This window comes from Streptomyces sp. NPDC018263 (assembly GCF_055562575.1).
On record NZ_JBVHFA010000001.1, the window covers coordinates 958,073 to 1,008,407 of the forward strand.

Genomic DNA, 50,335 nt, shown 5'->3' on the forward strand with positions numbered 1-50,335 from the left:
TCGCGGGCGATCTTCTCCTGGAGCTTGAGAATGCCCTGGAGCAGCGCCTCGGGGCGCGGCGGGCAGCCCGGCACGTACACGTCGACCGGGATGATCTGGTCGACGCCCTTGGTGACGGAGTAGGAGTCCCAGTACGGTCCGCCGCAGTTGGAGCAGGCGCCGAAGGAGATGACGTACTTCGGCTCGGGCATCTGCTCGTACAGCCGCTTCACGGCGGGCGCCATCTTGTCGGTGACCGTGCCGGAGACGACCATCAGGTCGGCCTGGCGGGGGCCCGGTGCGAAGGGGATGACACCGAGCCGGATGAAGTCGTGGCGGGCCATCGACGCGGCGATGAACTCGATCGCGCAGCAGGCGAGGCCGAAGTTGAAGACCCAGAGCGAGTAGCGGCGGCCCCAGTTCAGGACGACCTTCATCGGCTCGGGAGCAAGGCGGGCCAGCGCGCCCAGCCGCTTCGGCTCGGGCAGCAGCACCGGCTCGGGGGCGGCCGGGTTCACGTCCATGTCAGGACGCCCTTCTTGTAGGCGTACAGCAGGCCGACGGCGAGGAAGCCCAGGAAGATGAACATCTCCACCAGGGTGGCCGCGCCGTAGCCGGGGGCAGCGAAGACCGTCGCCCAGGGGAACAGGAAGATCGAGTCGACGGCGAAGATGACGTAGAGGAAGGCGTAGACGTAGTAGCGGACCTGGGTGTGGGCCCAGCCCTCCCCGACGGGGTCGACGCCGCACTCGTAGGTCATGAGCTTCTCGGGGGTCGGCACCACGGGCCGCAGCAGGCGGCCGGCGCCGAAGGCGGCCGCGACGAAGAGCACGCCGACGACGGCGAGCAGGCCCACGACCGAGTAGGACCCGAAGTAGTCCGACGTGGTGCCGCCCGCGGCGACCGCCGTCACCCCCAACGTCTCCCGCACCGTCCGTCCCTCGCTCCCTGACCGGATGTCCTCCGTGACCTCCGCGCATCGTGTGACGGATGCGCCCGGAGGTTTGCGTACGCACGGGAGTCTAGGCCCTGATAAAGCGCCCGTAAGCAGGCCGTGACGCCCAGCGAGGCCGGGGGTGGGGTTTTCCCCAGGGCCCGGAAGGCGGTCCGCCGCATGGCGTACGGGCCTTGGGGCACGGCAGGCTGGCCGCCATGACCGCTCCCGTTCCCGCCGCCGGACCGGCCGGCGACCCCGGCCGTCCGCCGTCCGCCCGGCTCGCCTTCGACGCGCCCACCTGGAAGGAGATCGCGCATCTCCTGCTGAACCTGCCGCTGGCGGTGGCCGGGTTCGTGTACGCGGTCACCGTGCTGTCCGTGAGCGGGGGCCTCACCGTCACGGTACTCGGGCTGCCGCTGCTGGCGGGCTCCCTGCTCGGCGCCCGGCTGCTGGGGAAACTGGAGCGGGCGCGGGTGTGGGTGCTGCTCGGGGTGCGAGTGCCGGAGCCGTCACCGCTGCCGTGGGCGCGGGGCGGCGGGGTGGTGCGGCGGCTGTGGCAGGCGCTGCGGGACCCGGTGGGGTGGCGGTCGCTGCTCTACTGCCTGATCCGGCTGCCCTGGGGCGTGCTGACCTTCACCACCGTGCTGGTCTCGTTCTTCGTGCTGTGGCCGGTGCTGGGCTATCTGGCGCGGGGTCTGGCGAACGTGGACCGGGCACTGGCCCGCGCGCTGCTGGCGCCCTCGGACGAGCTGGAGCGCCGGATAGCCGAGCTGGAGTCGGACCGGGGTGTCGTGGTCGACACCGCCGCTGCCGACCTGCGTCGCATCGAGCGGGACCTCCACGACGGAGCACAAGCACGACTGGTCAACCTCGCCATGGGACTCGGACTCGCCAAGGAAAAACTCCACCACGACCCCGAAACAGCCGCCCGCATGGTCGAAGAAGCCCACGGCGAAGTCAAAACCGCCCTCAAAGAACTCCGCGACCTCGCCCGAGGCATCCACCCCGCCATCCTCACCGACCGAGGACTCGACGCAGCCCTCTCCCACCTCGCCGCCCGCTGCACCGTCCCCGTCACCCTCACCGTCGACCTCCCCACCCGACCCACACCCGCCATCGAAGGCATCACCTACTACACCGCCAGCGAACTCCTCCAGAACATCAGCAAACACAGCCACGCCCACACCGCCACCCTCGACCTCTGGCACACCCCCCACCACCTCATGCTCCAAATCCGCGACGACGGCGTAGGCGGAGCCGACCCCGCCCACGGATCAGGACTCGCCGGACTCACCGAACGCCTCGGCGCGGTCGACGGGGTGTTCGTCGTGGATTCCCCGCCCGGCGGGCCCACCGTCATCACCGCCGAGCTGCCCTGGCGGGACCGGGACGACGAGCGCGGCACCGGACGGTAGGGAAAACCCCCTGTTCAAGACGGGGACGCACGCCATGGCCCGCACCCGGCCGCAAGCAGCAGTCTGAGCGGGCAAGCCCACACGAGGAGAACGGGGACCACGCCGATGGCCACGCACTACACGCCGTACCGGGAAGAGCCGGCCCGCCACCGCCTCCCCGCCGCGCTGCGGGCGCCGCTGGAGACGCGGACCTGGCGGGAGCTGGGATACGCGCTGACCGGACTTCCCGTGGCGATCGCCCTGTTCGTCTGGGCGGTCACGATGATCTCGCTCGGCGCCGGCCTGCTGGTGACCTTCGTCGGAGTGCCCGTCCTCGCGCTGGCCCTGGTCGGCTGCCGGGGCTTCGGGGCGCTGGAGCGGGCGCGGGCCGGGGCGCTGCTCAAGGTACGGGTGGCCCCGCCGGAGCCCCTGCGGCCCAGCGGACCGGGGCTGCTGCCCTGGCTCGGCGCGGTGCTCAGGAGCGGCTCGTCCTGGCGGCACCTGGTGTACGCGCTGGTCCACTTCCCGTGGGCGGTGTTCTCCTTCTCGGTGGCCGTCAGCTTCTGGACGTACGGCTGGGCGCTGCTGACGTACCCGCTGTGGTTCTGGGTGTTCCCGATGTGGGCCGGGCAGGGCGGCATCCAGCTCTACGGGGACGACCACCACAGCGTCTACCTGGACAACCCCTTCGAGATCACCGCGACCGCGCTGGTCGGGCTGGTGTTCTGGCTGCTCACGCCGTGGCTGCTGCGGGGCCTGACCACGGTGGACGGACTGCTGGTGCGCGGGCTGCTCGGCCCCTCACGGCTGACGGCCCGCGTGGAGGAGCTGGAGTCGGACCGGGGTGTCGTGGTCGACACCGCCGCCGCCGACCTGCGTCGCATCGAGCGGGACCTCCACGACGGAGCACAAGCACGACTGGTCAACCTCGCCATGGGACTCGGACTCGCCAAGGAAAAACTCCACCACGACCCCGAAACAGCCGCCCGCATGGTCGAAGAAGCCCACGGCGAAGTCAAAACCGCCCTCAAAGAACTCCGCGACCTCGCCCGAGGCATCCACCCCGCCATCCTCACCGACCGAGGACTCGACGCAGCCCTCTCCCACCTCGCCGCCCGCTGCACCGTCCCCGTCACCCTCACCGTCGACCTCCCCACCCGACCCACACCCGCCATCGAAGGCATCACCTACTACACCGCCAGCGAACTCCTCCAGAACATCAGCAAACACAGCCACGCCCACACCGCCACCCTCGACCTCTGGCACACCCCCCACCACCTCATGCTCCAAATCCGCGACGACGGCGTAGGCGGAGCCGACCCCGCCCACGGATCAGGACTCGCCGGACTCACAGAACGCCTCGGCGCGGTCGACGGGGTCCTGGTGGTGGACTCGCCGCCCGGCGGCCCGACCGTCGTGACCGCGGAACTGCCCTGGCGCGCCTGACGGAGCTGAAATGCTGGGCCTCCTTGTCGACAGGCGTGTGGGGGCTCGGGGAATCGTGGAGAACAAGGTGCGTGTGGTCATCGCCGAGGACTCGGTACTGCTCAGGGAGGGGCTGACCCGGCTGCTGACCGACCTCGGCCACGAGGTGGTGGCCGGGGTCGCGGACGCGGAGGCGCTGCTCGCCACCATCGCGGAGCTGGCCGGCCGAGGCGAACTGCCGGACGTGGTGGTGGCGGACGTACGGATGCCGCCGACGCACACCGACGAAGGGGTGCGGGCCGCCGTGGAGCTGCGCGGCCGCCACCCCGACCTCGGGGTGCTGGTGCTGTCGCAGTACGTGGAGGAGCGCTACGCCACCGAACTGCTGGCCGGTTCCAGCCGGGGCGTCGGCTATCTGCTCAAGGACCGGGTCGCGGACGTGCGGGAGTTCGTCGCCGCGGTGGAGCGGGTCGCGCAGGGCGGTACGGCGCTGGACCCGGAGGTGGTGGCGCAGTTGCTGGGCCGCAGCCGTAAGCAGGACGTGCTGGCGGCGCTGACCCCGCGCGAGCGGGAGGTGCTGGGGCTGATGGCGGAGGGGCGGACCAACTCGGCCGTGGCCCGGCAGCTCGTGGTGAGCGACGGCGCGGTGGAGAAGCACGTCAGCAACATCTTCATGAAGCTGGGCCTGACCCCGAGCGACGGAGACCACCGGCGTGTTCTGGCGGTGCTGACCTATCTGAACTCCTGACGGCACCCAGACTGGGCGGCGTGGCGAGTCCACATAACGGGAGATACCCAACCGATCCTCGGAAGCCGACCCTGAGCGACGTAGGGTTGACCCTGGGATTGGTCCGGGGGAAGACCGCCCCCGGACGGCCGCCTCGAAGGAGGTCCAGTTCAGTGACCAGTCAGGTCAGCAGCCCAGCGGAGCAGGCCGACGAGAACCCCGCGGGTGAGCAGCGCAGACCGGGCGGAGCGAAGGACGTACGGCGCCTGAACCGGGTGATCATCCGGTTCGCGGGGGACTCCGGTGACGGTATGCAGCTCACCGGGGACCGGTTCACCTCGGAGACCGCGTCCTTCGGCAACGACCTCTCCACCCTTCCCAACTTCCCCGCCGAGATCCGCGCGCCCGCCGGCACCCTGCCCGGCGTCTCCTCTTTCCAGCTCCACTTCGCCGACCACGACATCCTCACCCCGGGCGACGCGCCGAACGTGCTGGTCGCCATGAACCCCGCCGCGCTGAAGGCCAACGTCGGCGACCTGCCGCGCGGCGCCGAGATCATCGTCAACACGGACGAGTTCACCAAGCGGGCGCTGGCGAAGGTGGGGTACGCCGACTCCCCGCTGGACGACGGCTCGCTCGATGGTTATCACCTGCATCCGGTGCCGCTGACCACACTGACGGTGGAGGCGCTGAAGGAGTTCGACCTCTCCCGCAAGGAGGCCGAGCGCAGCAAGAACATGTTCGCGCTGGGGCTGCTGAGCTGGATGTACCACCGGCCGACCGAGGCCACCGAGAAGTTCCTGACCACCAAGTTCGCCAAGAAGCCGGACATCGCGAAGGCCAACGTGGCCGCGTTCCGGGCGGGCTGGAACTTCGGCGAGACGACCGAGGACTTCGCCGTCTCCTACGAGGTGGCGCCGGCCGCGCGGGCCTTCCCGCCCGGTCTCTACCGCAACATCTCCGGCAACCTGGCCCTGGCCTACGGGCTGATCGCCGCCTCCCGGCAGGCCGATCTCCCGCTGTTCCTGGGCTCGTACCCGATCACCCCGGCCTCCGACATCCTGCACGAGCTGTCGAAGCACAAGAACTTCGGTGTGCGGACCTTCCAGGCGGAAGACGAGATCGCGGGCATCGGCGCGGCGCTGGGCGCGGCGTTCGGCGGTTCGCTCGCGGTGACGACGACGTCGGGGCCCGGTGTGGCGCTCAAGAGCGAGACGATCGGGCTGGCGGTCTCGCTGGAGCTGCCGCTGCTGGTGATCGACATCCAGCGCGGCGGTCCGTCGACGGGTCTGCCGACCAAGACCGAGCAGGCCGACCTGCTCCAGGCGATGTACGGGCGCAACGGCGAGGCGCCGGTCCCGGTGGTGGCCCCGCGCACCCCGGCCGACTGCTTCGACGCGGCGCTGGAGGCGGCCCGGATCGCGGTCACCTACCGCACCCCGGTGTTCCTGCTCTCGGACGGCTACCTGGCCAACGGCTCCGAGCCGTGGCGCGTCCCGGACCTGGACGAACTCCCGGATCTCCAGGTGCAGTTCGCGCAGGGCCCGAACCACATGCTGGAGGACGGCACCGAGGTCTTCTGGCCGTACAAACGGGACCCGCGCACGCTGGCCCGCCCCTGGGCGGTGCCGGGCACGCCGGGTCTGGAGCACCGCATCGGCGGCATCGAGAAGCAGGACGGCACGGGCAACATCTCCTACGACCCGGCCAACCACGACCTGATGGTCCGCACCCGCCAGGCCAAGATCGACGGCATCGACGTCCCCGACATCGAGGTGGACGACCCGGACGGCGCGGCGACGCTGGTGCTCGGCTGGGGTTCGACGTACGGCCCGATCACGGCGGCGGTACGGCGGCTGCGCACGGCCGGCGAGTCCATCGCGCAGGCGCATCTGCGGCACCTCAACCCCTTCCCCGCCAACCTCGGCGAGGTGCTCGGGGGGTACGACAAGGTGGTGATCCCCGAGATGAACCTCGGTCAGCTCGCCACCCTGATCCGGGCGAAGTACCTGGTCGACGCCCGCTCGTTCAACCAGGTCAACGGCATGCCGTTCAAGGCGGAACAGCTCGCCACCGCGCTCAAGGAGGCCATCGATGACTGACTCCGCACGCGAGCTGCTCCAGCTTGTCCCCAAGGCCGAGGGCAAGCAGTCGATGAAGGACTTCAAGTCCGACCAGGAGGTCCGCTGGTGCCCCGGCTGCGGTGACTACGCGATCCTCGCGGCCGTGCAGGGGTTCATGCCGGAGCTGGGGCTGGCGCGGGAGAACATCGTCTTCGTCTCGGGCATCGGCTGCTCGTCCCGCTTCCCGTACTACATGAACACCTACGGGATGCACTCCATCCACGGCCGCGCCCCGGCCATCGCGACCGGGCTCGCCTCCTCGCGGCGGGACCTGTCGGTGTGGGTGGTCACCGGGGACGGGGACGCCCTCTCCATCGGCGGCAACCATCTGATCCACGCGCTGCGCCGCAATGTGAACCTGAAGATCCTGCTGTTCAACAACCGGATCTACGGGCTCACCAAGGGCCAGTACTCCCCGACCTCGGAACTCGGCAAGATCACCAAGTCGACGCCGATGGGGTCGCTGGACGCGCCGTTCAACCCGGTGTCGCTGGCGCTGGGCGCGGAGGCGTCGTTCGTCGCCCGGACCATCGACTCCGACCGCAAGCATCTGACCGAGGTGCTGCGGGCGGCGGCCGACCATCCGGGCACCGCGCTGATCGAGATCTACCAGAACTGCAACATCTTCAACGACGGCGCCTTCGACGCCCTCAAGGACAAGCAGCAGGCCGAGGAGGCGCTGATCCGGCTGGAGCACGGGCAGCCGGTGCGGTTCGGCGCGGACGGCTCGCGGGGTGTCGTACGGGACCGGACCGGTGAGCTGACGGTGGTCACCGTGACCCCGGACAACGAGGCGGACCTGCTGGTCCACGACGCGCACGCGGCCTCCCCCACCACTGCCTTCGCACTGTCCCGGCTGGCCGACCCGGACACCCTGCACCACACCCCGATCGGGGTGTTCCGCGCGGTGGACCGGCCGGTCTACGACAGCCTGATGTCCGAGCAGTTGGACACCGCGATCGAGCAGCAGGGCAAGGGCGATCTGGCGACGCTGCTGGCGGGCGGGGACACCTGGACGGTCGTCGGCTGAGGTCGGTTTTACGAAGTCCGGGATTCAGAGGGCCGGGATTTACGAGGTCCGGGAGCGTGTCTCCCGGACCTCGTCGTATGCGCGGCGGGCCTTCTCCACCTGCTCCAGGCGGTCCTCGGTCCACACGGCCAGCGCCCTGACCTGCTCGGCGGCCTCCCGGCCGAGGTCGGTGAGGGAGTAGTCGACGCGGGGCGGGATGACCGGCTTGGCGTCCCGGTGGACCAGGCCGTCGCGCTCCAGGGTCTGGAGGGTCTGGGTGAGCATCTTCTCGCTGACCTCGCGCCCGCCCCAGCGGCCGACCGCCCGCCGCAGCTCCCCGAACCGGTAGGAGCGGTCCAGCAGCTCGATGAGGACGAGCGTGCCCCAGCGGCTCGTCACATGCTCCAGCACCAGTCGCTGGGGGCACAGGGCGTCGCTGACCTCATTGCTTACCATCATGGCAGTACCTTACTTGAAAGTGGGTACTGTCGTTTGGTTAGCGCCTCTCCTAGGGTTAGCGACATAACCCCGACGCTCCCCCCAGGAGAAACCCCATGAGCATCGTCGTCACCGGAGCCACCGGACATCTCGGCCGTCATGTGATCGCCCAGTTGCTGGAGCGGGTCCCGGCCGGGGAGATCACCGCCGTCGTACGGGACAAGGCCAAGGGCGCCGAGTTCGCCGAGCGCGGTGTGCGGCTCGCCGTCGCCGACTACAACGCCCCCGAGACCTTCGACGGCCTCTTCTCGGCCGGCGACAAGGTGCTGCTGATATCGGGCAACGAGTTCGACAAGGGCCGGGTGGCGCAGCACCAGGTCGTCATCGACGCGGCGAAGGCGGCGGGGGTGGCGCTGCTCGCGTACACCAGCGCGCCGGGCACCCTGACCGCGACGCTGGCCGACGACCACCGGGCCACGGAGGAGGCGGTGCTCGCCTCCGGGCTGCCGTACTCGCTGCTGCGCAACGGCTGGTACCACGAGAACTACACCGAGAACCTGGCCCCCGTGCTGGCCCACGACGCGGTGGTCACGGCGGCGGGCGACGGCCGTGTCTCCTCGGCCGCGCGTGCCGACTACGCCGCCGCCGCGGTCGCCGTGCTGACCGGCGAGGGGCACGAGAACACCACGTACGAGCTGGGCGGCGACGTGGCCTGGGGCTTCGAGGAGTACGCGGCCGAGCTGAGCGCGCGGACCGGGCGGACGATCAGCTACCGGCCGGTGTCCGGGGAGACCCTCAAGGGCATCCTGGCCGACGCGGGTCTGCCGGACGCGCTCGCGGAGATGCTGGCCGGGGTGGACGCGTCGATCGAGCGGGGCGAGCTGGTGGTGACGGGCGGGGAGCTGGCGCGGCTGATCGGGCGTCCGACGACGCCGCTGGCGGTGGCGGTGGAGGAGGGGCTGAAGGCGGCGCAGGCGAACTGAGGCCGCGCCCGGGGGTACTCCACCCCACCTCTTTTCCGGTCATGACCGTATGGCGATACGGGCATGACAGGCGGGGTGGGGCGGCGTTACCTTCGTTCTCGCGTGGCGGATCGCGAGAAGGAGGAGCCCGTGGCCGGGACGTCCAAGGGTGAGCACCGAATAGGGCTGTTGAACGGCATCGCGGCGTACGGGATGTGGGGGCTGGTCCCCCTCTTCTGGCCGCTGCTGAAGCCGGCCGGGGCGATGGAGATCCTGGCCCACCGGATGGTGTGGTCCCTGGTGTTCGTCGCCGTGGCGCTGGTGTTCACACGGCGGTGGGCGTGGGCGGGCGAGCTGTTGCGTCAGCCGCGTCGGCTCGCGCTGATCGCGGTGGCGGCGGCTGTCATCACTGTGAACTGGGGCGTCTACATCTGGGCTGTGAACTCAGGTCACGTGGTCGAGGCGTCGCTCGGGTATTTCATCAACCCGCTGATGACGATCGCGCTCGGCGTCCTTCTGCTGAAGGAACGGCTCCGGCCCGTGCAGTGGGCGGCGGTCGCCGTCGGCTTCGCCGCGGTCGTCGTCCTGACCGTCGGCTACGGCCGGCCCCCGTGGATCTCCCTCTGCCTCGCCGTCTCCTTCGCCACGTACGGCCTGGTGAAGAAGAAGGTCGGCCTGGGCGGCGTGGAATCCCTGGCCGCCGAAACGGCCATCCAGTTCCTCCCCGCCCTGGCCTACCTGATCTGGCTGAGCACCCGGGGCGACCTGACCTTCGCCACGCAGGGCCCCGGCCACGCGGTCCTCCTGGCCTCCACCGGCATCGTCACGGCCCTCCCCCTGGTCTGCTTCGGCGCCGCCGCCATCCGGGTCCCCCTCTCCACCCTCGGCCTCCTCCAGTACCTGGCCCCCGTCTTCCAGTTCCTCCTGGGCATCCTCTACTTCCACGAGGCCATGCCCCCGGAACGCTGGGCCGGCTTCGCCCTGGTCTGGCTGGCACTGGTCCTGCTGACCTGGGACGCGATGCGCTCCGCGCACCGGGCCCGGGTGGTGGCGATGTCGCGTCGGACTGACCCGGCTGCGGCGGCGGTGGATGCGGTGGATGTCTGAGGGGTTGATCGGACGGGGGGAGTTCGATGCGGTGGTGTTCCGCACCGACTACACCGACGAGCGGGCACGGCGAGCCCTGATGGCGACACTCCCCCACCACGTCCACTTCGTCGACGCCCCCGACATCCCGGCCAACGTGACCCTCGGCAACCTCGGCTTCGAGGAGTACGCGGCGCGGTCAGGGGAGAACCCTGACGGGGTGTACCGGTCGGCTTGAGAAGGGGCACGGGTGAGGGCATGCGAGCTGGAGGCCATGCGGCGGGCGATCGTTGTTTCGGCTCAGGGGTTGGGGTCCGCCAGTCCTAATCCGCCCGTGGGGTGCGTGGTGCTGGATCGGGGTGGGCGGGTGGTCGGGGAGGGGTTCCACCTGCGCTCGGTGAATCGGGTGCGCGGGCCGTGCTGGTCGTGGGGGACGCCGTTGTGCCGGGGCTTGAGCAGCGCGCTGACCGGCTGATTCGGTATCTGCCGTTCACGGCGACCTCGCAGGCTCCGTTGCCTCCGGGGTTCCGGCTCAGTGAGGTGACGCGGGGTGTGGGGTACGTACGTGTGGTCGGGCAACGTATCTAGGCGCACGGAAGTGGCGTAACTCGCCATGTGGGGCGGCGCTGCGGCCTATAAAGGCTGCATGGTGACTTCTTCTTCGCGGGTTGAGCCGTTGCACTGGAAGGTTGTGGTGGATGCGGTTGATCCGCATGCGCAGGCGGACTTCTGGGGGGCCGCGCTGCATTACGAGCCCGAGGACAACAGTGCGTTGATCGAGCGGCTGTTGGGATTCGGGGCGTTGGGCGGGGAGGCGACCGTCGAGTATCACGGGCGGCCGGCGTTCCGGGATCTGGTGGCGGTGCGGCATCCCGATGATCCGTACGACCCCGAGACGGGGACCGGACTCGGGCGGCGGGTGCTTTTTCAGCGGGTGCCGGAGGCGAAGAGCGGGAAGAACCGGCTGCATCTCGACCTGCACGCCGGGCCGGAGCGGCGGGCCGAGGAGGTGGCTCGGCTCACCGCGCTGGGGGCCACCGTGCTGCGCGAGGTGAGTGAGCCCGCGGGGGCGTGGACCGTACTGGCGGACCCGGAGGGGAATGAGTTCTGCGTCCAGTAGTAGACAGGGGCATGACCAAAAGACAGTTCGTGGGTCCCCTCGTCGCCGTCGCTCTGCTGGCCCCGGTCAGCGCGTGTGCGGGAGCGGGGCGTCCTGCCCCCGCCGCTACGGCCACTGCTCCTACGTCCCCGAGCACGCGCCCCCAGCCCGTCTCCGCCGTCATGCCGGACATCGTCGGCGGCAACGCCGGCCGGGCGGCCGAGCAGATGGGCCCCGACACCGAAGTGACCTTCAACGACGTGAGCGGGAAGGGGCGTTCGGTGGACGATCCGGCCGAGTGGAAGATCTGCGAGACCCGGCCGGGGCCGAACCAGCAGATCACCGACTACCCCGTCGTGCTCGGGGTCGTACGGGTGGCGGAGAGCTGCGGCTGAGCCGGCCTCACGCCCCGGCCGCCGCCCGCGCCGTCAGGCGGGTCATGCGGGTGTGGGCCGACTCCAGGGGGCGGGGGTCGGACGCGGCGGGGCCCGGCTTCGCGGCCAACGTCGTCCATACGTCGATGAGTTCGCGGCCCATCCGGAGGGCCTGCTCCGCGTCGCCCACCGCGCGCCACGCGGTCGCCGCGCTGCGGACGTTGCTGTAGGCCGCCGCCGGGTCGCCCGACTCGGCGCGCTTGCGGGCCAGGTCCAGCGAGAGGTCGAAGGCGCGGGCCGGATCGCCGGTCAAGTACGCGATGTACGCGCAGAGTTCACGCAGGTGCAGTACCTCGGGGTGCCGGGGTCCCAGCGCACCGGACGCCTTGGCCACCGACCGGCTCGCCAGCTCCGCCGCCCGCTCGACCTCTCCGTCCCGTACGGCATCCCCGACGCGCCCCAGCGCCGCCGTCCACACCTCGGCCCCGTCCGCCGTCTCCCCCACCGGCACCTCCGCGAGCATCTCCTCCGCGATGGCGTCGAACCGGCTCGGCGGAATGGGCTCCGGGTCGGCTTCGGGGGTGGGCTTGGGGCCGAGGACCAGTTCGGGGCTCGGGGTGGTGACGGGCTCAGCGCCGAGGGCCAGTTCGGGAGCCGATCCAGGGACCGGCTTGGCACCGAGGACTGACTCGGGACCCGATCCAGGGACGGACTCAGCGCCGAAGGCCAGTTCGGGAGCCGAGCCAGGGCCAGCCTTAGCACCGAGGACGGGCTCGGCGCCGACGACCAATTCGGGAGTCGCTTCGGAGGCAGCCTTGGCACCGAAGGCGGACTCGGGAGCCGATCCAGGGGCGGGCTCAGCACCGAGGGCCAGTTCGGAAGCCGAGCCAGGGGCAGCCTTGACGCCAAGGGCCAGCTCAGGACCCGGCCCAGAAGCGGCCTTGGCGCCCAGAGCAAGTTCGGGACCCGCCCCAGAGCCCGCCCCGTACCCCGAAGCAAGCCTCGGCTTCCTGAAGTTGACCGTGCCGGAGCCACCCCGAGGCCTCCGCTCCGGTATCGGCTCCCCCACCGCACCCCCCATCACCGGCGGCGGCCCGAACACCCCCCGAGGCGGCTGCACGGTCCCCGGTGCCGGGGGCAGCCGCGTCGGCTCGCCCGTCATCCGGGACGTCCCGTCCGGGGAGACCTCCAGCGGAACCACGCACCCCGCCGCGTCGTCGTGGATGGTGGCCCGTATCGGGGTGCCGTGGGACGTGGCCAGGTCGTGGAGGTGGTTGAGGACCGCGTCGTGGATGTCCTCGTCGGGAGCCCGGTGGACCGGCGTGCCGGCGACCGACGCCGCGCCGCCGGCCGAGACGCGGACCTCGACCGGCCGGTCCCCGCGCCGCTTCTCGAAGCTGAGTCGAGACATCCCTGTTCCCTCATTCCCCCCGGCGCCGCGCCCGGTCGTACGCCTCCTGCGTCCAGTCTCGCCGCCCATGCCGCCCCCGCGCGTCACCGCGACGTCACAGCCTCGCACCAGCCGCCTTGCGGGAAACTGATTGCGTGTGCATAAGATGCATGCGAATTAAACTTCTCTCCTTCCAGGGGTCCCCATGAGCCGCAGATTCCTCTTCGTCCTGGGCAGCGCCCGCACCCACGGCAACACCGAGTTCCTCGCCCGTACCGCCGCCGAGCAGTTGCCGGAGGGGCCGGAGGGCTCAGAGCAGGAGTGGATCAGGCTGGCCGGGCTGCCGCTGCCCGAGGCGGAGGACCTGCGGCACGACAGCGACCACGTACGCCCCGCCCCCGACACCCCTGCCGGGATGCTGCTGGACGCCACCCTCGCCGCCACGGACATCGTGATCGCCTCGCCGCTGTACTGGTACTCGCTGTCCAGCCTCACCAAGCGGTACCTGGACCACTGGTCGGGCTGGCTGCGCATCCCCGAGGTCGGCTTCAGGGACGCGATGGCCGGCCGGACCCTGTGGGGCGTGACGGCGCTCGCGGACCGGGACCCCTCGGTCGCGGAGCCCCTGATCGGCAGCCTGAACAACTCCGCCGCGTACCTGGGGATGCGCTTCGGCGGGGTGCTGCTCGGCAACGGCAGCGGCCCCGGCGACGTACGGAACGACACCGAGGCGCTGGCCCGCGCCAAGACCTTCTTCGCGGGCGAGGCCCCGCCGGCCCGCTTCCCCGGCGCCTGAGCCGGCCCTAGGCCGTGATGTCCTTCGCCGTGAACCGCGCCCACGCCAGCGTGCCGAACACCGCCGCGTAGATCCCCTGGAGGACCAGGTTGCGGCGGAGGTCGTCCCAGAGGAGCGGATCGCGCAGGAGGTCGGCGAAGGACAGCCAGTAGTGGGAGAACAGGTACGGCTGGATCGCGTGGAGCTGCGGGATCTGGTCGAGGATCTGGACGGTGATCAGCAGCCCCACCGTGGTCGCCATCGCCGCGATCCCGCTGTTGGTCAGGGTCGACACGAACAGTCCGAGCGCCGCCACCCCGATCAGCGAGGCCGCCACCGCCAGGGCGATCAGCAGCGCCCGGAGCAGCCCCTCGCCGAAGCCGATCCGGGTACCGGAGATCGTGGTGACCTCTCCCAGCGGGAACAGCAGCGCGCCCACCGCCAGCGCGGACACCGCGACGACCAGCGTGGCCAGCAGGCAGAAGGCCAGGACGGTCGCGTACTTGGTCAGCAGCAGCCTGGTGCGGCCCGCCGGGGCGACCAGCAGATAGCGCAGCGTGCCCGCGCCCGCCTCCCCCGCCACCGCGTCCCCGGCGATCACCCCGACCGCCATCGGCAGGAAGAACGGCAGCGTCACCGCGAGCGCGGTGAAGACCAGGAACAGCCCGTTGTTGGTGACCTGCGCGATGAACGCGGGCCCCTCGCCGCCCCGGTCCGGGTCCCCGCCGCCTCCCGTCTCGACCCGTACCGCGATCCCGATCAGCACCGGCACCGCGGCCAGCACCCCGAGCAGCACCAGGGTGCGCCAGCGGCGCAGGGTGGTGACCAGCTCGCTGCGCAGCAGCCCGAACGTCCACAGGGGCCGGGGCGCGGTGGGGTACGTGGTCTCAGCCCGCGACATCGAAGCCCTCTCCGGTCAAAGCCACGAACGCGTCCTCCAGCGAGGCCCGTTCCAGGGTGAACCCCCGTACCCGCACGCCCGCCGCGACCAGGGCGGCGTTCACCTCGGCGAGGTCGCGGTCGGGCGGTTCCCCGGTGACCGCCTGGCCGGTCACGGTGAGGTCGGTGACGCCCTGTTCCTTGAGCACGCGGGCCGCGTCGGCCGGGTCCGGCGTGGTCACGGCGAGCCGGCCGCGCGCCCCGGCGGACAGGTCGGCCACCGCGCCCTGGATGACGAGCCGGCCGCGGGTCATCACCGCCGCGTGGGTGCAGACCTGCTCGATCTCGTCGAGGAGGTGGGAGGAGAGGAAGACGGTGGTGCCGTCGGCGGCCAGTTCCCGGATCAGGCCGCGGATCTCGCGCATGCCCTGCGGATCGAGCCCGTTGGTGGGCTCGTCCAGCACGAGCAGGCGGCGCGGCCGGAGCAGGGCGGCGGCCAGGCCGAGGCGCTGCTTCATGCCGAGCGAGTACGCCCTTGCCTTCTTGCCCCCGGCCGCGGCGAGCCCCACCCGCTCCAGCGCGGCGGCGGTGCGGGCGCGCCGGGTGCGGGGGTCGGCGGCCGGGTCGGCGGCGTCGTAGCGCAGCAGGTTGTCGCGGCCGGAGAGGAAGCCGTAGAGCGCGGGGCCCTCGATGAGGGCGCCGACCTCGGGCAGTACGGCGCGGGTGGCGCCCGGCATGGAGCGGCCCAGGACGTGCGCGGTGCCCGAGGTCGGGTCGATCAGGCCCATCAGCATGCGGATGGTGGTGGTCTTGCCGGAGCCGTTGGGGCCGAGGAAGCCGAAGACGCTGCCCGCCGGGACGGTCAGGTCCAGACCGTCCACGGCGAGCTGTCCGCCCCGGTACCGCTTGGTGAGGCCGCGCGTGGCGATGACCGGCGCGGGCTCTTCCCCCGTGGCGGACGGTGGCTCCATTCGGGTCCCTTCGCGTGTCGGGCGGGCTACTTGTCCGCGTCGGCCGCCTTGACCAGGGCGTCCTTGGTGACCGCGCCCGCGTAGACCTTGCCGTCGTCGGTGATCAGGGCGTTGACCAGGCGGGTGGAGAAGACGGTGCCCTTGCCGAAGTCGCCGGAGACCTGGTCGCCGAGCGAGCCGAGGAAGCCGTCCATCGCGCCGCCACCCTGCTGGGAGGTCTTGTCCCCCTTGGCGCCGGTGTCGAACGTGGCGATGGTGGTCCAGCCCTCGCCGATGGTGTCGGCGCCGCTCAGGTCGCCCGGCGCGAACTGCCCGCCGAAGTCGGGGGCGTGCTCCCGCCTGCCGTCCTTGCCCGGCTTCTCCTCGGTCACCTTCGCGCCCTTGGGCGGGCGGAAGTCGAAGGTGGAGGCGGGCGGGGCGGCGAAGGAGACCTTGGTGAAGCCCGCGTCGAGGACGGGGGCGCCGCCGCTCTTCGGGGTGAGGGTGAACTTCAGCGGCAGGCCGGTCTTGGCGTCGACGCCGATGGTGACGTCACGGACGGTGGAGCCGGACTGCTTGGGCTTGATCACGAGCTGGTAGGCGTCGCGGCCGGCGATACGGGCGGTGCCGTCGACGGTGACCGAGGTGGTGGAGTCGACCGACTTCAGCGCCTCCTCGGCGAAGTCGTCGGGCGTGGCGCTCGGCCGGTGCTCGCGCTTGTCGCCGGTGTGCTGGGCCGTGGTGTGGAAGACCTCGTTGCTCGCGCTGTCGTAGCCCCACACGTCCTTGTCGTTGTGGATGAGGCTGTACTCGGCGTCCCGCTCCAGCAGCGAGACCTTCTGCTTCTCGGGGCCGTCGGCGGCCACGCGCAGGGTGTGGGTGCCGGAGGCCAGCTCGGTGAGCTTGGTGCGCGGGTCGGCGGAGGAGTCGCCCTGGCCGGAGCCCATGGTGCCCTGGAGGCTGCCGAGGTCGGGCAGGCCGAGGTCGGTGCTGACCTTGACGGTGCCGGACATCCGCTGGACGTCCGACTTGGCGATCTTCTCGACGAGCTGCTGCGCGGTGATCTTCGGCAGGTCCGGGTCGCCGGAGGCGGCGAGCGCCGGGACCAGCCCGATGGTGGCGGCCGCGACACTCACCACCGCGACGGGCACGACGTACCGGGCGGCCTTGCGGCGTCCGGTACGCGGGTCCGCGTCGGGGCCGGTGCCGGTCGCGTGGTCGGATTCGTACGGTGCCATGTCTGCCTTACCTCCGTCGTCGGCGGCGGCTGCGCTCTATGGGGTCCACCTGAGCCGCCATTCTCACCCGGATCGGTGAGGAGTGGTGGTTTCCCTGGTTCCCATCACACCAATTCCGCAGTCCTCAGGCGTCAGCCCACGGAGCCAACTCGGCGTACACCTGCGGTATGACGTACGGACCGGGCGCCCGCACCGACCCGTAGGGGTCGTACGAGCGCCCGTGCGCGCTAGCCCGCCCGGTGCACCACGGCGTCGCACAGTTCGATCAGGGCGGACTTGGCGGTGCAGTCCTTCAGCGGGGCGAGGGCCGCGCGGGCCTCCTCCGCGTACCGGACCGCGTCGCGGCGGGCCTGCTCCAGCGCGGGGTGGGCGCGCAGCGCGGTGAGCGCCTCGTCGAGCCGGGCGTCGTCACTGAGGTCGGAGTCCAGCAGCTCGCACAGCGCGAGGTCGGCGGGCTCGCCGAGCCGGGCGGCACGCTCGCGCAGCCGGAGCACGGGCAGCGTGGGCACGCCCTCGCGCAGGTCGGTGCCGGGGGTCTTGCCGGACTCGTCGGAGTCGGAGGCGATGTCCAGCACGTCGTCGGCGAGCTGGAAGGCGACGCCGAGCCGCTCGCCGTACTGGGTGAGCACGTCGACCACGCTCTCCTCGGCGCCGGACATCATGGCACCGAACCGGCAGGACACGGCGACCAGCGAGCCCGTCTTGCCGGAGAGCACGTCGAGGTAGTGCTCGACCGGGTCGCGGCCGTCCTGGGGACCCGCGGTCTCCATTATCTGGCCGGTGACGAGACGCTCGAAGGCGAGGGCCTGCACCCGGACGGCCTCGGGGCCGAGATCGGCGAGTATCTGCGTGGCGCGGGCGAAGAGGAAATCGCCGGTGAGCACCGCGACCGAGTTGCCCCAGCGGGTGTTGGCGCTGTCCACGCCGCGCCGCACGGCCGCCTCGTCCATGACGTCGTCGTGGTAGAGCGTGGCCAGGTGGGTCAGCTCCACGACGACGGCCGAGGGCACGATGCGCGGGGCGTGCCGGTCGCCGAACTGGGCGGCCAGCAGCACGAGCAGCGGACGGAACCGCTTGCCGCCGGCCCGCACCAGGTGCTGGGCGGACCCGGTGATGAAGGGGACGTCGCTCTTGGTGGCCTCTAGCAGGCCCGCCTCGACAGCCGCCAGTCCGGCCTGGACATCGGCTTCCAGTGCCTGGTCCCGCACGCTCAGCCCGAACGGCCCGACGACGGTCACGAGGTTCTCCTGTCTGCTGGTGTCTGCTGGCGACTTCACGGCTTGTCGATAGGTCGCTGCCATCAGTCAAGGCAGCGTATCCGGTCCTCTTTCGATCACCGATCGCACCCACCGGTCCAGCTCGTGAGGTATCGGATTTCGTCCGTCATGTACCGAATGGGTGGACAACGGCCGGTGCAGGGGGATTCGGTCGGGCGATCCGACACCACGGGGGTCACACCGGGCCAACGAGCGGGAGGGTCCGAGAGGTTCCGTCTGCGGGGGACCGACACTCCCTAATACCCACAGACGGCTCAAATGCACATAATCCCCCATGTCTGATTTTGCGTATTTTGCGATTCCGTGAGTTGGCTCACGCGGACCGCCCTGACGCGCCTACCCCCCAAAGCCCCCCTCTCACCCCCTTCTTACCGTGCGCGGTACGGAAGTTGAGGATTGGCGGACGCAAAGGATCAAGTAGGCCATTTGGGACAGACCAAGGTCAACTAGCGCTTTGGGTGAATCCACTACTTGTTCCGGACATGTGCGGTCGCATACGTTCCCGCCCTGTCAGGCGAACGCCGAATCCTGCCGCGCCTGGCACACCCACTCACGAACTCATTCGTACGGCAGGAGCGGGGGACCCAGGTAAGCCGCCGGACCGGTGCGACCCATGTCGCGCCGGGACGGCTCGGGGTGAAGCCGAAATCGTCCCCGGTGTCCGACGGGCACCGGGGACGACGCGGCCGGGCACCTCCCCGCCCGAACCCGACAGCTCACCTCGCAGGCGACGGAGAGGAAACACCGACATGTCTGCTGCTGCTCAGCCGCGCCGTGCCCGCACCAAGCGCCTCGTCCGCACGCTCGCCGTCGCCGGTACCGGTGCCGCGATGTTCGCGCTCCCCCTCATCGGCGCCACCAGCGCCTCCGCCGCCCCGGCCGCCAAGCCCGCCGCCGCCTCCGCCGTGTACCCGAACAACCTCGACGGCTGGATCCGCCAGTCCCTGGCGATCATGGCCGAGAAGGGCATCCCGGGCACCTACAACGGCATCCACCGCAACGTGATGCGCGAGTCCTCGGGCAACCCGCTGGCCATCAACAACTGGGACATCAACGCCATCAACGGCACCCCGTCCAAGGGCCTGCTCCAGGTGATCGACCCGACCTTCCGCACGTACCACGTCGCCGGCACGTCCTTCGACCCGTACAACCCGGTCGCCAACATCACCGCCGCCTGCAACTACGCGTACCACCGCTACGGCTCGATCGACAACGTCAACGGCCCGTACTAAGCCGGTACAGCCGCCGAACCACGCCCCCGTCGCACGCCTCGCGCGTGCGGCGGGGGCCGTCGGCGTCAGCGGGGGAACAGGCGCTCCAGGACGACGGCCACCCCGTCGTCCTCGTTGGAGAGGGTCACCTCGTCGGCCACCGCCCTCAGTTCCGGGTGGGCGCCGGCCATGGCGACGCCGTGGGCCGCCCACTGGAACATCGGGATGTCGTTCGGCATGTCCCCGAAGGCCACCGTGTCCGCGCGGCCGAGGCCCAGGTGCTCGGCGGCCAGCGCCAGCCCGGTCGCCTTGGTGATGCCGCAGGGCTGGAGTTCCACCGTGCCGGGTCCCGACATGGTGACCGTGGCCAGCGAGCCGACGACCGAGCGGGCGGTGGCCGCCAGTTCGTCGTCGGACAGCCGGTCGTGGCGCAGCAGCACCTTGCTGATCGGCGCCCGCCAGAGCTGCTCGCGCCGCTCCACCCGTACGGCCGGCAGGGTCGGGTGCGGCATGCGGTAGCCGGCCTCGATCAGGGTGAGCCCGTCCACACCGTCCTGGTCGGCGGCCGCATGCACCTGGCCGACCTCGGCCTCGATCTTGCCGAGCGCGGTCTCGGCCAGCTCCCGGTCCAGCCGGACCGACCACAGCAGGGTGCCGGTGGCGGCGTCGTACACCTGGGCGCCCTGCGCGCACACCGCGAGCCCCGTGCCGCCGAGCGCGGCCAGCAGGGGGCGTACGCGGGGCGCCGGGCGGCCCGTCACCACCAGGTGCCGGGCACCGGCGCGTGCCGCCGCCGCGAGCGCGGCGAGCGACCTGGCGGAGACCGTGTCGTCGCCGCGCAGCAGCGTCCCGTCCAGGTCGGTGGCGATGAGCGAGGGACGGGAGCGAGGGGAGGGTGCGGCCATGACCAGAGAATACGGATCACCGGTCCTCCCGACTCACCACCCCGGTACCGGAGTTGACGCGTCGCTCAGCTCCGCGCGCCATGGGCCGCCGCCAGGTGTTTCGCCAGCCTCGGGGAGGCGAATTCCGTACCGCACACGAAGCGCATCACCGGGCCGTACGAAGCTGCCGCGGGCAGGCCGGTGAAGTAGAGGCCGGGCAGCGAGGAGACGTAGCCGGGGCCCAGGCGCGGGGCGCCGCGGGTGACCGCGAGGTCCGTGCGCAGGCCGGGGCCGAGGAAGTCCAGGGCGGCCAGGTCGACCCGGTAGCCGGTGGCCGCGATGACGTGGTCGGCGGTGAGCCGGTCGGTGCGGCCGCCGTGGGTGCGCACGGTGAGCACCGGTGCGCCGTCCACCGTCTCGGCGGACACCACCCGCGCCACCTCCTTCACCTGCACCCGCCCCTCGAAGCGGTCCCGCAGCCACCAGGCGCCGAGCGGCCCGAGCACCCGGCGGACCAGATGGTGCCGGGCGCCCTCGGGCAGGAAGCGGTAGGGCTGGGCGTAGTAGCTGAGCGCCCACAGCGACCAGGCGCGGCCGAACGGCGACTCGGGCCGGAACCTCGGCTGCTTCCAGGGCGGCGCGCCGAAGGCGACCTTCCCCCTCCCGCGCGAGACGACCCGTACCGCCGCGCCCGCCTCGGCGGCGAGGGCGGCGGTCTCCAGCGCGGACTGGCCGGCGCCGACGACGATCAGCTCCTTGCCCGCGAACCGGCCGAGGTCGTGGTGGAGCGAGCTGTGCGTGACCGGCGCCGGCCCGTCGAAGGCCGCTCCGGCCAGCTCCGGCGGCAGGTGGGCGAAGCCGGAGAGCCCGGTGGCGACCACCACCGCACGCGCGGCGAACTGCTCCCCCGAGTCCAGCTTCAGCTCGAACCCGCCGGGGCGCCCCCGCTCGACCGACACCACCCGGACCCGCTCCAGATCCGGCACCAGCCGCCGCTGGAACCACTCCCCGTACGCGATGAAGGTCTCCGCCGGGATGATGTCCTCGTCGGTGACCAGGCGCCGCACGCCGGCCGCGTCGCAGTAGTCGGCGAGCGTGTGGCCGGGCTGCGGGCAGTCGAGGCTCGATGCGGCCGGCGTGGATTTCAGCAGCATCCCCTCCGGCATGTGCGCGCGCCAGCTCACCATGGGGTCGCCGAAGACCCGTACGGGGAGGCCGCGCGCCCGCAGATGGGCGGCGGTGGACAGGCCGTACGGCCCGGCCCCGATGACTGCAACCGGTCGGATCACGAAGTCCCTCCCCAGGACGCTGTGCGCCACGTGCGTGGCCTTGCCTACTTCGTGGAGTGCGAGGTGCCGCCGCCCCGGCGGCTGGTCCGCCAGAGCTGGTAGAGATGCTTCGCGCCGGGGCGGCCGAAGCGGGCGAGCATCGTGAGGAACGGCATCGGGTCGTCGCCCGCGAGCCACGCCAGCTCCGTGCCCTCGGCCCGCGCGGGGGCGGACGGCGTGGTGTAGCCGCTGCGCCGGTAGGCGAGCAGGGCGGGCAGGTCGATGTTCTCCACGACGAACCGCCGCCCGGCCCGCTGCTCCCCCTCGGGCACGGCCCGGCCGGTGAGGTTCAGATGCAAAGCCCGTACGACGTCCACGCCCGACTCGCTCTCGAAGAGCCGGAACTGGGCGCCCATCCGGGGGTTGAAGTCCAGCAGCTTGTACTGGCCGTCGCGGCGGTCGAAGCGCAGGTCGAGGTCGGCCACCCCGGCGAAGCCGAGCCGCTTCACGAACCTCGTCGCCAGGTCCGCGAGTTCGGGGTTGTCGACCACGTAGGCGTGGGCCGTCATGCCCGCGTGCGGGGGCCAGGAGCGGACCTTGACGCCGGTGAAGACGGCGAGCGGGTTGGCGTCCGCGTCGAAGCAGGCGTGCACGATCCAGTCCTCGGCCGCCTCCCTCGGCAGGTACTCCTGGAGGATCACCCCGGGGTCGTCGCCCCAGTCGCGGGCCAGGGCCAGCAGTCCGGCGCGGCTGCCGATCCGGGTGGTGCCGCCGACCGCCGGGCGGCTGCGCCGGACGAACGCCTCCCGGTTCTTGGCCACCACCGGGAAGAGCGCCTCGTCCGCGAAGGCCACGACCTGGTCGTACGAGGTCGGGAAGACGGTCGTGGGGCTGGCGACACCGTGCTCCTCGCACAGCTCGTGCAGCCCCTGCTTGCTGGCCAGCCGTCTCGGCAGGGCCGGGTCGACGGGCGGGAAGAGGAAGGTGCCGGACAGCTCGTCCTGGTGCTCGGCGATGAGAACGGCCGCTTCCTCGTCGGTCGGGATCAGCACGGCCGGGCGGCCGATGCGGCGCCCGATCCGGCGCAGCCCCTCCACCAGGTGCTCCGGCTCCTCCGCGCCGGTCGTCGGCCAGACGAACGCCCGCCGCAGATAGCGGGAGGCGGCGGCCGGGGTGTACGGGTCCTCGGTGATGGCATACATCGGCACGCCCAGCCGGCCGAGGCTGCGGATCGCGCCGACGCCGCCGTGGTGCAGCGGATATCCGCCGAACTTGACTATCAGGCCAGGCACTTCGCGGTCCGCCTCGATGGGCGCGCCAAAGCGTCTTCCGGCCACGGGTCCCCCCACGTGTCCCCCTTTTGGACCGGACCCACCCCGTCCGTGTCCCCCGAAGGACGCTAAGCCGGAACACTTCCCTCCGACAAGCACTACTCGGACGTTGCGAACTCTTTAGACATGCCCCCCACCGGCCGTCGCACCCTGCCCAACACACCGGTTCCGGCCGTAACGTGTGGCCCGACGCTATGGATCATCAACCCAGGCCGACGCGGATGAGAGTGAGGCAGCACCCCATGCCCCCCGTGCCACCGTTCGACGTTCCCGAGGGCGACCCCTTCGGTCCGCACAACCTGCCCTATGGCGTGTTCTCGCCGTCCGGCAGCACTGATCGCCGGATCGGCGTCCGGCTCGGCGACCATGTGCTGGACGCGGGCGCCGCCGCCCGTGCGCTGGACTTCCCGCACGCGGACATGCTCTGCGCGCCAAACCTCAACCCGCTGCTGGCCTCCGGTCCCGCCGTCTGGGCCGAGGTGCGCGCGGCGCTCACCGACTGGGTCACCCGGCCCGCGCACCGGGCCGCCGCCGAGCCCCACTTCCACGAGCTGTCGCAGATCACGCTGCACCTGCCGTTCGAGGTGGCCGACTACGTCGACTTCTACGCCTCCGAGCACCACGCCCGGAACGTCGGGCAGATCTTCCGTCCCGACTCCCCCGACCCGCTCACCCCCAACTGGAAGCATCTGCCCATCGGGTACCACGGCCGCGCGGGCACGGTCGTGGTCTCCGGCACCGATGTGGTCCGCCCCTCCGGCCAGCGCAAGGCCCCCGCCGACCCGGCCCCGGTCTTCGGGCCGTCGATCCGGCTCGACATCGAGGCGGAGGTCGGCTTCGTGGTGGGCGTGCCCTCCGCGCAGGGCACCCCGGTCCCGCTGACCGCGTTCCGCGACCACGTCTTCGGCCTCTGCCTGCTCAACGACTGGTCCGCGCGCGACATCCAGGCGTGGGAGTACGTGCCCCTCGGCCCCTTCCTCGGCAAATCCTTCGCCACCTCGGTCTCGGCGTGGATCACCCCGCTGGCCGCGCTGGACGACGCGCGGGTGGCCCCGCCCGAGCGCACCCACCCGCTGCTGCCCTACCTGGACGACTCCGCCCCCGGCGTCGAGCCCGGCGGCTACGACCTGCGGATCTCCGTCGCGATCAATGGCCAGGTGGTGGCCGAGCCGCCCTTCTCCACCATGTACTGGACCGCCGCCCAGCAGCTCGCCCACCTCACGGTGAACGGCGCCTCGCTGCGCACCGGTGACCTCTACGCCTCCGGCACGGTCAGCGGGCCGGCCGAGGGGCAGCGGGGGTCGCTGCTGGAGCTGACCTGGAACGGGCGCGATCCGCTCGAACTCCCCGATGGGAAGCGGGCGTTCCTGGAGGACGGGGACGTGGTGACCTTCACGGCCTGGGCACCGGGGAAGGACGGCGGGCGGATCGGGCTCGGGGAGGTCGAGGGGCGGATCGTCAGCGGCTGAGGCGGGCGCGGGCCGGGGGCGGCCGGGGGCCGGAGCCGACGGGGGGCGGCTGTGCCGTACGCCTGTCTTCGGCGGGCGCGGGCCGTCATACTGACGGCGTACACAACAGGCGGCGCGCACCCTGCTCCCCAGCGGGCCGTCCCCCTTCCGACCAGGCACGTCCGACAGGAACCGGAGCCCCGGCATGACCGTCTGCCTGCTCCTGCTGACCGTCCTCGCCCTGACGGCCGCCGTACCGGCGCCCCGGGCGCTGACCCGTGCCGACTGGCCGGAGCGGGAGCCGGTGGTGGCGCTGTGGGTGTGGCAGTGCCTGGTCGCCACGGTGCTGCTGTGCTGCCTGACCGCGCTGGTCCTGGGCGCGGCGGCGGTCTTCCACACCGTGCGCGACCATGTCTTCGCCCCGGCTCCGCCCGCCGTCACCGCCGCCTACGATCTGTCGGCCGCGCCCTTCTGGGCCGCCGCCCTCACCCTGCTGCTGGCGGCCGGTGCGGCCTGGACCACGGCGATGCTGGGCCGCGAGCTGACCGAGGCGCGGCGGCGGCGCGGGGCGGCCCGCGCCCGGCTGCGGGAGCGGGCGCCGGACCTGCCGGGCGGGCTGCCCCCGGCGCGCGGTCCGCTGCTGGTGCTGGAGGACGAGTACCCGGACGCCTGGTGGATGCCCGGCCATCCGGCCCAACTGGTGGTGACCACGGGCGCGTTGCACCGGCTCACCGGGCATCAGGTCGACGCGGTCCTCACCCATGAGCGGGGGCACGCCCGCGCCCACCACGACTGGCTGCTGCATCTGTCCAGCGCGCTCGCCACGGGCTTTCCGCGCATCCCGCTCTTCGCGCACTTCTGCGACCAGACGCACCGGCTGGTGGAGCTGGCCGCCGACGACACCGCCTCCCGGCGCTGCGGGCATGTCACCACCGCGCTGGCCCTGATCGAGCTGAACCAGCACCGGGGCGTGCTGTCCTGCGCCTCCAGCCGCCGCCTGCTCGGGGAGCGGGTCGACCGGCTGCTGGAGCCGCCGCCCCGGCTGCCGCGCGGACACCGGGCGCTGACCACGGCCCTGGCCGCGCTGGTGCCGTTGCTGCCGCTGCTGATCACCTTCGCGCCGGGGCTGACGGCACTGGCGTGAGCCTGCTGGTCAGGACCAGTCGGGCTCCTCCTCGCCCTCGGGCCAGTGCAGGTCGGGGGAATCGGCGGCGGGGACCGGGGCGGGAGCGGCGGCCGGGGTCTTCGGTGCGGCTTCCGGGGCGCCGGCCGGGGCGGACTGGGCCTCCAGCACCGCGAGCACCCCCTCCCCGTAGGTGGCGAGCTTCTTCTCGCCGACCCCGTTCAGCGTGCCCAGCTCGGCCACCGAGCGGGGCCGGCTGGTGGCGATCTCGCGGAGCGTGGCGTCGTGGAAGATGACGTACGCCGGGACGCCCTGCTCCTTCGCCTGTTCCGCGCGCCAGGCGCGCAGCGCCTCGAAGACGGGGACCAGCTCGGCCGGCAGCTCGGCCGCGGCGGTCCTGCCCTTGCGGTCGCCCCGGCCGGCGGCCCGGGCGGTGGTCGGGCGCTTGGGCTCCTTGCGCAGCGGCACCTCGCGCTCGCGGCGCAGCACCTCGCCGCTGGCCTCGGTGAGCACCAGCGTGCCGTACTCCCCCTCGACGGCCAGCAGCCCCTGCGCGAGCAACTGCCGCACCACGCCGCGCCATTCGCCTTCGGCGAGGTCGTCGCCGATGCCGAAGACGGAGAGCTGGTCGTGGTCGAACTGGATGACCTTGGCGGTGCGCTTGCCGAGCAGGATGTCCACGATCTGCACGGTGCCGAACTTCTGGCCGCGCTCGCGCTGGAGCCGGACCACGGTGGAGAGCACCTTCTGCGCCGCCACCGTGCCGTCCCAGGTCTCCGGGGCGGTGAGGCAGGTGTCGCAGTTGCCGCAGCCCTCCTCGGTGGGGTCCTGGCCGAAGTAGGCGAGGAGCTGGCCCCGGCGGCAGCGGACGGTCTCGCACAGGGCGAGCATCGCGTCCAGGTGGGAGGCGGCGCGGCGGCGGAACGCCTCGTCCCCCTCGCCGGACTGGATCAGCTTGCGCTGCTGCACGACGTCGTTGAGCCCGTACGCCATCCAGGCCGTGGACGGCAGCCCGTCGCGGCCCGCGCGGCCGGTCTCCTGGTAGTAGCCCTCGATGGACTTGGGCAGGTCGAGGTGGGCGACGAAGCGGACGTCGGGCTTGTCGATGCCCATGCCGAAGGCGATGGTGGCGACGACCACCAGGCCGTCCTCGCGCAGGAACCGGGACTGGTGGCGGGCGCGCGTGGCCGCGTCCAGGCCCGCGTGGTACGGGACGGCCGCGATGCCGTTGGCGGTGAGGAACTCGGCGGTGCGCTCGACGGAGTTGCGGGAGAGGCAGTAGACGATGCCGGCGTCGCCCGCGTGCTCCTCGCGGAGGAAGGCGAGGAGCTGCTTCTTGGGGTCGGCCTTGGAGACGATCCGGTACTGGATGTTCGGGCGGTCGAAGCTGGCGACGAAGTGGCGGGCGTCGGGGAGGCCCAGCCGCTGGGTGATCTCCTGGTGGGTGGCGCGGGTGGCGGTGGCGGTCAGGGCGATCCGGGGCACGTCCGGCCAGCGCTCGCCGAGCAGCGAGAGGTTCAGGTAGTCCGGGCGGAAGTCGTGGCCCCACTGGGAGACACAGTGCGCCTCGTCGATCGCGAAGACGGAGATCTTGCCGCGGGAGAGCAGGTCGAGCGTGGCGTCCACGCGCAGCCGCTCCGGGGCCAGGTAGAGCAGGTCCAGCTCACCGGCGAGGAACTCGGCCTCCACCGTGCGGCGCTCGTCGAAGTCCTGCGTGGAGTTGATGAACCCCGCCCGCACGCCGAGCGCGCGCAGCGCGTCCACCTGGTCCTGCATGAGCGCGATCAGCGGCGAGACCACGACACCGGTGCCCGGCCTGACCAGCGCCGGGATCTGGTAGCACAGCGACTTGCCGCCACCGGTCGGCATGAGCACCAGCGCGTCCCCGCCGGCCACCACATGCTCGATGATCGCTTCCTGCTCCCCCCGGAACGCGTCGTACCCGAACACCCGGTGCAGCGTGGCCAGCGCCTCACTCTCGACCGCGCCCGGCCCCTCGGTCACCACTGCCATCTCGCCGATCCCACCTGTCCCACTCATCGCCACACCCGGTACGCCGCACCTCGACCACCGCCTCCACCATAGGCGCCCCCGCCGACAGCCTCCGGAGTTATCCACAGGTTCGTGAATGTGCATGCCTGAGGCATATGCCACGTCGCCCTGTCCGGAACACGGCCATAGTTCACACGTTCGCGGGAGACCTGCCCGTTTCCCGTCGATAGTCTGGATGCTCCGGCGAGACTCCGTCCCATGGGAGCACTGATGAGCGTCGCACCGAAGGCGTCCACACCCGCCTGGCCGACCCCGCCCCAGGGCGGGTGGACCGCCGACGACCTGGACCAGCTTCCGAATCTTCCTCCGCACACGGAGTTGATCGACGGGAGTCTGGTCTTCGTGAGTCCGCAAACCTTCTTCCACAGTCGTGTGGTCAGTTTTCTGGAGTGGCAGCTCCAGTCGGTGGCGCCGGCGGAACTGGAGGTCGTCCGGGAATTCACCATTGACATCGACCACCAGAACCGGCCGGAACCGGACGTGGTCGTGGCTCGCGCGGATGTCGTGGCTCCCGAGCAGACGAGGTTTCCCGCAGAGGCCGTGGTCCTTGCCGTCGAGGTCGTCTCCGAGGAATCCACTTCCCGCGACCGCGAGACCAAGCCGATGAAGTACGCCCGCGCCAAGATCCCGCACTTCTGGCGGGTCGAGAACGAGCGGGGTCGCGCCGTGATCCACGCCTTCGAGCTGGAGCCGACCACGGGTACGTACACCAGCGTGGGCATCTTCCGGGACCGGATGAAGGCCGAGGCACCGTTCCCCGTCGACCTGGACCTCAGCAGGATCAAGACCCGCCGGGACACCGCCGAGTAGCCACCGCTCGCACACACGACGGCCCGGCCCCCGAAATCGCGGGGTGCCGGGCCGTCGTGTCGGATCAGCGGACGAACACCCCCGCGCTCCCCGCCAGATCGAGGAAGTACTGCGGCGCCACGCCCAGCACCACCGTCACCGCCACGCCCACCGCGATGGCGGTCGTGGTGAGGGGGGAGGGGACGGCGACCGTGGGTCCGTCGGGCTTGGGGTCGCTGAAGAACATCAGGACGATGACGCGGATGTAGAAGAAGGCGGCGATGGCCGAGGAGATGACGCCGACCACGACCAGCGGAGCCGCGCCGCCCTCCGCAGCCGCCCGGAAGACCGCGAACTTTCCGGCGAAGCCGCTGGTCAGCGGGATGCCGGCGAAGGCGAGCAGGAAGACGGCGAAGACCGCGGCGACCAGGGGTGAGCGACGGCCGAGGCCCGCCCACTGGGAGAGGTGGGTCGCCTCGCCGCCCGCGTCGCGGACCAGGGTGACCACGGCGAAGGCGCCGATCGTCACGAAGGAGTACCCGGCGAGGTAGAAGAGGACCGCCGAGACGCCGTCCTCGGTCGTCGCGATCACACCGGCGAGGATGAAGCCCGCGTGCGCGATGGACGAGTACGCCAGCAGCCGCTTGATGTCGGTCTGGGTGATCGCGACGATCGCGCCGGCCAGCATGGTGACGATCGCCACGCCCCACATCACCGGCCGCCAGTCCCAGCGCAGCCCCGGCAGCACCACGTACAGCAGCCGCAGCAGCGCGCCGAAGGCGGCCACCTTGGTCGCGGCCGCCATGAAGCCGGTCACCGGGGTCGGGGCACCCTGGTACACGTCCGGGGTCCACATGTGGAACGGCACCGCGCCCACCTTGAACAGCAGGCCCATCACCAGCAGCGCCATGCCGATCAGCAGCAGCGCGTCGTTGCCCATGGTGTCCGCGAGCGCCGGATCGATGCCGCTGACCGTGCCGTCCACGACGGCCGCGACGCGCGCGTACGACACCGAGCCCGCGTAGCCGTACAGCAGGGCGATGCCGAACAGGGTGAACGCCGAGGCGAACGCGCCCAGCAGGAAGTACTTGACCGCGGCCTCCTGCGACATCAGCCGCTTGCGGCGGGCCAGCGCGCACAGCAGGTAGAGCGGGAGGGAGAGCACCTCCAGGGCGACGAACAGCGTCAGCAGGTCGTTCGCCGCGGGGAAGACCAGCATGCCCGCGACCGCGAAGAGCAGCAGTGGGAACACCTCGGTGGTGGTGAACCCGGCCTTCACGGCCGCCTGTTCACCCTCACCGCCCGGTACGGAGGCGGCCTGCGCCGCGAAGGAGTCGACCCGGTTGCCGTGCGCCGCCGGGTCCAGGCGCCGCTCCGCGAAGGTGAAGAGCGCGACCAGCGCGGCCAGCAGGATCGTGCCCTCAAGGAAGAGCGCTGGTCCGTCCACCGCGACCGCGCCCATGGCCGCGATGTGCGCCTTGGTGGTGCCGTACCCGCCCGCCGCGAGCGCGACGACCGCGGCGAAGGCGGCGCACAGCGCGACGGCGGAGACGAACACCTGGGCGTAGTAGCGGGAGCGGCGCGGTACGAACGCCTCGACGAGCACGCCGATGAGGGCGGCGCCGAAGACGATCAGCGTCGGCGACAATTGTCCGTATTCGATCTTCGGCGTGTCGATCTTCGAGATCGGATCGGCCGCCGTTGTCCACAGGCTGTGGACGGCTGTTGCGCTCACTTGGCCGCCTCCACCGCGGGCTTGGGGTCCTTCTGCTGGACGTCGGACATGGTCTGCTTGACCGCCGGGTCGACGATGCTGGTCAGCGGCTTCGGATAGACGCCGAGGAGGACCAGCAGCACGATCAGCGGCGCGACGACCAGCACCTCACGCACCTTCAGGTCGGGCATCGCCGAGACCTCCGGCTTCACCGGCCCGGTCATCGTGCGCTGGTACAGCACCAGCGTGTACAGCGCGGCCAGCACGATGCCGACGGTGGCGATGATCCCGATCACCGGATACCGGCTGAACGTGCCGACCAGCACCAGGAACTCGCTGACGAACGGCGCCAGTCCGGGCAGCGACAGGGTCGCCAGGCCGCCGATCAGGAAGGTGCCGGCGAGCACCGGGGCGACCTTCTGCACCCCGCCGTAGTCCGCGATGAGCCGGGAGCCGCGCCGGGAGATCAGGAACCCGGCGACCAGCATCAGCGCGGCCGTCGAGATGCCGTGGTTGACCATGTAGAGGGTCGCGCCGGACTGGCCCTGGGTCGTCATCGCGAAGATGCCCATCACGATGAAGCCGAAGTGCGAGATCGACGCGTACGCCACCAGCCGCTTGATGTCCCGCTGGCCGACCGCGAGCAGCGCCCCGTAGATGATGCTGATCAGGGCCAGGACGAGGATCACCGGCGTCGCCCACTTCGACGCCTCCGGGAAGAGCTGGAGGCAGAAGCGGAGCATGGCGAAGGTGCCGACCTTGTCGACCACCGCCGTGATGAGCACCGCGACCGGCGCGGTGGACTCCTGCATGGCGTTGGGCAGCCAGGTGTGCAGCGGCCACAGCGGCGCCTTCACCGCGAAGGCGAAGAAGAAGCCGAGGAACAGCCAGCGTTCGGTGCTGGTCGCCATGGTCAGCGAGCCGTCGGCACGGGCCTGGACGATCTCCTGGAGGCTGAAGCTCCCGGCGACCACGTACAGCCCGATCACCGCGGCCAGCATGATCAGACCGCCGGCCAGGTTGTAGAGGAGGAACTTCACCGCCGCGTACGACCGCTGGGTGGACGCGGCCTCCTCGCCCTGGCTGTGCGCCCGGTCCCCGAAGCCGCCGATGAGGAAGTACATCGGGATCAGCATGGCTTCGAAGAAGATGTAGAAGACGAAGACGTCGGTCGCCTCGAAGGAGATGATCACCATCGCCTCGACGGCCAGGATCAGCGCGAAGAAGCCCTGCGTGGGCCGCCACCGCTTGCTCCCCGTCTCCAGGGGGTCGGCGTCGTGCCAGCCCGCCAGCACGATGAACGGCATCAGCAGCGCGGTCAGCCCGATCAGGGCCACCGCGATGCCGTCCACGCCCAGTTCGTAGCGCACCCCGAAGTCCCTGATCCAGGAGTGGGACTCGGTGAGCTGGTAGCGGGCGCCGTCCGGGTCGAAGCGGACCAGGACGACGATCGCCAGCGCGAGCGTGGCCAGCGAGACCAGCAGGGCCAGCCACTTGGCGGCGGTGCGCTGCCGGGCCGGCACGGCGGCCGTGGCCACCGCGCCGAGCGCCGGGAGCGCGGCTGTCGCGGTCAGCAGGGGAAATGACATCGACATCGGTATCAGACCGCCCTCATCAGCAGCGTCGCGGCGACCAGGAGGGCCGCGCCGCCGAACATCGAGACCGCGTAGGAGCGGGCGAAGCCGTTCTGGACACGGCGCAGCCGCCCGGACAGGCCGCCGAAACCGGCCGCCGAGCCGTTGACGACACCGTCGACCAGGGTGTGGTCGACATAGACCAGCGAGCGCGTCAGGTGCTCGCCGCCGCGCACCAGCACGACATGGTTGAAGTCGTCCTGGTAGAGATCGCGCCGGGCGGCGCGGGTGAGCACGGAGCCGCGCGGGGCCACGGCGGGTACGGGCTTGCGGCCGTACTGCGCCCAGGCCAGGCCCACGCCGATCACCAGGCAGACCATGGTGGCGCCGGTGACGGTGAGGGCGTTCAGCGGCGAGTGGCCCTCGCTGTGTCCGGTGACCGGCTCCAGCCAGTGCAGGAAGCGGTCGCCCACGTCGAAGAAGGCACCGCCCGCGACCGAGCCGACGGCCAGCACGATCATCGGGATCGTCATGGTCTTCGGGGACTCGTGCGGGTGCGGCTCGCTGTGCGCGCCCTGGTGCTCGGCGGCGGGCTCGGCGCTCGGGGCCTCCGGCGAACGCGTCGGCTGGTTCTTCCAGCGGGGTTCGCCGAAGAACGTCATCAGCATCACGCGGGTCATGTAGAACGCGGTGATCGCCGCGCCCAGCAGGGCCACCCCGCCCAGAATCCAGCCCTCGGCGCCGCCCTTGGCGAACGCCGCCTCGATGATCTTGTCCTTGGAGAAGAAGCCGGACAGACCCGGGAAGCCGATGATCGCGAGGTAGCCGAGGCCGAAGGTGACGAAGGTGATCGGCATGTACTTCCGCAGGCCGCCGTACTTGCGCATGTCGACCTCGTCGTTCATGCCGTGCATCACCGAACCGGCGCCGAGGAACAGCCCGGCCTTGAAGAAGCCGTGGGTGACCAGGTGCATGATCGCGAAGACGTACCCGATCGGGCCGAGGCCGGCCGCGAGGACCATGTAGCCGATCTGCGACATGGTCGAGCCGGCCAGCGCCTTCTTGATGTCGTCCTTGGCGCAACCGACGATCGCACCGAACAGCAGCGTGACCCCGCCGACGACGGTGACGACGAGCTGCGCGTCCGGGGCGCCGTTGAAGATCGCGGCGGAGCGGACGATGAGGTAGACGCCCGCCGTGACCATGGTGGCCGCGTGGATGAGGGCCGAGACCGGGGTCGGGCCCTCCATCGCGTCCCCGAGCCAGGACTGGAGCGGCACCTGGGCGGACTTGCCGCACGCGGCGAGCAGCAGCATCAGGCCGATCGCGGTGAGCCGGCCCTCGGACGCGTCGCCCGCGTGCTCCAGCACCGGGCCGAAGGCGAAGGTGCCGAAGGTGGTGAACATCAGCATGATGGCGATGGACAGGCCCACGTCGCCGACCCGGTTGACCAGGAACGCCTTCTTCGCGGCGGTCGCGGCGCTGGGCTTGTGCTGCCAGAAGCCGATCAGCAGGTACGAGGCGAGGCCCACGCCCTCCCAGCCGACGTACAGCAGCAGGTAGTTGTCGGCGAGGACCAGCAGGAGCATCGCCGCGAGGAACAGGTTGAGGTAGCCGAAGAAGCGGCGGCGGCGCTCGTCGTGCTCCATGTACCCGATGGAGTACAGGTGGATCAGCGAGCCGACGCCGGTGATCAGCAGCACGAACGTCATCGACAACTGGTCGAGCCGCAGGGTGACGTCGGCCTGGAAATCGCCGACCGAGATCCAGCTATACAGGTGCTGGGTCCAGGTGCGGTGTTCGGCGTCCTCGCCGAGCAGCCCGGCGAAGAGGACCAGGCCGATGGCGAAGGAGGCGGTCGACAGCAGGGTGCCGACCCAGTGGCCGACGGCGTCCAGGCGCCGGCCGCCGAGCAGGAGCACGACGGCTCCGAGCAGGGGCGCCGCGATGAGCAGCGCGATCAGGTTCTCCACGATTCTTCCGACCCCTTACAGCTTCATCAGGCTGGCGTCGTCGACCGAGGCCGAGTGGCGGGTGCGGAACAGCGACACGATGATCGCCAGGCCCACCACGACCTCCGCGGCGGCGACGACCATCGTGAAGAAGGCGATGATCTGGCCGTCGAGGTTGCCGTGCATCCGGGAGAAGGTGACGAAGGCGAGGTTGCAGGCGTTGAGCATCAGCTCCACGCACATGAACACCACGATCGCGTTCCGCCGGATCAGCACGCCGGTGGCGCCGATGGTGAACAGCAGGGCCGCGAGATAGAGGTAGTTGACGGGGTTCACTGCGCCGCGTCCTCCGTCCGCTTGAAGGTGGCCGGGGTGCTCTCCGTGCGCTCCAGGCGTTCCTCCGCGCGCTGTTCCAGCGCCTTGAGGTCGCCGAGGGCCTGGGCGGAGACGTCCCGGATCTGGCCGCGTTCGCGCAGCGTCCGGCTGACGCTCAGCTCGGCGGGGGTGCCGTCGGGCAGCAGGCCCGCGATGTCCACCGCGTTGTGCCGGGCGTAGACGCCGGGGGCGGGCAGCGGGGGGACGTTCTTGTTCTCGCGGACCCGCTGGGCGGCCAGCTCGCGCTGGGTCCTGGCCCGTTCGGTGCGCTCGCGGTGGGTGAGCACCATGGCGCCGATCGCCGCGGTGATCAGCAGGGCGCCGGTCAGCTCGAAGGCGAAGACGTACTTGGTGAAGATGAGGGCCGCCAGGCCCTCCACGTTGCCGCCCGCGTTGGCCTGGCCGGTGCCGTTGAACTGGGTCAGGGAGGCGTTGCCGATGCCGCCCAGCAGCAGGATGCCGAAGCCGAGCCCCGAGAGCAGGGCCAGCCAGCGCTGGCCCCTGATGGTCTCCTTCAGCGAGTCCGCGGCGGTCACGCCGACGAGCATCACCACGAAGAGGAAGAGCATCATGATCGCGCCGGTATAGACGACGATCTGCACGACTCCCAGGAAATAGGCGCCGTTGGCGAGGTAGAACACCGCCAGGACGATCATGGTCCCGGCGAGACAGAGCGCGCTGTGCACCGCGCGCCGCATCAGCACGGTGCACAGGGCGCCGATCACCGCGACGCTGCCGAGAATCCAGAACTGGACCGCTTCTCCGGTGGAGGTGGAGTAGGCGGCGAGCTGCGTCGTCATGCCTCCACCCCCTCGTCCTCGGGCTTCTCGCCCTTCGACGTGGCGACCTGGCGGACCGTGCCGGGGGCGGCCTCGGTCACCAGGCCCCGGTAGTAGTCCTGTTCGTCGGTGCCGGGGAAGATCGCGTGCGGGGTGTCGACCATGCCCTCGTCCAGACCGGCGAGCAACTGCTCCTTGGTGTAGATGAGGTTGGCCCGGCTGGAGTCGGCCAGCTCGAACTCGTTGGTCATCGTCAGCGCGCGGGTGGGGCACGCCTCGATGCACAGCCCGCACAGGATGCAGCGGGCGTAGTTGATCTGGTAGACGCGGCCGTACCGCTCGCCCGGCGAGTAGCGCTCCTCGTCGGTGTTGTCGGCGCCCTCGACATAGATGGCGTCGGCGGGGCAGGCCCAGGCGCACAGCTCGCAGCCGACGCACTTCTCCAGGCCGTCCGGATGGCGGTTGAGCTGGTGCCGTCCGTGGAAGCGGGGAGCGGTGGTCTTCTTCTGCTCCGGGTACTGCTCGGTCAGCCGCTTCTTGAACATGGCCTTGAAGGTCACGGCGAAGCCGGCCACGGGATTCTGGAAACCGGGTGCGGTCTCCTTGGGCTCCTCAGCCTCAGCCATCGGACGCCTCCTTTCCATCCGAAGTTCCGTCACTGACAGTGTCCACTCCGCCACTGACAATCAGCTCCCGCTCCTGGCGCGGACGGCGCCTGGGCACCGCGGGCAACTGCTGTCCGGGCAGCGGCGGTACGGGGAATCCGCCCGCCAGCGGATCGAATGCGGGCTGCGGGGCGGGCTGTTCGTCCCGCTTGGCCTTGTCGCGGAACATGTCGGCGACGAAGGAGATCAGCAGCAGGGCGAGCACCCCGCCGCCGACGTAGAGCGCGATGTCGGCGAAGTCGTAGTTCTCGTTGCGCAGCACCCGCACGGTCGCCACCAGCATCAGCCAGACCACCGAGACCGGGATCAGGACCTTCCAGCCGAGCTTCATGAGCTGGTCGTAGCGGACACGGGGGAGCGTGCCGCGCAGCCAGATGAAGAAGAACAGCAGGAGCTGGACCTTGATGACGAACCAGAGCATCGGCCACCAGCCGTGGTTGGCGCCCTCCCAGAAGGTGCTGATGGGCCAGGGGGCCCGCCAGCCGCCGAGGAAGAGGGTGGCCGTCACCGCCGACACCGTCACCATGTTCATGTACTCGGCGAGCATGAACAGCGCGAACTTGATCGACGAGTACTCGGTGTTGAAGCCGCCGACCAGGTCGCCCTCGGACTCCGGCATGTCGAAGGGGGCGCGGTTGGTCTCGCCCACCATCGTGATCACGTAGAGGACGAAGGAGACCGGCAGCAGCAGGATGTACCAGCGGTCGTGCTGCTGTTCCACGATGGTGGAGGTCGACATCGACCCCGAGTAGAGGAACACCGAGGCGAACGCGGCGCCCATGGCGATCTCGTACGAGATCATCTGGGCGCAACTGCGCAGGCCGCCCAGGAGCGGGTAGGTCGAGCCTGAGCTCCAGCCGGCCAGCACGATGCCGTAGATGCCGATCGAGGCGACGGCCAGGATGTACAGCATCGCGATCGGCAGGTCGGTGAGCTGCATCGTGGTGCGGTGGCCGAAGATCGAGACCTCGTTGCCGGCCGGGCCGAAGGGGATCACCGCGATCGCCATGCAGGCCGGGACGACCGCGACGATCGGCGCGAGGACGTAGATCACCTTGTCCGCGCGTTTGACGACGACGTCCTCCTTGAGCATCAGCTTCACGCCGTCGGCGAGCGACTGGAGCATGCCCCAGGGGCCGTGCCGGTTGGGGCCGATGCGCAACTGCATCCAGGCGACGACCTTGCGCTCCCAGACGATGGACAGCAGCACCGTCAGCATCAGGAACGCGAAGCAGAACACCGCCTTGACGACGACCAGCCACCACGGGTCGCTGCCGAACAGCGAGAGGTTTTCAGCGGCGAGGAAGGGGCTCATCCTCGAACCTCCTTGGGGGCCTCGTCGGCGTGCACCGCCGGGCCGATACGGACGAGGGAGCCGGGCCGGGCCCCGGTGTCGGAGGCGACACCCCGGCCGGCCGAGTCCAGCGGGAGCCAGACCACCCGGTCGGGCATCTCGGTGATCTCCAGCGGGAATTCGGTGGTCCCGGCGGGGCCGGTGACGGCGAGCGCGTCGCCGTCCTTGACGCCCGCCTCGGCCGCCGTGGCCGCGGACACGCGCGCGTGGGCGGCGTGCCGGGTGCCGGCCAGTGCCTCGTCGCCCTGCTGGAGGACGCCGAGGTCGAGCAGGAGCCGGTGCCCGGCGAGCACGGCCTCCCCGGCGGCCGGGCGGGGCAGTACGGCCCCGCCGTGCGCCGGGTCGGCGGCGGTGCCCCCGGTCCAGCCGCCGAGCCGGTCGATCTCCGCGCGGGTCGTGCGCAGGTCCGGCAGCCCCAGGTGGACGTCCATGGCGTCGGCCAGCATCTGCAGGACGCGGGCGTCGGCCGGGGCGAGCCGGCGGGTCATCTGATCGGGCTTCAGCGCGGCCTCGAAGAAGCGGACCCGGCCCTCCCAGTTGAGGAAGGTGCCCGTCTTCTCGACCACCGCCGCGACCGGCAGCACCACGTCGGCGCGCTCGGTGACCTCGCTGGGCCGCAGCTCCAGCGAGACCAGGAAGCCGACACTGTCGAGCGCCTCACGCGCGCGTGCCGGGTCGGGCAGGTCGGCGACCTCCACCCCGGCGACGACCAGCGCGGACAGCTCGCCGGTGGCGGCGGCCTCCACGATCTGCTGGGTGTCGCGGCCGTAACGGGCGGGGAGTTCGGCCAGCCCCCAGACGGCGGCGACCTCCTCCCGCGCGCGCGGGTCCGTGGCCGGTCGGCCGCCCGGCAGCAGCGAGGGCAGCGCGCCCGCCTCCACGGCGCCGCGCTCCCCCGCCCGCCGGGGAATCCACACCAGCCGGGCGCCGGTCGCGGCCGCCGTGCGCGCGGCGGCCGTCAGGCCGCCCGCGACGCCCGCGAGCCGCTCGCCGACCACGATCACGGCGCCCTCGGCGCGCAGCGCCTGGGCCGCCTCGGTGCCGGCCTCCTCCAGGCCGGCCCCGCCGGCCAGCGCGTCCAGCCACTCGGGCTCGGTGCCGGGCGCGGCCGGCAGCAGCGTGCCGCCCGCCTTGGTCAGGCCCCGGGTGGCGTGCGTGGCCAGGGAGTACACCTTCTGGCCGCGCTTGCGCCACGCCTTGCGCAGCCGCAGGAAGACGCTGGGCGCCTCCTCCTCGGCCTCGAACCCGACCAGCAGCACGGCGGGCGCCTGCTCCAGCGCGGTGTACGTGACCCCGGTGCCGTCGAGGTCGCGGCCCCGGCCGGCCACCCGGGCGGCCAGGAAGTCGGCCTCCTCGCCGCTGTGCACCCGGGCGCGGAAGTCGATGTCGTTGGTGTCGAGCGCCACCCGCGCGAACTTGCTGTAGGCGTAGGCGTCCTCGACGGTCAGCCGGCCCCCGGTGAGCACCCCGGCGCGGGAGCGGGCGGCGCCCAGGCCCCGCGCGGCGGCGTCCAGCGCCTCCGGCCAGGAGGCCGGCTCCAGCACGCCCTCGGCGTTGCGGACCAGCGGGGTGTCGAGCCGGTCGCGCAACTGGGCGTAGCGGAAGGCGAACCGGCCCTTGTCGCAGACCCAGTCCTCGTTGACCTCCGGGTCGTTGGCGGCGAGCCGCCGCATGACCTTGCCGCGCCGGTGGTCGGTACGGGTGGCGCAGCCGCCCGAGCAGTGCTCGCACACCGACGGCGAGGAGATCAGGTCGAAGGGACGCGACCGGAACCGGTAGGCGGCCGAGGTGAGCGCGCCGACCGGGCAGATCTGGATGGTGTTGCCGGAGAAGTACGACTCGAACGGGTCGCCCTCGCCGGTACCGACCTGCTGGAGCGCGCCCCGCTCGATCAGCTCGATCATCGGGTCGCCCGCGACCTGGTTGGAGAACCGGGTGCAGCGGGCGCACAGCACGCACCGCTCGCGGTCGAGCAGCACCTGGGTGGAGATCGGCACCGGCTTGGCGTAGGTGCGCTTGCGGCCCTCGAAGCGGGACTCGGCGTTGCCGTGCGACATGGCCTGGTTCTGCAGCGGGCACTCGCCGCCCTTGTCGCAGACCGGGCAGTCCAGCGGGTGGTTGATGAGCAGCAGCTCCATCACCCCGACCTGCGCCTTCTCGGCGACGGGCGAGGTGAGCTGGGTCTTCACCACCATGCCGTCGGTGCAGGTGATGGTGCAGGACGCCATCGGCTTGCGCTGGCCCTCCACCTCCACGATGCACTGGCGGCAGGCGCCGGCCGGGTCCAGCAGGGGGTGGTCGCAGAAGCGCGGGATCTCGATGCCGAGCTGCTCGGCGGCCCGGATGACCAGGGTGCCCTTGGGCACGCTGATCTCGATGCCGTCGATCGTCAGCGAGACGAGGTCCTCCGGCGGGACCGCCGCCTGCCCCCCGCCTGAGGGGGCACTGGTGGTCACGGTCATGCGTTCACCTCCGGGCGGTCCGCCCAGGCCGTCGACTTGGCCGGGTCGAAGGGGCAGCCCCGGCCCGTGATGTGCTGCTCGTACTCCTCGCGGAAGTACTTCAGCGAGGAGAAGATCGGCGAGGCCGCGCCGTCGCCCAGGGCGCAGAAGGACTTGCCGTTGATGTTGTCGGCGATGTCGTTCAGCTTGTCGAGATCGCTCATCGAGCCCTTGCCCGCCTCGATGTCCCGCAGCAACTGCACCAGCCAGTACGTCCCTTCGCGGCAGGGCGTGCACTTGCCGCAGGACTCGTGGGCGTAGAACTCGGTCCAGCGGGTGACCGCCCGCACCACGCAGGTGGTCTCGTCGAAGCACTGGAGCGCCTTGGTGCCGAGCATGGAGCCGGCGGCGCCGACGCCCTCGTAGTCCAGGGGCACGTCGAGGTGTTCGTCGGTGAACATCGGGGTGGAGGAGCCGCCCGGCGTCCAGAACTTCAGCCGGTGGCCGGGGCGCATGCCGCCGCTCATGTCGAGCAGTTGGCGCAGGGTGATGCCGAGCGGCGCCTCGTACTGGCCGGGGCTCGCCACGTGCCCGCTGAGCGAGTAGAGCGTGAAGCCGGGCGACTTCTCGCTGCCCATCGAACGGAACCAGTCCTTGCCCTGGTGCAGGATCGCGGGCACCGAGGCGATCGACTCCACGTTGTTCACCACGGTCGGGCAGGCGTAGAGGCCCTCGACGGCCGGGAAGGGCGGCCGCAGCCGCGGCTGGCCCCGGCGGCCTTCGAGCGAGTCGAGCAGCGCGGTCTCCTCGCCGCAGATGTACGCGCCCGCGCCCGCGTGCACGGTGAGTTCGAGGTCGAGTCCGCTGCCGAGGACGTTCTCGCCGAGGAACCCGGCCGCGTACGCCTCCCGTACCGCCTCGTGCAGCCTGCGCAGTACGGGGACGACCTCGCCGCGCAGGTAGATGAAGGCGTGCGAGGAGCGGATCGCGTAGCAGGCGATCACGATGCCCTCGATGAGGCTGTGCGGGTTGGCGTAGAGGAGCGGGATGTCCTTGCAGGTGCCGGGCTCGGACTCGTCGGCGTTGACGACGAGGTAGTGCGGCTTGCCGTCGCCCTGCGGGATGAACTGCCACTTCATGCCGGTCGGGAAGCCGGCGCCGCCCCGGCCGCGCAGGCCGGATTCCTTGACGTAGGCGATCAGGTCGTCCGGGGACATGGCGAGCGCCTTGCGCAGGCCCTCGTAGCCGTCGTGCCGCCGGTAGACGTCCAGGGTCCAGGAGCGGTCCTCGTCCCAGAACGCCGAGAGCACGGGGGCGAGCAGCTTCTCGGGGCTGGTGTCGTCCTTGACGTCGGTCACCACGGTCATCACTCCCCCTCCTCTGCGGTCGGGCCGGACGGGTGGGCCGGGTCGGAGGCCGAGGTGTCGACCGGGTCGTGGGCGCTGAGCCGCTCGGTGGGCGAGGGGTCGTGCACCGGCTCCTCGGGCGGGGCGGCGTCGCGCGGGTGGACCACGCGCGCGGGCTGGGCCTCGCCCTTGGCCAGGCGCAGGCCGACCAGGGAGGCGTGGCCCGCGCTGCCGCCCTCCTCGACGGCGCCGGGGCGCTCGTCGGGGAAGCCGGCCAGGATGCGGGCGGTCTCCTTGAAGGTGCACAGCCGGGCGCCGCGCGTGGGCTCCACCGGCTGCCCGGCGCGCAGGTCGTCGACGAGGCGGGTGGCGCTGGCCGGGGTCTGGTTGTCGAAGAACTCCCAGTTGACCATCACCACCGGCGCGTAGTCGCAGGCCGCGTTGCACTCGATGTGCTCCAGGGTGACCTTGCCGTCGCCGGTGGTCTCGCCGTTGCCGACGCCCAGGTGCTCCTGGAGGGTCTCGAAGATGGCGTCGCCGCCCATGACCGCGCACAGGGTGTTGGTGCAGACGCCCACCTGGTACTCGCCGGAGGGGCGGCGGCGGTACATGGAGTAGAAGGTGGCGACCGCGGTGACCTCGGCGGTGGTCAGCTCCAGCACGTCGGCGCAGAACTTCATGCCGGTCCGGGTGACGTAGCCGTCCTCGGACTGCACGAGGTGCAGCAGCGGCAGCAGGGCGGAGCGGGAGTCGGGGTAGCGCGCGATCACCTCGCGCGCATCCGCCTCCAGCCGGGCCCGGACGTCGTCCGGGTAGGCGGGCGGGGGCAGTTCCGGCATGCCCAGGCCGACGCCCCGCTCGGAAGAAGAGGTGGTCACCGGTCGACGCCTCCCATCACGGGGTCGATGGACGCCACGGCCACGATGACGTCGGCGACCTGGCCGCCCTCGCACATCGCCGCCATGGCCTGGAGATTGGTGAAGGACGGGTCGCGGAAGTGGACCCGGAAGGGGCGGGTGCCGCCGTCGGAGACGGCGTGCACGCCGAGTTCGCCCTTGGGCGACTCCACGGCCGCGTACGCCTGGCCCGGCGGGACCCGGAAGCCCTCGGTGACGAGCTTGAAGTGGTGGATCAGGGCCTCCATGGAGGTGCCCATGATCTTCTTGATGTGGTCCAGCGAGTTGCCGAGCCCGTCCGGGCCGAGCGCCAACTGCGCGGGCCAGGCGATCTTCTTGTCGGCGACCATGACCGGGCCCGGCTGGAGCCGGTCCAGGCACTGCTCGATGATCCTGAGCGACTGGCGCATCTCCTCCAGCCGGATCAGGAAGCGGCCGTAGGAGTCGCAGGTCTCGGCGGTGGGCACGTCGAAGTCGTAGGTCTCGTAACCGCAGTACGGCTGGGCCTTGCGCAGGTCGTGCGGCAGGCCGGTGGAGCGCAGGATCGGGCCGGTGGCGCCGAGCGCCATGCAGCCGGCCAGGTCGAGGTGGCCGACGTCCTGCATGCGGGCCTTGAAGATGGGGTTCCCGGTGGCGAGCTTGTCGTACTCCGGGAGGTTCTTCCGCATCTTCTTGACGAACTCGCGGATCTGGTCGACCGCGCCGGGCGGCAGGTCCTGGGCGAGTCCGCCGGGCCGGATGTACGCGTGGTTCATCCGGAGACCGGTGATCAGCTCGTAGATGTCGAGGATCATCTCGCGGTCGCGGAAGCCGTAGATCATGATCGTGGTGGAGCCCAGCTCCATGCCGCCGGTCGCGATGCACACCAGGTGCGACGACAGCCGGTTCAGCTCCATCAGGAGCACCCGGATGATGTCGGTCCGCTCGGTGATCTGGTCCTCGATGCCGAGCAGCTTCTCGACGGCGAGACAGTAGGCGGTCTCGTTGAAGAAGGACGTCAGGTAGTCCATGCGCGTGACGAAGGTGGTGCCCTGCGTCCACGTGCGGTACTCGAGGTTCTTCTCGATGCCGGTGTGCAGATAGCCGATGCCGCAGCGGGCCTCGGTGACCGTCTCGCCCTCGATCTCCAGGATGAGCCGGAGCACGCCGTGGGTGGACGGGTGCTGCGGACCCATGTTGACGACGATGCGCTCGTCGTCCGCCTTGGCCGCGGACTGGACGACCTCGTCCCAGTCGCCACCGGTGACCGTGTAGACGGTCCCCTCGGTGGTCTCGCGCGCTGACGCGTGGGAAGTGCTCACGAGTACGACCTCCGCTGGTCCGGAGCCGGGATCTGGGCGCCCTTGTACTCGACGGCGATGCCGCCGAGGGGGTAGTCCTTGCGCTGCGGGTGGCCCTGCCAGTCGTCCGGCATCATGATCCGGGTGAGGGCCGGGTGGCCGTCGAAGACGATCCCGAAGAAGTCGTACGTCTCGCGCTCGTGCCAGTCGTTGGTCGGGTAGACCTCCACCAGGGACGGGATGCGCGGGTCGGCGTCGGGGGCGCTGACCTCCAGCCGGATCAGCCGGTTGTGGGTGATCGAGCGCAGGTGGTAGACGGCGTGCAGCTCGCGGCCCTTGTCGCTCGGGTAGTGCACCCCGCTGACGCCGGTGCACAGCTCGAAGCGGAGCGCCGGGTCGTCGCGCAGGGTGCGGGCGACGCGGAGCAGGTGCTCGCGCTCGATGTGGAAGGTCAGCTCGCCTCGGTCGACGACGGTGCGCTCGATGGCGTTCTCCGGGAGCAGGCCCTGCTCCTCCAGCGCGCCCTCCAGCTCGTCGGCGACCTCGTCGAACCAGCCGCCGTAGGGGCGGCTCGCGGCGCCGGGGAGCCGGATCGAGCGGACCAGGCCGCCGTAGCCGGAGGTGTCGCCGCCGTTGTTGGCGCCGAACATGCCGCGCTGGACGCGGATCTCCTCGCCGCCCTGGCCGCGCTGGCCGGGGAGGTTGGAGGCCGAGAGGTCCTTCTCGGGGTTCACCCCGTTGGTGCCGTTGTCGTCGCTCACCGCAGCAGCCCCTTCATCTCGATCGTGGGCAGTGCCTGGAGCGCGGCTTCCTCGGCCTCCCGGGCGGCCGCCTCGGCGTTGACGCCGAGCTTTCCGCCCTGGATCTTCTGGTGGAGCTTGAGGATCGCGTCCATCAGCATCTCGGGGCGCGGCGGGCAGCCGGGGAGATAGATGTCGACCGGCACGATGTGGTCGACGCCCTGGACGATCGCGTAGTTGTTGAACATGCCGCCCGAGGACGCGCAGACGCCCATGGAGATGACCCACTTCGGGTTGGGCATCTGGTCGTAGACCTGCCGCAGCACCGGCGCCATCTTCTGGCTGACCCGGCCCGCGACGATCATCAGGTCGGCCTGGCGCGGTGAGCCGCGGAAGACCTCCATGCCGAAGCGGGCGAGGTCGTAGCGTCCGGCGCCGGTGGTCATCATCTCGATGGCGCAGCAGGCGAGTCCGAAGGTGGCCGGGAAGACGGACGCCTTGCGCACCCAGCCCGCGGCCTGTTCGACGGTGGTCAGCAGGAAGCCGCTCGGCAGCTTTTCTTCGAGTCCCATGACTTAAAGGCCCCTCAGTCCCATTCCAGGCCGCCGCGCCGCCATACGTACGCGTACGCGACGAAGACGGTGAGCACGAAGAGCAGCATCTCCACGAGCCCGAAGACCCCGAGCGCGTCGAAGGTGACGGCCCAGGGGTAGAGGAAGACGATCTCGATGTCGAAGACGATGAAGAGCATCGCCGTCAGGTAGTACTTGATGGGGAAGCGCCCGCCGCCGGCCGGCGTGGGGGTGGGCTCGATGCCGCATTCGTAGGCTTCGAGCTTGGCGCGGTTGTAGCGCTTCGGACCGATCAGCGCGGCCATGACCACGGAGAAGATCGCAAAGCCTGCCCCGAGGGCTCCCAGTACGAGGATGGGCGCGTACGCGTTCACCGCTCCTCGCTCCCTTCAGTCGGCATTGACTGGTGGCGGATCACGGGCTCACATCTGCCTCGTCCGTCCCACCGACCCCACCCGTCCCGGCGAAGATCGAGAACATGTGAAGCAGGTCACAAGCCCAACTGCTCCGCATCTTATGCCCGCCGCTCTGTGATCTGCGACACGGGGTATTGCACAAGCTTTGTGATCTCCACCACCTGACGAAGGATCATGAAGCCGGAGGATGGGTGATCTTCGCACGCGAAGCGTTCAGTTGATCACCAGAAGTGACAATCCCGCTCGTCGACGCAGGCCAGAGGGGGTGCGGAGGCGGTACCTCAATATCAAGAGGGTTCCGTTGCATGCAAATTGGTGTCGGACGCATGCGACTGCTAGTGCAGGGCGTTCACACCTCGGAGGGAGATCCGGGGCACGATGTGGACGCGTCCGGGGCGTGTGCGTGCGTTCACGAAGTCCGGACGCGTGGCCGGTCGTCGCGGACGCGACTCTTCCGGTGACCGTTCCGTGACCTCCGCCACACCGGTGGCGGGCGTTCCGGAGCCGGGCTTGGCCATCGACCCCAACCGATGGTAGGCGCGGGGCAATTCGGACGTAATGATCAAAGACCGTGATCAACGGCCCAATGATCTCCGTCCGCTATGTCCGTTACGGCGTCAATAAAGAGTGACGCGACCAGGTTTCGGAGATCCGATTGAACAATTGTGGCGCAGCACACGTTTGTTGAAGATATGAAGGAGCCCCTGGTACCGGTTGTTCCCATGTCCCACACCGCTCACATACGCAGCCACCGGAAGCCCCGCCGCAGCGCGTCGTCCATCGTCGTGCGGTCCGGTGTCGCCGGCGGCGTCCTCAGCACCCTGGCGGTCGCAGGAGCGGCCGGCTACGCGAACGCGGCAGAGGCCGAGCCCGTGACGCAGACGCTCGAACTCCCCACCCTCACCGCCGACGTGGCCACCCAGGTCGCGCAGTCCGCGGACGCCACCCAGCAGGCGGCCGCGAACTACGAGCTGCAGGCCGAGCGTGACGCGGCCGCCGCCAGCGCCGCGAAGCAGGCCAAGGCCGACCTCGCCGAGGCGCGGCAGAAGGCCGAGGCGAAGAAGAAGGCGCAGGAGGAGGCCCGTAAGGAGGCCGCCGCCCGTGCCACCCGCAACGCCGAGCGCACCGTGCTGTCCGCCTCCGCGAGCACCGACGCGGGCAGCTCCACCGTCACCGGCTCGTCCAGCGCGACCGGTTCGGCCGCGTCCATCGTGTCGTTCGTGAAGTCCCAGGTCGGCAAGGCGTACGTCTCCGGCGCCACCGGTCCCTCCGCCTACGACTGCTCGGGCCTGGTCCAGACGGCGTTCAAGCAGGTCGGCATCAGCCTCCCGCGCGTCTCCCAGGACCAGTCCACGGCCGGCACCCAGGTCTCCCTGAGCAACCTCCAGCCCGGCGACATCCTCTACTGGGGCAGCGCGGGCAGCGCGTACCACGTGGGCGTCTACGTCGGCGACGGCATGTTCGTCGGCGCCCAGAACCCCTCCACCGGCGTCGTGGAGCGCCCCCTCTCCTACGACCAGCCCACCGGCGCGGTCCGGGTCCTCTGACCCTCCACCCCACCCGCACGACAAAGGCCGCTGCCCTCGGGGGGCAGCGGCCTTCGTGCGTCTCCTGCCATGCTCGGGCCCGGGCCGCCGCCCGGCGGCCCTCCACGAAGCAGAGGGAGACAGCGCGATGCCACGCGTGTTCGTCCAGGGAAGTCCCGCCGACCACTACCCCCGGTACGCCCCGGAGGCCGGACGGGGTGCGGTGCGCCGCATCACCGAGACGGGCGAGGAGGTCCTGCACAAGCCGTGCCGGGACGTCACGGAGTTCGGGCCCGACCTCGCGGCCCTCATCGACGACATGTTCCGCACGATGTACGTCGCCGAGGGCGCCGGGCTCGCGGCGAACCAGATCGGCGTCGGCCTGCGCCTCTTCGTCTACGACTGCCCCGACGACAACGGCGTCCGCCACGTCGGCCACATCGTCAACCCGGTACTGGAACCCGCCCCGGCCGGACGCCCGTTGCTGGACGATGTCGAGGGCTGCCTCTCGGTCCCCGGCGCGACCATGTCCGTCCCCCGTCCCGAACGGGCCGTCGTCCGAGGCCAGGACAAGACCGGCAGCCCTCTCCTCCTCGACGGCACCGGCTACTTCGCCCGCTGCCTCGCCCACGAAACCGACCACACCCACGGCGTCGTCTACCTGGACCGCCTCTCCCAGCGCGAGAGGCGAGACGCCCTGCGCCAGACGGCGGCCCACCGGGACGAGGTCCTCGTCCGCCGGACCGCCAGGGCGACTCGGTTGAACTGACGCCCCGCCTCGGCGGAGGCGGGTTCGTCCCCTCACCTCCGCCGAGCCGCTCCCTCCGGCCAGACCACGTCGACGGGCAGCCCCGCGTTCCTGGCCTCGATCACGACATCGGCCGAACCGCCGCCCTTGCCGGACGGCGGTTCGCCGTTCCACACGGCGACGAGCCGCTCGGCGCGTGCGAGAAGCGTCCGGTTCGCGCTTTCGTACGCCTGCCGGTTCGCCGTCTCGTGCGGCATGACGAGCACCTCGTCGGCCGCCGCCACGAGCCGGTCGAAGGTCTCGGCGTGGTCCGGTTTGACCTTGGCCGTCCGGTAGTCCCTCGAAGGCACCACCACGACAAGCCGTCCGCCCGCACGGAGCACCGCCTCGGCGAAGAGGGAGTCGGCACCGGCCGCGATGCACGAGACCCCGACCAGGGCCCCCGGCTCGTACGCCCTCAGCAGATCCCCGAGCGCGGCCCGCACCAACGGCACGGACTCGTCCGTCAGGTCCATGTGTCCGGTCACGCCGATGGTGGTCACGCCTTCGGCGCGACCTTGGTCAGGCCGTTGATGACGCGGTCCATGGTGTCGCCGCCGGTGGGGTCTGTGAGGTTGGCGAGGAGTTTGAGGACGAACTTCATCAGGAGGGGGTGGGTGAGGCCGCGCTGGGCGCCGATCTGCATGACCTTGGGGTTGCCGATGAGTTTCACGAAGGCGCGGCCGAGGGTGTAGTAGCCGCCGTAGGTGTCCTTCAGGACGCGGGGGTAGCGCTGGAGGGCGATCTCGCGGGTGGCCGGGGTCGGGCGGGCGTGGGCCTGGACGATGACGTCGGCGGCGAGCTGGCCGGACTCCATGGCGTAGGCGATGCCCTCGCCGTTGAAGGGGTTCACCATGCCGCCGGCGTCGCCGACCAGCAGCAGGCCCTTGGTGTAGTGCGGCTGGCGGTTGAAGGCCATCGGCAGGGCCGCGCCCCGGATCGGGCCCGTCATGTGCTCCGGGGTGTAGCCCCACTCCTCCGGCATCGAGGCGCACCACGCCTTGAGCACCTCGCGCCAGTCCAGCTCCTTGAAGGAGTCCGAGGTGTTCAGCACGCCGAGGCCCACGTTCGACGTGCCGTCACCCATGCCGAAGATCCAGCCGTAGCCGGGCAGCAGGCGGTCCTGGGCGCCCCGGCGGTCCCACAGCTCCAGCCAGGACTCCAGGTAGTCGTCCTCGTGCCGAGGGGACTCGAAGTACGTGCGTACGGCCACGCCCATCGGGCGGTCCTCGCGGCGGTGCAGGCCCATCGCCAGGGAGAGGCGGGTGGAGTTGCCGTCCGCCGCGACCACGAGGGGTGCGTGGAAGGTCACCGGGCGCTTCTCGTCGCCCAGCTTCGCCGTCACGCCCGTGATCCGGCCCGTACGGTCGTCGATGACCGGCCCGCTCACGTTGCACAGCTCGAACAGCCGGGCGCCCGCCTTCTGCGCCTGCCGGGCCAACTGCTCGTCGAAGTCGTCCCGCTTCCGCACCAGGCCGAAGTTCGGGTACGAGGCGAGATCGGGCCAGTCCAACTGGAGCCGGGAGCCGCCGCCGATGATGCGCAGGCCCTTGTTGCGCAGCCAGCCCGCCTCCTCGGAGATGTCGATGCCCATGGCCACGAGCTGCTTGACCGCACGCGGGGTCAGGCCGTCACCGCAGACCTTCTCCCTCGGGAACTCGGTCTTCTCCAGCAGCAGGACGTCGAGTCCGGCCTTGGCGAGGTGGTAGGCGGTGGTGGAGCCGGCCGGCCCCGCGCCCACGACGATCACGTCTGCGGTGTTGTCGGAGAGGGGCTCAGTCACGGCGGGTTCTCCCCAAGTTGTGAATCTTCGTGCCGACGGGCACTGGACATGGGCAGTCTATTCAGCAGAATTGATCAACCGGCTGAAGGGCTGCTCCGTGAACCGAACTCACCCCGTAGTACGGCTGCGTGTGCCCACCGACGAGGACGCCTTCGCCTGGCACCAAGTCTTCGCCGATCCCGAGGTCATGCGGTTCCACGGGGGGCGGGCGGCGGAGCTCTCCGTGTACGAGGAACTCACCGCCCGGCAGCGGCGGCACGACGCCGAGCTGGGATTCTGTCTGTGGTCCGTGCTCGACGGCTCCGGGGACGTGGTCGGGTTCACCGGGGCTCAGCCCTGGCCCCACGCGTGGGGGCCCGCCGGGGAGATCGAGATCGGGTGGCGGCTGGGGCGGGCGCACTGGGGGCTCGGGTACGCGTCTGTCGCCGCTCAGGACTGTCTTGAGCGGGTTCGCTCCGCTGGGGTCCGGCGGGTTGTCGCCATGGTCGACGCCGAGAACGAGCGGTCCATCGCTGTCACTCAGCGGCTGGGGATGCGGCTTTCCGAGCGGTTCGTCACTCCCTCGTCCGAGCGGCAAGGGCTTTGCTACTCCCTTGAGTTGTGACTCTCCGTAGTTGATTGTCACAGAAAGAGAGATGTCATTTCCGGGTGCTCTTCCCCGGAGTTACCCTGCCAGTACCGCTGGGGGTGACATCAGTGCACATACCACCCAAAACGTCCGAGGTGCGAGTGCCTCGGTTTGTCGGGCTCATGGCCGTGGACGCCCGTGCGGCCGCCTCGGCCCGCGGGCTCTTCCTCAACGCTCCCGACCGGCCCGAGTTCGCCGGGGTCGTCGTGGACTACGTCGTACGGCAGTTTCCCGCGCCCGGTGCCGAGGTTCCGCCCGACTCCGTCGTCTATGTGTGGTTCGACTTCGGGGAGGGCGAAGGGGGTGGGGGTGTGCGGGAGCCCCGGTTGCCCGCGCCGCCCTCCGGAGGGCTTCAGCGGGAACTCGGGGAGCCCGGGGACGCGTTCGAGATGATCGCTCGGTGAGGTGTGCCTCGGGGTGGGGTGGGGTTACTGCTTGAAGCCCCTGTGCAGGGCCACCACTCCGCCCGTCAGGTTGCGCCATGCCACCCTTTGCCAGCCTGCCTTCTGCAGCTTCTCCGCCAGCGCCGGCTGGTTCGGCCAGGCTCGGATGGATTCCGCCAGGTACACGTACGCGTCCGGGTTCGACGACACCGACCGCGCCACCGGGGGGAGCGCCCGCATCAGGTACTCCGTGTACACCGTGCGGAACGGGGTCCACGTGGGGTGCGAGAACTCGCAGATCACCACCCTGCCGCCCGGCTTCGTCACCCGGTACAGCTCCCTCAGCGCGGCATCCGTGTCCTGGACGTTGCGCAGGCCGAAGCTGATCGTCACCGCGTCGAAGGTGTCGTCCTTGAACGGGAGCCTCGTCGCGTCCCCCGCCGTGATCGGCAGCCACGGGTGCTTCTTCTTGCCTACCTGGAGCATGCCCAGGGAGAAGTCGCAGGGGACGACGTAGGCGCCGGTGCGGGCGAAGGGGAGCGACGACGTCGCCGTGCCCGCCGCCAGGTCCAGGACCTTCTGCGCGGGGCGGGCGTCCACCGCCTTCGCCACCTCCTTGCGCCAGCGGCGGTCCTGGCCCAGTGACAGCACGTCGTTCGTGAGGTCGTACCGTTCCGCCACGTCGTCGAACATCTCGGCGACTTCGTGGGGCTGCTTGTTCAAGGAAGCGCGGGTCACCCTGTCATTGTGGCAGGCCGGTTGACTTCGGGCGGGGACGGGGGCGGTGGGTCGTGGGGCGGGGCCGCGGCGGGGGGGGGGGGGGGGGGGGGGGGGGGGGGGGGGGGGGTGGGGGGGGGGGGGGGGGGGGGGGGGGGGGGGGGGCCGCGTTTGCGGCCCCGGGGGCGGGGGGGGGCCCCCCCCCCCGGGCCACCCCCCCCCCCCCCCGCCGCCGCTCG

The 50,335-nt window shown here is 71.0% G+C and carries 48 protein-coding genes and 1 riboswitch (1 of these 49 only partly in view); of the genes, 19 read left to right on the forward strand and 29 right to left on the reverse strand.

Annotation, left to right across the window (positions count from 1 at the left end; translation table 11 throughout):
• Together ACZ3HQ_RS04515 and ACZ3HQ_RS04520 are read right to left on the reverse strand one after the other, a co-directional pair.
• A protein-coding gene (locus tag ACZ3HQ_RS04515; RefSeq protein ID WP_467507870.1) for an NADH-quinone oxidoreductase subunit B crosses the window boundary here: on the reverse strand, window positions 1–503 show its 5' portion. It extends 115 nt beyond the left edge of the window; the window shows 503 of its 618 coding nt (coding positions 1–503); its start codon is at window positions 501–503; its stop codon lies off the left edge, out of view.
• Window positions 494–910, reverse strand: a complete 417-nt coding sequence (locus ACZ3HQ_RS04520) for an NADH-quinone oxidoreductase subunit A (RefSeq protein WP_466671216.1) — start codon at window positions 908–910, stop codon at window positions 494–496. The genes ACZ3HQ_RS04515 and ACZ3HQ_RS04520 overlap by 10 nt, the downstream gene beginning before the upstream one ends.
• Before the next feature lie 221 nt (window positions 911–1,131).
• On the opposite strand from ACZ3HQ_RS04520, the gene ACZ3HQ_RS04525 reads away from it, so the two are divergent.
• The 5 genes from ACZ3HQ_RS04525 (at window position 1,132) to ACZ3HQ_RS04545 (ending at window position 7,615) form a co-directional block, all read left to right on the forward strand.
• On the forward strand, window positions 1,132–2,331 hold the full coding sequence (locus ACZ3HQ_RS04525; RefSeq protein WP_467507872.1) for a sensor histidine kinase: 1,200 nt from the start codon (window positions 1,132–1,134) through the stop codon (window positions 2,329–2,331).
• Window positions 2,332–2,436: 105 nt separating this feature from the next.
• On the forward strand, window positions 2,437–3,756 hold the full coding sequence (locus ACZ3HQ_RS04530; RefSeq protein ID WP_467507873.1) for a sensor histidine kinase: 1,320 nt from the start codon (window positions 2,437–2,439) through the stop codon (window positions 3,754–3,756).
• 67 nt (window positions 3,757–3,823) lie between these two features.
• A complete protein-coding gene (locus ACZ3HQ_RS04535) occupies window positions 3,824–4,483 on the forward strand; it encodes a response regulator transcription factor (protein ID WP_161190446.1) in 660 nt (219 codons plus the stop codon).
• 152 nt (window positions 4,484–4,635) lie between these two features.
• Entirely contained in the window at window positions 4,636–6,564 is a 1,929-nt protein-coding gene (locus ACZ3HQ_RS04540; protein ID WP_467507875.1) for a 2-oxoacid:acceptor oxidoreductase subunit alpha, read from the forward strand.
• Window positions 6,557–7,615: a 2-oxoacid:ferredoxin oxidoreductase subunit beta gene (locus ACZ3HQ_RS04545; RefSeq protein ID WP_467507876.1), complete on the forward strand. Its 1,059-nt coding sequence runs from the start codon at window positions 6,557–6,559 to the stop codon at window positions 7,613–7,615. The genes ACZ3HQ_RS04540 and ACZ3HQ_RS04545 overlap by 8 nt, the downstream gene beginning before the upstream one ends.
• A gap of 39 nt (window positions 7,616–7,654) precedes the next feature.
• Here ACZ3HQ_RS04545 and ACZ3HQ_RS04550 read toward each other — a convergent pair whose 3' ends face one another.
• Window positions 7,655–8,053: a winged helix-turn-helix transcriptional regulator gene (locus ACZ3HQ_RS04550; RefSeq protein WP_467507878.1), complete on the reverse strand. Its 399-nt coding sequence runs from the start codon at window positions 8,051–8,053 to the stop codon at window positions 7,655–7,657.
• A 95-nt stretch (window positions 8,054–8,148) separates the two neighbouring features.
• On the opposite strand from ACZ3HQ_RS04550, the gene ACZ3HQ_RS04555 reads away from it, so the two are divergent.
• The 5 genes from ACZ3HQ_RS04555 (at window position 8,149) to ACZ3HQ_RS04575 (ending at window position 11,574) form a co-directional block, all read left to right on the forward strand.
• Window positions 8,149–9,015 carry an SDR family oxidoreductase gene (locus ACZ3HQ_RS04555; RefSeq protein WP_467507879.1) on the forward strand — a complete coding sequence of 289 codons (867 nt, stop codon included), beginning with the start codon at window positions 8,149–8,151 and terminating at the stop codon, window positions 9,013–9,015.
• A 129-nt stretch (window positions 9,016–9,144) separates the two neighbouring features.
• Complete coding sequence (rarD, locus tag ACZ3HQ_RS04560) at window positions 9,145–10,101, forward strand: EamA family transporter RarD (RefSeq protein ID WP_467508005.1); 957 nt, start codon at window positions 9,145–9,147, stop codon at window positions 10,099–10,101.
• Window positions 10,094–10,318, forward strand: coding sequence for a hypothetical protein (locus tag ACZ3HQ_RS04565; RefSeq protein WP_467507881.1), 225 nt, complete (start codon window positions 10,094–10,096; stop codon window positions 10,316–10,318). The genes rarD and ACZ3HQ_RS04565 overlap by 8 nt, the downstream gene beginning before the upstream one ends.
• A 408-nt stretch (window positions 10,319–10,726) precedes the next feature.
• On the forward strand, window positions 10,727–11,200 hold the full coding sequence (locus ACZ3HQ_RS04570) for a VOC family protein (protein WP_467507883.1): 474 nt from the start codon (window positions 10,727–10,729) through the stop codon (window positions 11,198–11,200).
• A 161-nt stretch (window positions 11,201–11,361) separates the two neighbouring features.
• Window positions 11,362–11,574, forward strand: coding sequence for a hypothetical protein (locus ACZ3HQ_RS04575; protein WP_467507884.1), 213 nt, complete (start codon window positions 11,362–11,364; stop codon window positions 11,572–11,574).
• A 7-nt stretch (window positions 11,575–11,581) separates the two neighbouring features.
• Here ACZ3HQ_RS04575 and ACZ3HQ_RS04580 read toward each other — a convergent pair whose 3' ends face one another.
• Complete coding sequence (locus ACZ3HQ_RS04580; RefSeq protein ID WP_467507886.1) at window positions 11,582–12,964, reverse strand: tetratricopeptide repeat protein; 1,383 nt, start codon at window positions 12,962–12,964, stop codon at window positions 11,582–11,584.
• Window positions 12,965–13,148: 184 nt separating this feature from the next.
• Between ACZ3HQ_RS04580 and ACZ3HQ_RS04585 the strand changes: the two genes are divergently transcribed.
• Window positions 13,149–13,739: a flavodoxin family protein gene (locus ACZ3HQ_RS04585; RefSeq protein WP_467507887.1), complete on the forward strand. Its 591-nt coding sequence runs from the start codon at window positions 13,149–13,151 to the stop codon at window positions 13,737–13,739.
• Window positions 13,740–13,746: 7 nt separating this feature from the next.
• Here the strand turns inward: ACZ3HQ_RS04585 and ACZ3HQ_RS04590 are convergent, their stop codons facing one another.
• The 4 genes from ACZ3HQ_RS04590 to ACZ3HQ_RS04605 all read right to left on the reverse strand — a co-directional run bounded on the left by ACZ3HQ_RS04590 (window position 13,747) and on the right by ACZ3HQ_RS04605 (window position 18,023).
• Window positions 13,747–14,619, reverse strand: coding sequence for an ABC transporter permease (locus ACZ3HQ_RS04590; protein WP_467507889.1), 873 nt, complete (start codon window positions 14,617–14,619; stop codon window positions 13,747–13,749).
• Window positions 14,606–15,568, reverse strand: coding sequence for an ABC transporter ATP-binding protein (locus ACZ3HQ_RS04595; RefSeq protein WP_467507891.1), 963 nt, complete (start codon window positions 15,566–15,568; stop codon window positions 14,606–14,608). The genes ACZ3HQ_RS04590 and ACZ3HQ_RS04595 overlap by 14 nt, the downstream gene beginning before the upstream one ends.
• Before the next feature lie 26 nt (window positions 15,569–15,594).
• Window positions 15,595–16,785: a LolA family protein gene (locus ACZ3HQ_RS04600; RefSeq protein ID WP_467507893.1), complete on the reverse strand. Its 1,191-nt coding sequence runs from the start codon at window positions 16,783–16,785 to the stop codon at window positions 15,595–15,597.
• Between the two features lie 227 nt (window positions 16,786–17,012).
• Window positions 17,013–18,023 carry a polyprenyl synthetase family protein gene (locus tag ACZ3HQ_RS04605; protein ID WP_467508007.1) on the reverse strand — a complete coding sequence of 337 codons (1,011 nt, stop codon included), beginning with the start codon at window positions 18,021–18,023 and terminating at the stop codon, window positions 17,013–17,015.
• A gap of 584 nt (window positions 18,024–18,607) precedes the next feature.
• A riboswitch (cyclic di-AMP (ydaO/yuaA leader) is annotated at window positions 18,608–18,807 on the forward strand.
• A 4-nt stretch (window positions 18,808–18,811) separates the two neighbouring features.
• Between ACZ3HQ_RS04605 and ACZ3HQ_RS04610 the strand changes: the two genes are divergently transcribed.
• On the forward strand, window positions 18,812–19,294 hold the full coding sequence (locus ACZ3HQ_RS04610) for a transglycosylase SLT domain-containing protein (protein ID WP_399566793.1): 483 nt from the start codon (window positions 18,812–18,814) through the stop codon (window positions 19,292–19,294).
• A 65-nt stretch (window positions 19,295–19,359) separates the two neighbouring features.
• Here the strand turns inward: ACZ3HQ_RS04610 and ACZ3HQ_RS04615 are convergent, their stop codons facing one another.
• The 3 genes from ACZ3HQ_RS04615 to ACZ3HQ_RS04625 form a co-directional block, all read right to left on the reverse strand.
• Window positions 19,360–20,178: an HAD family hydrolase gene (locus tag ACZ3HQ_RS04615; protein WP_467507894.1), complete on the reverse strand. Its 819-nt coding sequence runs from the start codon at window positions 20,176–20,178 to the stop codon at window positions 19,360–19,362.
• A 65-nt stretch (window positions 20,179–20,243) separates the two neighbouring features.
• Window positions 20,244–21,446: an FAD-dependent oxidoreductase gene (locus ACZ3HQ_RS04620; protein WP_467507895.1), complete on the reverse strand. Its 1,203-nt coding sequence runs from the start codon at window positions 21,444–21,446 to the stop codon at window positions 20,244–20,246.
• 44 nt (window positions 21,447–21,490) lie between these two features.
• On the reverse strand, window positions 21,491–22,717 hold the full coding sequence (locus ACZ3HQ_RS04625) for a carboxylate--amine ligase (RefSeq protein ID WP_467507896.1): 1,227 nt from the start codon (window positions 22,715–22,717) through the stop codon (window positions 21,491–21,493).
• 290 nt (window positions 22,718–23,007) lie between these two features.
• Here ACZ3HQ_RS04625 and fahA point away from each other — a divergent pair, with 290 nt between their 5' ends.
• Both fahA and ACZ3HQ_RS04635 read left to right on the forward strand, forming a co-directional pair.
• Window positions 23,008–24,225: a fumarylacetoacetase gene (fahA, locus tag ACZ3HQ_RS04630; protein WP_467508009.1), complete on the forward strand. Its 1,218-nt coding sequence runs from the start codon at window positions 23,008–23,010 to the stop codon at window positions 24,223–24,225.
• A 184-nt stretch (window positions 24,226–24,409) separates the two neighbouring features.
• Window positions 24,410–25,348: a M56 family metallopeptidase gene (locus ACZ3HQ_RS04635; protein ID WP_467507898.1), complete on the forward strand. Its 939-nt coding sequence runs from the start codon at window positions 24,410–24,412 to the stop codon at window positions 25,346–25,348.
• Window positions 25,349–25,357: 9 nt separating this feature from the next.
• Here the strand turns inward: ACZ3HQ_RS04635 and recQ are convergent, their stop codons facing one another.
• Window positions 25,358–27,367, reverse strand: a complete 2,010-nt coding sequence (gene recQ / locus ACZ3HQ_RS04640; RefSeq protein WP_467507900.1) for a DNA helicase RecQ — start codon at window positions 27,365–27,367, stop codon at window positions 25,358–25,360.
• Window positions 27,368–27,589: 222 nt separating this feature from the next.
• Between recQ and ACZ3HQ_RS04645 the strand changes: the two genes are divergently transcribed.
• Window positions 27,590–28,189, forward strand: coding sequence for a Uma2 family endonuclease (locus tag ACZ3HQ_RS04645; RefSeq protein ID WP_467507902.1), 600 nt, complete (start codon window positions 27,590–27,592; stop codon window positions 28,187–28,189).
• Window positions 28,190–28,253: 64 nt separating this feature from the next.
• Here the strand turns inward: ACZ3HQ_RS04645 and nuoN are convergent, their stop codons facing one another.
• From nuoN to ACZ3HQ_RS04715, 14 genes are read right to left on the reverse strand one after another with little or no spacing between them, the layout of a single operon-like run.
• A complete protein-coding gene (gene nuoN, locus ACZ3HQ_RS04650) occupies window positions 28,254–29,903 on the reverse strand; it encodes an NADH-quinone oxidoreductase subunit NuoN (RefSeq protein ID WP_467507904.1) in 1,650 nt (549 codons plus the stop codon).
• Window positions 29,900–31,471: an NADH-quinone oxidoreductase subunit M gene (locus tag ACZ3HQ_RS04655; RefSeq protein WP_467507906.1), complete on the reverse strand. Its 1,572-nt coding sequence runs from the start codon at window positions 31,469–31,471 to the stop codon at window positions 29,900–29,902. Before ACZ3HQ_RS04655 ends, nuoN begins: the two co-directional genes overlap by 4 nt.
• An 11-nt stretch (window positions 31,472–31,482) precedes the next feature.
• Window positions 31,483–33,429, reverse strand: coding sequence for an NADH-quinone oxidoreductase subunit L (gene nuoL / locus ACZ3HQ_RS04660; RefSeq protein ID WP_467507908.1), 1,947 nt, complete (start codon window positions 33,427–33,429; stop codon window positions 31,483–31,485).
• Window positions 33,430–33,444: 15 nt separating this feature from the next.
• Window positions 33,445–33,744: an NADH-quinone oxidoreductase subunit NuoK gene (nuoK, locus tag ACZ3HQ_RS04665; RefSeq protein WP_030742982.1), complete on the reverse strand. Its 300-nt coding sequence runs from the start codon at window positions 33,742–33,744 to the stop codon at window positions 33,445–33,447.
• Entirely contained in the window at window positions 33,741–34,583 is an 843-nt protein-coding gene (locus ACZ3HQ_RS04670) for an NADH-quinone oxidoreductase subunit J (protein ID WP_467507909.1), read from the reverse strand. The genes nuoK and ACZ3HQ_RS04670 overlap by 4 nt, the downstream gene beginning before the upstream one ends.
• Window positions 34,580–35,188 (reverse strand): NADH-quinone oxidoreductase subunit NuoI, encoded by a 609-nt coding sequence (nuoI, locus tag ACZ3HQ_RS04675; RefSeq protein ID WP_467507911.1) that lies wholly within the window; start codon window positions 35,186–35,188, stop codon window positions 34,580–34,582. The genes ACZ3HQ_RS04670 and nuoI overlap by 4 nt, the downstream gene beginning before the upstream one ends.
• A complete protein-coding gene (nuoH, locus tag ACZ3HQ_RS04680; RefSeq protein WP_467507913.1) occupies window positions 35,181–36,542 on the reverse strand; it encodes an NADH-quinone oxidoreductase subunit NuoH in 1,362 nt (453 codons plus the stop codon). The genes nuoI and nuoH overlap by 8 nt, the downstream gene beginning before the upstream one ends.
• The gene (locus ACZ3HQ_RS04685) at window positions 36,539–39,043 is read right to left on the reverse strand and encodes an NADH-quinone oxidoreductase subunit G (RefSeq protein ID WP_467507915.1); all 2,505 of its coding nucleotides are present in this window, start codon (window positions 39,041–39,043) and stop codon (window positions 36,539–36,541) included. Before ACZ3HQ_RS04685 ends, nuoH begins: the two co-directional genes overlap by 4 nt.
• Window positions 39,040–40,389 carry an NADH-quinone oxidoreductase subunit NuoF gene (gene nuoF, locus ACZ3HQ_RS04690; RefSeq protein ID WP_467507917.1) on the reverse strand — a complete coding sequence of 450 codons (1,350 nt, stop codon included), beginning with the start codon at window positions 40,387–40,389 and terminating at the stop codon, window positions 39,040–39,042. Before nuoF ends, ACZ3HQ_RS04685 begins: the two co-directional genes overlap by 4 nt.
• A complete protein-coding gene (nuoE, locus tag ACZ3HQ_RS04695) occupies window positions 40,389–41,246 on the reverse strand; it encodes an NADH-quinone oxidoreductase subunit NuoE (protein WP_467507919.1) in 858 nt (285 codons plus the stop codon). The genes nuoF and nuoE overlap by 1 nt, the downstream gene beginning before the upstream one ends.
• Window positions 41,243–42,565, reverse strand: a complete 1,323-nt coding sequence (locus ACZ3HQ_RS04700; RefSeq protein WP_130331285.1) for an NADH-quinone oxidoreductase subunit D — start codon at window positions 42,563–42,565, stop codon at window positions 41,243–41,245. The genes nuoE and ACZ3HQ_RS04700 overlap by 4 nt, the downstream gene beginning before the upstream one ends.
• Window positions 42,562–43,305, reverse strand: a complete 744-nt coding sequence (locus ACZ3HQ_RS04705; RefSeq protein WP_467507921.1) for an NADH-quinone oxidoreductase subunit C — start codon at window positions 43,303–43,305, stop codon at window positions 42,562–42,564. The genes ACZ3HQ_RS04700 and ACZ3HQ_RS04705 overlap by 4 nt, the downstream gene beginning before the upstream one ends.
• On the reverse strand, window positions 43,302–43,856 hold the full coding sequence (locus tag ACZ3HQ_RS04710) for a NuoB/complex I 20 kDa subunit family protein (protein WP_130331281.1): 555 nt from the start codon (window positions 43,854–43,856) through the stop codon (window positions 43,302–43,304). Before ACZ3HQ_RS04710 ends, ACZ3HQ_RS04705 begins: the two co-directional genes overlap by 4 nt.
• Before the next feature lie 14 nt (window positions 43,857–43,870).
• Complete coding sequence (locus ACZ3HQ_RS04715) at window positions 43,871–44,230, reverse strand: NADH-quinone oxidoreductase subunit A (RefSeq protein ID WP_030813697.1); 360 nt, start codon at window positions 44,228–44,230, stop codon at window positions 43,871–43,873.
• Window positions 44,231–44,994: 764 nt separating this feature from the next.
• Between ACZ3HQ_RS04715 and ACZ3HQ_RS04720 the strand changes: the two genes are divergently transcribed.
• Both ACZ3HQ_RS04720 and def read left to right on the forward strand, forming a co-directional pair.
• A complete protein-coding gene (locus tag ACZ3HQ_RS04720; protein WP_467507923.1) occupies window positions 44,995–45,819 on the forward strand; it encodes a C40 family peptidase in 825 nt (274 codons plus the stop codon).
• 127 nt (window positions 45,820–45,946) lie between these two features.
• Window positions 45,947–46,567, forward strand: a complete 621-nt coding sequence (def, locus tag ACZ3HQ_RS04725) for a peptide deformylase (protein WP_467507925.1) — start codon at window positions 45,947–45,949, stop codon at window positions 46,565–46,567.
• A gap of 32 nt (window positions 46,568–46,599) precedes the next feature.
• On the opposite strand, the gene ACZ3HQ_RS04730 is transcribed toward def, so the two are convergent.
• Window positions 46,600–47,088, reverse strand: a complete 489-nt coding sequence (locus ACZ3HQ_RS04730) for a hypothetical protein (protein ID WP_467507927.1) — start codon at window positions 47,086–47,088, stop codon at window positions 46,600–46,602.
• Window positions 47,085–48,368 (reverse strand): geranylgeranyl reductase family protein, encoded by a 1,284-nt coding sequence (locus ACZ3HQ_RS04735; RefSeq protein ID WP_467507929.1) that lies wholly within the window; start codon window positions 48,366–48,368, stop codon window positions 47,085–47,087. The genes ACZ3HQ_RS04730 and ACZ3HQ_RS04735 overlap by 4 nt, the downstream gene beginning before the upstream one ends.
• Window positions 48,369–48,465: 97 nt before the next feature.
• Between ACZ3HQ_RS04735 and ACZ3HQ_RS04740 the strand changes: the two genes are divergently transcribed.
• Both ACZ3HQ_RS04740 and ACZ3HQ_RS04745 read left to right on the forward strand, forming a co-directional pair.
• Entirely contained in the window at window positions 48,466–48,972 is a 507-nt protein-coding gene (locus ACZ3HQ_RS04740; RefSeq protein WP_467507931.1) for a GNAT family N-acetyltransferase, read from the forward strand.
• Window positions 48,973–49,091: 119 nt separating this feature from the next.
• A complete protein-coding gene (locus ACZ3HQ_RS04745; RefSeq protein WP_135784371.1) occupies window positions 49,092–49,400 on the forward strand; it encodes a PASTA domain-containing protein in 309 nt (102 codons plus the stop codon).
• A gap of 24 nt (window positions 49,401–49,424) precedes the next feature.
• On the opposite strand, the gene ACZ3HQ_RS04750 is transcribed toward ACZ3HQ_RS04745, so the two are convergent.
• Window positions 49,425–50,117, reverse strand: coding sequence for a demethylmenaquinone methyltransferase (locus ACZ3HQ_RS04750; protein WP_467507933.1), 693 nt, complete (start codon window positions 50,115–50,117; stop codon window positions 49,425–49,427).
• Window positions 50,118–50,335: the final 218 nt, after the last annotated feature.

Bases quoted from the DNA above. Each gene is read 5' to 3' on its own strand.
- nuoF (WP_467507917.1), bottom strand. From the start codon at position 40,389: ATGACCGTGGTGACCGACGTCAAGGACGACACCAGCCCCGAGAAGCTG.
- ACZ3HQ_RS04585 (WP_467507887.1), top strand. From the start codon at position 13,149: ATGAGCCGCAGATTCCTCTTCGTCCTGGGCAGCGCCCGCACCCACGGC.
- ACZ3HQ_RS04710 (WP_130331281.1), bottom strand. From the start codon at position 43,856: ATGGGACTCGAAGAAAAGCTGCCGAGCGGCTTCCTGCTGACCACCGTC.
- recQ (WP_467507900.1), bottom strand. From the start codon at position 27,367: ATGAGTGGGACAGGTGGGATCGGCGAGATGGCAGTGGTGACCGAGGGG.
- ACZ3HQ_RS04530 (WP_467507873.1), top strand. From the start codon at position 2,437: ATGGCCACGCACTACACGCCGTACCGGGAAGAGCCGGCCCGCCACCGC.
- ACZ3HQ_RS04655 (WP_467507906.1), bottom strand. From the start codon at position 31,471: ATGTCATTTCCCCTGCTGACCGCGACAGCCGCGCTCCCGGCGCTCGGC.
- def (WP_467507925.1), top strand. From the start codon at position 45,947: ATGCCACGCGTGTTCGTCCAGGGAAGTCCCGCCGACCACTACCCCCGG.
- ACZ3HQ_RS04590 (WP_467507889.1), bottom strand. From the start codon at position 14,619: ATGTCGCGGGCTGAGACCACGTACCCCACCGCGCCCCGGCCCCTGTGG.
- ACZ3HQ_RS04545 (WP_467507876.1), top strand. From the start codon at position 6,557: ATGACTGACTCCGCACGCGAGCTGCTCCAGCTTGTCCCCAAGGCCGAG.
- ACZ3HQ_RS04550 (WP_467507878.1), bottom strand. From the start codon at position 8,053: ATGATGGTAAGCAATGAGGTCAGCGACGCCCTGTGCCCCCAGCGACTG.
- nuoI (WP_467507911.1), bottom strand. From the start codon at position 35,188: ATGGCTGAGGCTGAGGAGCCCAAGGAGACCGCACCCGGTTTCCAGAAT.
- ACZ3HQ_RS04555 (WP_467507879.1), top strand. From the start codon at position 8,149: ATGAGCATCGTCGTCACCGGAGCCACCGGACATCTCGGCCGTCATGTG.
- ACZ3HQ_RS04565 (WP_467507881.1), top strand. From the start codon at position 10,094: ATGTCTGAGGGGTTGATCGGACGGGGGGAGTTCGATGCGGTGGTGTTC.
- ACZ3HQ_RS04635 (WP_467507898.1), top strand. From the start codon at position 24,410: ATGACCGTCTGCCTGCTCCTGCTGACCGTCCTCGCCCTGACGGCCGCC.
- ACZ3HQ_RS04720 (WP_467507923.1), top strand. From the start codon at position 44,995: ATGTCCCACACCGCTCACATACGCAGCCACCGGAAGCCCCGCCGCAGC.
- ACZ3HQ_RS04595 (WP_467507891.1), bottom strand. From the start codon at position 15,568: ATGGAGCCACCGTCCGCCACGGGGGAAGAGCCCGCGCCGGTCATCGCC.
- ACZ3HQ_RS04670 (WP_467507909.1), bottom strand. From the start codon at position 34,583: ATGACGACGCAGCTCGCCGCCTACTCCACCTCCACCGGAGAAGCGGTC.
- ACZ3HQ_RS04575 (WP_467507884.1), top strand. From the start codon at position 11,362: ATGCCGGACATCGTCGGCGGCAACGCCGGCCGGGCGGCCGAGCAGATG.
- ACZ3HQ_RS04570 (WP_467507883.1), top strand. From the start codon at position 10,727: ATGGTGACTTCTTCTTCGCGGGTTGAGCCGTTGCACTGGAAGGTTGTG.
- ACZ3HQ_RS04525 (WP_467507872.1), top strand. From the start codon at position 1,132: ATGACCGCTCCCGTTCCCGCCGCCGGACCGGCCGGCGACCCCGGCCGT.
- ACZ3HQ_RS04685 (WP_467507915.1), bottom strand. From the start codon at position 39,043: ATGACCGTGACCACCAGTGCCCCCTCAGGCGGGGGGCAGGCGGCGGTC.
- nuoH (WP_467507913.1), bottom strand. From the start codon at position 36,542: ATGAGCCCCTTCCTCGCCGCTGAAAACCTCTCGCTGTTCGGCAGCGAC.
- ACZ3HQ_RS04645 (WP_467507902.1), top strand. From the start codon at position 27,590: ATGAGCGTCGCACCGAAGGCGTCCACACCCGCCTGGCCGACCCCGCCC.
- ACZ3HQ_RS04615 (WP_467507894.1), bottom strand. From the start codon at position 20,178: ATGGCCGCACCCTCCCCTCGCTCCCGTCCCTCGCTCATCGCCACCGAC.
- ACZ3HQ_RS04600 (WP_467507893.1), bottom strand. From the start codon at position 16,785: ATGGCACCGTACGAATCCGACCACGCGACCGGCACCGGCCCCGACGCG.
- ACZ3HQ_RS04580 (WP_467507886.1), bottom strand. From the start codon at position 12,964: ATGTCTCGACTCAGCTTCGAGAAGCGGCGCGGGGACCGGCCGGTCGAG.
- ACZ3HQ_RS04610 (WP_399566793.1), top strand. From the start codon at position 18,812: ATGTCTGCTGCTGCTCAGCCGCGCCGTGCCCGCACCAAGCGCCTCGTC.